Genomic DNA, 56,363 nt, shown 5'->3' on the forward strand with positions numbered 1-56,363 from the left:
GGCCGAGACATTCGAGACAGGCACCTGGGCCGCCGCCGTGGGCGGGACCACGATGATCGTCGATTTCTGTCTGCCCGGGGCGGACGGGTCGATCAAGAACGCGATCAATGAATGGCACCGCAAATCCGCGCCGCAGATCTGTTCGGATGTCGGCTATCACATGGCAATCACCGGTTGGAACGAGAATGTCTTTGACGAGATGAAAGACGCCGTCGACATGGGGGTGAATTCGTTCAAACACTTTATGGCCTATAAAGGGGCCTTGATGGTCGAGGATGACGAGATGTTCGCATCCTTCCAGCGCTGTGCCGAACTTGGGGCGCTGCCGATGGTCCATGCCGAGAACGGCGATCTGGTCGCGGCCTTGCAGGAAAAGTATTTCAATCAGGGGATCACGGGACCGGAGGGGCATGCCTATTCCCGCCCGCCCGAGCTGGAGGGCGAGGCCGCCAACCGCGCGATCACCATTGCCGATGCCGCCGGCGTGCCGCTTTATATCGTGCATGTCTCGTGCGAGCAGACCCACGAAGCGATCCGCCGTGCGCGGCAAAAGGGGATGCGGGTCTATGGCGAGCCGCTGATCCAGTTCCTGACTCTGGACGAGAGCGAGTATTTCAACAAAGATTGGGACCATGCCGCACGCCGTGTCATGTCGCCGCCCTTCCGGTCCAAGGACCATCAGGACAGTCTATGGGCGGGCTTGCAGTCGGGGTCGTTGCAGGTGGTTGCCACCGACCACGCTGCGTTTTCGACCGAGCAGAAACGCGCGGGCCGCGATGATTTCCGCATCATCCCCAACGGGTCCAACGGGTTGGAGGAACGTCTGGCGGTGCTCTGGACCGAAGGGGTGGAGACGGGTCGTCTGACGCCCAATGAATTTGTCGCTGCCACCTCGACCAATGTGGCGAAGATCCTGAATATCTATCCGCGCAAGGGCGCGATTGTCGAAGGCGCCGACGCGGATATCGTGGTATGGGATCCCAAGATCAGCAAGACGATTTCGACGGCGAACCACCACTCCATTCTGGATTACAACGTCTTTGAAGGCTTCGAGGTCAAGGCACAGGCGCGCTATACCCTGAGCCGTGGCGAGGTCATCTGGGCCTGGGGGCAGAATTCGCAGCCCAACCCCGGACGCGGGCGCTTTGTGCCGCGGCCTGCTTTCCCGTCGGCCAACCTTGCGCTGAGCAAGTGGAAAGAGTTGACTGCGCCGAAACTGATCAAACGCGATCCGCTGAACATCCCTGCGGGGATCTGAACGCGGGACTATCAACGCAGCGCGGCGGTTGCGCCGCGCTGCCCTGAAGAAGAAAGAGGCCAGCATAGATGCGAGCACGTTGTACGGCAGAAGAGGGACGCAGCTTATGAGCACCGCGCCCGTGATCTCGGCCCAGAACCTATCCCTGACATTTGAAACCAACGACGGCCCTGTGCATGCGCTGAAAGACGTGTCGCTTGATATCGAGAAAGGCGATTTCGTCAGCTTTATCGGGCCGTCGGGCTGCGGCAAGACGACGTTCCTGCGCTGTATGGCGGACCTGGAGCAGCCCACGGGGGGCGAGATCACGGTGAATGGCGTAAGTGCTGCCGAGGCACGGCGGGCGCGGGCCTATGGCTATGTGTTCCAGGCGGCGGGGCTTTATCCCTGGCGGACGATTGGCGGCAATATCCGGCTGCCGCTTGAAATCATGGGGTATTCCAAGGCGGATCAGGCGGCGCGGGTTCGCCAAGTGTTGGAGCTGGTCGAGCTGGCAGGGTTCGAGCGCAAGTTCCCTTGGCAGCTGTCGGGTGGGATGCAGCAGCGGGCCTCGATCGCGCGGGCGCTGGCGTTTGATGCGGATATCTTGCTGATGGATGAACCCTTTGGCGCGCTGGACGAGATCGTGCGCGACCATTTGAATGAACAGCTGTTACGCCTGTGGGCGCGCACGCAAAAGACCATCGCTTTTGTCACCCACTCGATCCCGGAGGCGGTGTATCTGAGCACCAAGATCGTGGTAATGAGCCCGCGCCCCGGACGGATTGCAGATGTCATCGACAGCCCTTTGCCGAAAGAGCGCCCCTTGGACATTCGCGAAACGCCCGAGTTTCTGGAGATCGCGCATCGGGTGCGGGAAGGATTGCGGGCGGGGCATGCGGATGATTGATCGCGCGCCCGCTGCTATCCGGCCCTTCGGGGAGGATTTTCGGACCATCTGGAAGCAGGGGGGCGCGCGATGAAGTCGAGCTTCTTGCCTGTCCTGACTGTGGTCGGGGTCTTGTTTGCGCTGTGGTATGCGGCGGCGGTCTGGCTGAATTCGGACTGGACCTATGACAAGGCCACACGGTCGGGCGAGACGGTGACCGCCACGTCTTTGGTCGCGGATACCTGGGCTCAGAAAAAACCCAAATTGCCCGCGCCGCATCAGGTCGCGTCAGAGATCTGGGATACGACCGTGATGAAGAAAGTCACGTCGAAGCGGTCCTTGGTCTATCATTCCTGGATCACGCTCAGCGCGACCCTGCTGGGCTTTGGCATGGGCACCTTGCTGGGCGTCTTGCTGGCGGTGGGGATCGTGTTCAACCGGGTGATGGATATGTCGGTGATGCCTTGGGTGATCGCCAGCCAGACCATTCCCATTCTGGCGATTGCGCCGATGATCATTGTGGTGCTGAACGCCGTGGGCGTGTCGGGGCTGCTGCCGAAAGCGATGATCAGCATGTATCTGTCGTTCTTCCCCGTCGTTGTCGGCATGGTGAAAGGGCTGCGCAGCCCTGACCAGATGCAGTTGGACCAGATGCGCACCTGGCATGCGAGTGCGGGCCAGACCTTCTGGAAGCTGCGGTTGCCTGCGTCGATGCCGTATTTCTTTACCTCGCTCAAGATCGCGATGGCTGCGTCACTGGTGGGGGCCATCATTGGTGAGCTGCCAACGGGTGCCGTTGCGGGTCTGGGGGCGCGGTTGTTGGCTGGCAGCTACTATGGCCAGACGATCCAGATCTGGAGCGCGTTGATCATGGCGGCGGCCTTGGCGGCGTTGCTGGTGGGGATCATCGGCTTGATCCAGCGTGTGACATTGAAACGGATGGGGATGGCGCGATGATCTGGCTGGTTTTTGCCGCAGTGACCTGGGCCTTTGGCATGTGGGTCAACATCCGGTTGGCGCGATTGCGGCCGGCCCGCTGGGTGTCCCTTGCAGCGCCCTTGGTTTTTGGCGCGACGCTGATCGCTGTCTGGGAAGGCATTGTGCGCGGGCTCGAGATTTCGCAGGTCTTGCTGCCTGCGCCGTCGCTGATTGCCCTGCGGCTGGTGTCATCGCTTGATATCCTTTGGGTGGATTTCGTGCAGACCGTGCTGAAGGGCGCGTTGTCGGGCTATGTGCTGGGCTGTGGTGCGGCCTTTTTGATCGCCGTTGCGATTGACCGTTTCCCCTTCTTGCAACGGGGGCTTTTGCCGGTGGGGAACTTTGTGGCCGCGCTGCCGGTGATCGGGATGGCCCCGATTCTGGTGATGTGGTTCGGTTTTGACTGGCAGTCCAAGGCCGCCGTGGTCGTGGTCATGGTGTTCTTTCCGATGCTGGTGAACACGGTGCAGGGCTTGCAAGCCACCGACGCCATGCAGCGCGATCTGATGCGGACCTATGCGGCCAGCTATTGGGCGACGCTGTTCAAGCTGCGCTTGCCTGCCGCGATGCCTTTCGTGTTCAATGGGCTGAAGATCGGCACGACCCTTGCCTTGATCGGGGCGATTGTTGCTGAATTTTTCGGCTCTCCTGTGCGGGGGATGGGGTTTCGGATCTCTACCTCGGTGGGCCAGCTTGCGCTTGATCTGGTCTGGGCCGAGATTGTTGTCGCGGCGATTGCCGGGTCCGCATTCTACGGCGCGATGTCATTGTTTGAACGGCGGGTGACCTTTTGGCACCCGAGCCAGCGGAACTAACGCGGAACTAACCAAGACGACCAACCAACCAAGAGGGAGATATAAAAATGAAAAAACTATCAACATATGTCGCCGGGGCCGCTGTGGGCCTGATGGGGACCATGGCCCAAGCGGCGGATGATGTGACGCTTCAGCTGAAGTGGGTCACGCAGGCGCAGTTCGCGGGCTATTATGTGGCTCAGGACAAAGGGTTCTATGACGAAGAAGATCTAAACGTCACGATCAAGCCGGGCGGTCCGGACATTGCGCCGACACAGGTGCTGGCCGGTGGTGGTGCCGATGTCGCCGTTGAATGGATGCCCGCCGCTTTGGCCGCGCGCGAGAAGGGCCTGCCGATGGTGAACATCGCGCAGCCGTTCAAATCCTCGGGCATGATGCTGACCTGCCGCAAGGATGCCGGAATCGAGACCACGGATGACTTCAAAGGCAAGACGTTGGGCGTCTGGTTCTTTGGCAACGAATTCCCCTTTCTCAGCTGGATGAGCAAGCTTGAGCTGCCCACCGAAGGCGGTGAGGATGGTGTGACCGTGCTGAAACAAGGCTTTAACGTGGATCCGCTGCTGCAAAATCAGGCCGCCTGCGTGTCGACCATGACCTATAATGAATACTGGCAGGTGATCGACGCAGGTCTGACGCCGGATGATCTGAACGTGTTCAAATACGAAGAGCAGGGCGTTGCCACATTGGAAGACGGGCTTTACGCGCTGGAAGAGAACCTTGCCGATCCGGCGTTCGAGGACAAGATGGTGCGCTTTGTGCGGGCCTCTATGAAGGGCTGGAAATACGCCGAGGAAAACCCAGATGAAGCGGCGGAAATCGTGTTGGACAACGATGCCTCGGGTGCGCAAACCGAAGAGCATCAGAAACGCATGATGGGCGAAGTGGCCAAGCTGACCGCAGGCAGCAACGGCGCGCTGGACGAGGCGGATTACGAGCGGACCGTGCAATCGCTGCTGTCCGGTGGGTCGGACCCCGTCATCACGGTAGAGCCGTCGGGCGCATGGACCCATGCGATCACCGACAAAGCCTTGAACTAAGGCGCGCTGAACTAAGGGGACATGTCCCCGACACAGTGCAGGAATACGAAGGGGCTGGCAGCGATGCCAGCCCCTTTTGCGTGGTGGGTAACGTCAGCGGCGTTAAAGCACCGTGACCTTGGTGCCGATGGGCACACGTTGGTACAGGTCTTTGACGTGTTCATTCAGCATGCGGATACACCCGTTCGAGACAGAGCGCCCGATGCTGCTGGGTTGGGTGGTGCCGTGGATGCGGAAGTATGTATCGCGGCCGTTCTGGAACAGATAGAGCGCGCGCGCGCCCAGCGGATTGGACGGGCCACCGGGTTGCGCATCGGTATTGCCGATGAACCGCGCATAGGTCTTGGGCTCCCGTTCGATCATCTCGTCCGTGGGGCGCCAGGTGGGCCATTCCTTTTTGACGTCGATCGTCGCGGTGCCGGTAAACTCCAGCCCCGCCTTGCCGACGCCCACGCCGTATCGCATGGCCTGACCGGGGGCGGTCACCAGATACAGGTAGTGGCTGCGGGGCAGGATCAGCAGTTCGCCCACGGCATATTGTGGTTTGATCGACACCATTTGCGGCGTGGGGTCATAGGCGGCACCCGCGGCAAACAGCGCGTGGGGAAAGGCGAGGGCGGCCAAAGAACCTGCGATAAACTGACGGCGGCGCATGGGGGGCTCCTTTAGGATGTGATGACGGTATCTTGCCCCTTGGGTTGTGTTTGGCAACCCTGAGGACATAAAAAAACCGGCTGTCCCGTGAGGGTCAGCCGGCAAATTCATCCTGCGGGCCTAAGGCCCTGCATGGCTTATGCCAGTGCGATGTTCGACGCGGATTCGCGGCCGTCACGGCCAGCTTCGATGTCGAATGTCACTTTCTGGTTGTCGGCCAGACCGGTCAGGCCTGCGCGCTCGACAGCGGAGATGTGTACGAATACATCTTTGCTGCCGCCATCGGGTGCGATAAAGCCGAAGCCTTTTGTTGTGTTGAACCATTTTACGGTGCCAGTGGCCATATCCGTAGTCTCCTCTAGTATGCCATCCGCGTCGTGCGATGGCTTGGCGTTGTCGGTCTGGATCGAAGTCTGAACGCCGTATGAGGGAGACAGTTGGTCGAAAAAGAATAACGTTAGCCATTCGGATATGGCAGGTCGTGGGGATTCGCGCAAGGGGCTGTCAATGGGCCTTGAAAAACAGGCCGATCCTTGCTGATTCCGGCACATTTGCGCCGTATTCTTCGGAGGGGCAAGGTGAAACCCTAACGCGCATTGGCGGAGGCAGCGGGACAAAGGGTTAACGGATTGGCCGAAATTGCCTAACTGCTGCCAGATTCATCTGCGATTTTGCTCCGAGCCATAAGAGAATTTAACCAGTCCCCCTTCTGCCGACACGACAACGAGTGAGCCACCGTATGAAAATCCTAGCCGTAGATGACGATCCCACCATTCTTGACCTGTTGCGCGACTGTCTGACGCCGTCGCTGGGGTTCGATCTGGTCTGTGCGGACTCGGCCGAGGATGGGTTGGCCAAGATCGACGAACACGGGGCAAGCTTTGACTGCTTTCTGCTGGATATCATGCTGCCCGGCGTTGACGGGATCACCCTATGTGACGACATCCGCAATATGCAGGCCTATAAAAGTGCGCCGATCATCATGATCACCGGCAGCCGGAAACATGATCTGATGGACACCGCCTTCCGCGCCGGGGCGACGGATTTCATCTTCAAGCCCTTGAACGGGATCGAGTTGGGCGCGCGTATCAACATGGCGGGCATGCTCAGCGACAGCCTGCGGCGTGAACGCGAGGCCGCGCATACGCTGGCGGAGCTGTCGGGCCTGATGAAGGTACGGGTCGAGGAAAGCTTTGATCTGAACGTTGTCGGCGTCGACGATTTGCACGGGTTCGAAAACCACATGCTGCGTCTGCCAGAAGGCTGCTATGCCATGAGCCTTTTTGCGGTCAAACTGCCACAGATCCGCAATATCTTCGAGGCCGCAAGCCCGGCTGAGTTCTGTCGCCAGATGGGCTTGGTTGCGCAGGCCACGGTCGCGGCGCTGGCGCATGAGAAATGCTTTATGGGCTATGCGGGCGAGGGGATCATCGTGGGCACCGTGATGGGCCGCCACCGGATCAAGCCCGAAGAGATACAGAAAGACATCGAAGACATCCTGTCCCATGATGGCACCGCCGCACGTATCGGCGGGGATTTCAGCGCCGATGTCACGGTCAAGCTGGTGTCGAACCAGCGGCTGTGGTCGGGGCTGTCTGCCTGCAACACGCTGCGCGATTTTCTGGGCCGTGAAACCGTGCCCGACAGCACCAGCACCGACCGCACCGATGGCTATGCCGAGCTGGCCGACGGGCTGTAACGGGAAACCCGAGCCGCGTTTCGGCGGCGCGTTGACCGACACATAAAAAGGCCCCCGCAGTTTCCTGCGGGGGCCTTTTTCTTAAAGCTTTCGCCTAGATCAGCGCGAGAATTTCTTGTGCTTCATGCGCTTGGGTTCCATGGCGTCTTCGCCCAGACGACGCTTCTTGTCCTCTTCGTAGTCAGAGAAGCCGCCCTCGAACCATTCAACATGCGCGTCGCCTTCAAAGGCGAGGATGTGCGTACAGATCCGGTCAAGGAAGAAACGGTCGTGCGAGATGACCACAGCGCAGCCCGCGAAATCGACCAGCGCGTCTTCGAGCGCGCGCAGGGTTTCAACGTCCAGATCGTTGGTAGGTTCATCGAGCAGCAGTACGTTGCCGCCTTCTTTCAGCAGACGTGCCATATGCACACGGTTGCGTTCACCGCCCGACAGCAGGCCGACTTTCTTCTGCTGGTCGCCGCCCTTGAAGTTGAAAGCACCGCAATAGGCGCGGGAGTTCACTTCGGCATCGCCAAGCTTGATGATCTCGGCCCCGCCCGAAATGGCCTGCCAGACGTTGTCATCAGGGTTCAGGTCATCGCGCGACTGGTCAACATAGGACAGATCAACGGTATTTCCGAGTTCGATCGTGCCGGTATCGGGTTGTTCATGGCCGGTGATCATCTTGAACAGGGTTGATTTACCCGCGCCGTTGGGCCCGATGACGCCGACGATCCCGCCTGGCGGCAGAGAGAAGTCCAGCTTTTCGATCAACAGCTTGTCGCCCATGGCTTTGGACAGGCCCTCGACCTCAAGCACCTTGTTGCCCAGACGGGGACCGTTGGGGATAACGATCTGGGCGCGCGTCAGGCGTTCGCGCTCTGAGCTGTCGGCCATTTCGTTATAGGACTTGATCCGCGCTTTGGATTTCGCCTGACGGGCCTTGGCCCCCTGACGCATCCATTCCAATTCGCGCGACAGTGTCTTTTGCTTGGACTTGTCCTCGCGGGCTTCCTGTTCAAGCCGTTTGGCTTTCTGGTCGATCCAGCTGGAATAGTTCCCCTCGTAGGGGATGCCATTGCCGCGGTCGAGCTCGAGGATCCAGCTGGTGATGTTATCAAGGAAGTACCGGTCGTGGGTGACGATCAGGATCGTGCCCTTGTAGTCGATCAGGTGCTGTTGCAGCCAGGCGATGGTTTCCGCGTCCAGGTGGTTGGTCGGTTCGTCAAGCAGCAGCATTTCGGGCGCTTCCAGCAGCAGCTTGCACAGCGCCACGCGGCGGGCTTCACCACCGGACAGTTTGGTCACATCGGCATCGTCGGGCGGGCAGCGCAGGGCTTCCATCGAGACGTCGATCTGGCTGTCGAGATCCCAGAGGTTCTCCGCGTCGATCTGATCCTGCAAGGCGGCCATTTCGTCGGCTGTCTCGTCGGAGTAGTTCATTGCCAGTTCGTTGTAGCGGTCCAGAATGTCCTTCTTGGCTTTCACGCCCAGCATGACATTTTCGCGCACGGTCAGGGCTGGGTCCAGATAGGGTTCCTGTTCCAGGTAGCCGACCTTGGCCCCTTCAGCGACCCATGCTTCGCCCGAGTAATCCTTGTCCTTACCGGCCATGATCTTCATCAGCGTGGATTTACCCGCGCCGTTGACACCGACCACACCGATTTTCACACCGGGCAGGAAGTTCAGGTTAATGTTGTCGAAACACTTTTTGCCGCCCGGGTAGGTCTTTGAGACACCGGACATGTGATAGACATATTGATAGGCGGCCATTGAGAATCCTCGGATAAGCTGAATACGGTTTGGAACGTGCAATATCGCCACAGGCGGGCAAGAGCAAACATTCAATATATATGGCCTGTGCCGCGTTTTTGAAGCCCGCCCGTTACCGGGCGATTCACAAGGCGCAGGGGCAAGACGCACAAAGCGCGGATCGCGCGGGCGGCAAAGGCTGTTTTTCCGATAACTATCCCTTTTTACCGTTTTCGAACGGTGAACTGGGGACGAATGACCGAATTTTACGCGAAATTCAGTCGAAAAAAATTTTGGACCTCGTTTATATTCGCCTAATCCGGGTGCGTTCAGCGCCCCGGTACAACGCGGCCGCAAAAAGACCGCGTCATACACAAAGGGACAAATACATGACAGCATCCACTATTGTTGTTGGACTGGACGGGGGGGAAGCCGGGGCGCGCGCTTTGGATTTCGCAACGAAACAGGCCAAATTGATTGGCGATTGCGAGCTCAAGCTCGTTTACGTGATTGAATGGTCTCCATTCAGCTTCCAGACCTCGGAAGAGAATGACCAGCGCCACAAGCGGCGCGAAGAGGAACTGGCACTGGCCCGCGAACGTATCGTCGATCCGGCGGTCAAGAAGGTCAGCGAAGACGGCGTCACCGTTCAGGGCATCGTGAAGCATGGCGATGTGGCCGATATTCTGGACGATCTGGCCAAGAAACACGGCGCACAGCAGATCGTGGTGGGCCGTGTCGGTCTGCGCGGCCTGAAAGAGCGTATGTTCGGCGGCGTAACCGGCCGCTTGGCTGTGGCGTCCCGCGTGCCTCTGACGATCATTCCTTGAAAGGTCATATCATGAAAAAATTTCTGACAACGGGTGCGGGGGCTGCTGCTGTCTCTGCCTTGCCCATGGTTGCCGCGGCACAAGAAACCGTCGGCATGGATCAACGCATCAATGATATCTTCGCGGGTTCGACGGGCTGGTTCGTCAATCTGATCTTCATGTCGCTACCCGGCACCAACTTCCCGTGGATCGTGCTGTGGCTGGTGGTCGCGGCGTCGGTGTTTACGCTGTATTTCGGCTTCATTCAGGTCAAAGCGTTCTGGCATGCGATCTCGCTGGTCAAAGGCGATTATTCCGATCCCGATGACGCGGGCGAGGTGAGCCACTTTCAGGCGCTTGCAACGGCGCTGTCGGGGACTGTCGGTCTGGGCAATATCGCGGGCGTCGCGGTGGCCGTGGGCATCGGCGGTCCGGGGGCGACCTTCTGGATGATCCTGGCCGGTTTGCTGGGCATGGCCTCCAAGTTCACCGAATGTACGCTGGGTGTGAAATACCGCAATGAATACGCCGATGGCACCGTTTCCGGTGGTCCGATGTACTATATGACAAAGGGCTTCAAGGAGCGCGGCCTGCCTTTGGGCGGGGTGCTGGCGGTGATCTTTTCGATCTTTACCATCGGCGGTGCCTTGGGCGGCGGGAATATGTTCCAGGCCAATCAGGCCCATGCGCAGCTGTCCGGTATCATCGGCGACTACCCTGGCTGGATCACCGGCATCGTCTTTGCCGCAGTGGTCTTTGCGGTCATCGTCGGCGGGATCAAATCCATCGCCAATGTCACCGAGAAAATCGTGCCGTTGATGGGCGTGATCTATGTTGGTGCCGCGCTGATCATCCTGATCGTTGAATACGACAAGATCGGTTGGGCCTTTGGCCAGATTTTTGAAGGTGCGTTCAGTGGTCTGGGCGTTGCAGGTGGTCTGGTTGGCGCGCTGATCCAGGGCTTTAAACGGGCGGCGTTCTCGAACGAGGCGGGTGTCGGCTCGGCGGCGATCGCACACTCTGCCGTGCGCACCAAAGAGCCGGTGACCGAAGGCGTCGTTTCCCTGTTGGAGCCCTTCATCGATACCGTTGTCATCTGTACGATGACCGCGCTGGTGATCACCATCTCTGGCGTGCTGGTGATGGACCCCGAAACGGGCCGCTTCATCCTGAATGACGCAGGCACCGCGATCCAGACCATCGACGGGTCAAGCGGCGTTCAGCTGACATCGGCTGCCTTTGCGACCGGGTTCAGCTGGTTCCCCTATGTGCTGGCGCTGGCGGTGATCCTGTTTGCCTTCTCCACCATGATCAGCTGGTCCTACTACGGGCTGAAGGCGTGGACCTATCTGTTCGGTGAAGGCAAAACCAAAGAGATCGTGTTCAAGGTGATCTTCTGCCTGTTCATCATCGTGGGGGCGGCGGCCAATCTGGGCGCGGTTATCGACTTCTCTGATGCGATGATCTTTGCGATGGCGGTTGTGAACATCACGGCGCTGTACTTCCTGATGCCGATCGTGAAACGCGAGATGAAGAGCTATTTCGCGCGGTTGAAATCCGGCGAGATCAAGAAGTTCGTCGATTAACGCACGGATAACGCGATTGACAAAGGGGCGTTGCTGCCCTTCTTTCGGCCCCTGATGTATATCGGGGGCCGTTTTCGTTGGGTTATCCATTTCCATATGCGCCCCCGGGGCAGGTGATCGGGCTGCTTGGCGGGTCGTTTGATCCGGCGCACGAGGGGCACGCCCATATCACCCGCGAGGCGATCAAGCGTTTCAGGCTGGATCGGGTGTGGTGGATGGTCAGCCCGGGCAATCCGCTCAAGGCGCATGGGCCGGCCCCAATGGCATCCCGTCTGGCCCGCGCGCGCGAGGTGATGCAGCACCCGCGGGTCGAGGTCACCGATATCGAGGCCCATCTTGGCACCCGCTACACCGCGCAAACCCTTGCCGCGCTGCGGGCCCGCTATCCCGGTGTGCGCTTCGTCTGGCTGATGGGGGCGGATAATCTGGCGCAGTTCCACCTGTGGCAGGACTGGCGGCAGATCATGGAGACAGTGCCCCTAGGGGTGCTTGCACGGCCCGGCCAGCGCATATCTGCACGGATGAGCCACGCCGCGACGCTTTATGCTCCCTACCGGATTTCGGGGCGGCAAAGCCAGCTCTTGGGGCAGACACCGGCGCCCGCGTGGTGTTTCGTGAACGTCCCGATGGTCGATGTCAGCTCAAGCGCGATCCGGGCCGCGGGCAAATGGTCAGCGCAATCTGGCAGAGGCGATACCCGCCCCTAGGATCATCGCCATGCCGACCCATGTCAGCGCGTCGGGCCATGCGCCGAACACCAGCCACCCCAGCCCCACGGCGGACAGCAGTTGCAGATACACCAGCGGCGCGACCTTGGTCGCAGGGGCCATGCGATAGGCGTATAACATCAGCAGGTTGCCCAGCATCGAACACAGCGCGCTTGCGAGGCTTAGCCCCAGGACGGGGCCGGTCAGCGGCGGGAAATAGACCAGCCCCAGCGGCAAAAGCAGCAGCCCGCTGATCACCAGCTGGCTGAAGGTCAGCGCAAGGGGCGGGGCCAGATGCGACAGCCAGCGCGACATCGTGAGGAACACGCCATAAAGCGTCCCCGCGATCAGCGCCCAAAGCAGCCCTGGACTGGGTTCAAGCCCCGGTCGGACCACGACCAGCACCCCCAGAAACCCCGCTACGATCAACGCGCTGCGCTGAAGCGATATCGCCTCGCGCAGGAAGAGCGCGGCCAGCACATAGCTGAGCAGCGGACCGATAAAGAAGGCGGCAAAGACATTGGCCACGTCCTCGGTCACCAGTGCTGTCTGGATGCAGGTGATGCTGCCGCACAGGATGGCGGCACGGACCCAGATGCGCCAGTTGCCGAACAGGGCGCGCGTTTGCGGCGGGGCGAAGGGCACCAGCAGCAGCGCCCCTATGGCAAACCGCGACCACGCCACAAAAACGGGGGCCACGCCAAGCTGTGAGGTCAGGATCTTGCCCGCGCTGTCGCCTGCGGGAATCAGTGACATGGCGACAAACATGATCAAAATAACGCGTTGCATGTTTTGTCAGTTAGCATGGGCCCCCGCCCATGAAAATGTGATTTGCAAGCGCTTGTGTCGCTCTGTCCTGTCAGGTTTAAGTCGCCCCATGAAAACTGTTTTATCCCGTCGTCTGTTTCTGAGTACCGCTGCGGCGGCTGTTGTGGCTCCAGCGGCCTTTGCGGCCCCGCCAACTGAATCGCTGCGCCCCGTTCTGCGCGGGGACGATCTATTCCGGCAGGCGATCCCCTCGGCGCAAGAGCTGATCGACAAGGCGCGGTTGAACGGGGCTGTGACCTTTAGTCTGGCGGATGCGGAAACCGGTGCGGTGCTGGAACAGAACGGCCCGCTTGACGGGATGCCCCCGGCGAGCGTGACCAAGGCGATTACCGCGCTTTACGCGCTGGATACCTTGGGCGCAGCGCATCAGTTCCAGACGCGCATCATGGCGACCGGTGGCATTGTGGACGGCGAAGTGCAGGGCGATCTGATCCTTGTGGGCGGGGGCGATCCGACGCTGGATACGGACGGGCTGGCCAAAATGGCAGATGACCTCAAGGCGGCGGGCATTATCGGCGTCAAAGGCGGGTTGAAGATTTACGAACGCAGCCTGCCGGTCTTCCCGTTGATTGATGCGGATCAGCCGGATCATGTGGGCTATAACCCCGCTGTGTCAGGGCTGGCGCTGAACTTTAACCGCGTCCACTTTGAATGGAAGCGCGAGAACGGCAGCTATTCGGTGCTGATGGACGGGCGGTCGGGGTCTTATCGCCCTGACGTGGCGATGGCCGCGATGGAGATCAGCGACCGCAGTGCGCCGGTCTTTGCCTATCGTGACGCAGGCACCCGCGATGACTGGAGCGTCGCGAAAAGTGCCTTGGGCAACGGTGGGTCGCGCTGGCTGCCGGTGCGCAAGCCGGGGCTGTATGCGGGCGATATCTTTAAGACATTGGCGGGGGCACAGGGCATCCGTCTGCGCGACATGGCGTTGATCACCAGCTTGCCCGAGGGCGAGGTGCTGGTGACCCGTTCCAGCGCGCCGCTGCGCGATATCCTGCGCGATATGTTGAAGTATTCCAATAACTTGATTGCAGAGATGGCGGGGCTGTCCGCCACGGTTTACCGCACGGGCACGCCCGCGTCCCTGCGCGCGTCTGCGGCAGAGATGAACGTGTGGGCCAAGGCCAATCTGGGCATGGATGCACCCGCGCTGGTGGACCATTCGGGGTTGGGCGAAGACAGCCGTGTGACCGCGCAGGATATGGTGACGGCGTTGGTGCGGGTCTATGGATCGGGCACGTTGAAACCGTTGCTCAAGTCGATTTCCCTGCGCGATTCCAAGGGGCGGCCCGTGCAGGATCACCCGATCAAGGTGGAGGCGAAGACCGGCACGTTGAACTTTGTCTCGGCCTTGGCGGGGTATCTGACGGCACCGGACGGGCGGGTGATGGCCTTTGCCGTGTTCACCGCCGATATGCCACGTCGCGCCACCCTGACCCGCGCGCAACGCGAACGCCCCGAGGGGGGGCGGGCGTGGAACGGGCGCTCCAAACGGTTGCAGCAAGGGCTGATCGAACGCTGGGGAGCGTTCCATGTGGCTGCGGATTCGGCCTCTCTTTGATCGCGGTGACGCGGCCTATTTGACGTGACGGGCGCGGGCACCGCGTTCGATGGCCGCGGCGTGCAGGCGGTCGAGGTCAAGCTCGTAGCGGATTTCTTCCAGCAGACGCAATTCGGCTTCGTCCAACGTGCCGTCGGCCGCGGCCACATCGCAGGCCAGCGCATAGGCCGTTTCGTTCAGCCGGTCGGGCAGCGCGCCCTTGATCAGGCCGAACAGGGCATCCAGCCCGTCTTCCTGTTCGAACAGGTCGAACACCATCGAGCTGACAGAGCTGATGCGGTCCACATCATAGCCGGAAAAGACGGGGAGCATGTTTACAGCCGTCTGGATCTTGAGCAATTCGGTGGTGCGGATGTCCTCGTCTGATGCGGAAACCGCGATCATCACGGCGACAAGGCAATCCTGCGCGCTGAGGGTGAGGGAGGTGTCGTCATTCATGCGCATTTCCGTTCGGTCATTCCGTTGATCTGCAGATTATTGACGGGCCTACGGGGACGCAATAGGTACGGGCTGCCTGCGCGCATTGGGTGCGGGGTGAAAATGATGGAATTGATGACATGTCGCAGATGCGTGAAGCAGCCCTAACCAGTAAAGCGTGGCCGTTCGAGGAAGCACGTCGGGTGTTGAAACGCTATGCAAACAAGGCCCCCGAGAAGGGATACGTCTTGTTCGAGACCGGCTATGGCCCGTCGGGTCTGCCGCATATCGGGACTTTCGGCGAAGTTGCGCGCACGACGATGATCCGCCGCGCATTTGAGCAGATCAGCGACATTCCGACGCGGCTGGTGTGCTTTTCCGACGATCTGGACGGCATGCGCAAGGTGCCGGGTAACGTGCCCGACCCCGCCGCATTGGAAGAACATCTGCAGCGCCCGCTGACATCGGTGCCCGATCCTTTCGGCAAATACGACAGCTTTGGCGCGCATAACAACGCGATGCTGCGGCGTTTTTTGGATACCTTCGGGTTCGAGTACGAGTTTATCTCGGCCACGGAATTCTACGGCTCAGGCAAGTTCGACGAGGTGCTTTTGCGCGCTGCTGAAAAGTATGACGAGATTATGGAAGTGATGCTCAAGTCGCTGCGCGAGGAGCGTCGGCAGACCTATTCGATCTTCCTGCCGATCCACCCTGAAACAGGGCGGGTGATGTATGTGCCGATGAAAGCGGTCAACGCCAAGGAAGGCACGATCACCTTCGACGATGAAGACGGCACCGAAATGACTCTGCCGCTGACCGGTGGTAATGTGAAGTTGCAGTGGAAGCCCGACTTTGGCGCCCGTTGGGCCGCCCTTGATGTCGACTTTGAGATGTACGGCAAGGATCACAGCACCAACACGCCGATCTATGACAAGATCTGCCGTATTCTGGGCAACCGCCCACCCGAGCATTTCACCTACGAGCTGTTCTTGGATCAGGACGGGCACAAGATCTCCAAATCGTCGGGCAATGGTCTGACCATCGACGAATGGCTGACCTATGCCAGCGCGGAATCGCTGTCGTATTTCATGTACCTCAAGCCCAAGACGGCCAAGCGCATGTATTTCGACGTGATCCCCAAGGCGGTCGACGAATACCACCAGCAGCTGCGCGTCTATGAAACGCAGGACGACAAGGGCAAGCTGAATAACCCCGTTTGGCATATCCACGGGGGCGATGTGCCCAAGTCGGATATGGTTGTGCCGTTCTCGATGTTGCTGAACCTCGCGTCGGTCTCCTCGGCCGAGGACAAGTCGCAACTGTGGGGCTTTATCCAGCGGTATGCGCCGGATGCGACGCCCGAAGGCAACCCCGGTATGGATGCGGCGGCCGAGCATGCGGTGCGCTATTACAATGATTTCGTGAAGCCCGCCAAAGTGTTCCGGGCCCCTTCCGAGCTGGAGCGGGAAGCCTTGGAAGACCTGCGGGACCAGCTGAAAACATGGGACGGTGGGCTGGATGCCGAGACGTTGCAAACGATGGTTTTCGCCGTCGGGAAAGAGCGTTTCGACCCTCTGCGCGACTGGTTCACCGCGCTGTACGAAGTGTTGCTGGGCGCCAGCCAAGGGCCGCGTTTCGGTGGGTTCATCGCGCTGTATGGCGTGGATGAAACGGTCGCCCTGATCGACGACGCGTTGGCGGGCAAGCTGACCACGGCGTGAAACTATTGCCCTATGGTGTGCGTGGCTTAGGTTAAGTTCAACACATCATAGGGAGCATTCTCATGCGTGGCGCGGTTCTTTCGGCCTTTTTCGGGATGGTTTTGACCTTTGCGACGGCGCTTGGTGCCATGGCGCAGCAGGCGGATATCGAAAGCACGATCACAGGCCAGTTCGACGCTTTCAAGGCAGATGATTTCGAGGGTGCCTTCGCGTATGCGAGCCCCAATCTGCAGATGATGTTTCAATCTACCGAGAATTTTAAACGTATGGTGACCACGGGCTATCCGATGGTCTGGAAACATGCCGAGGTACGCTTTCTGGACCTGCGCGAGATCGCCGGTGCGCAGTGGCAGAAGGTGCAGGTCACGGACCTGAAAGGATTTACCTATTTGCTGGATTATCAGATGGTTGAGACACCCGAGGGCTGGCGTATTGCCGCCGTTCAACTACTGGATGCGCCAAGCGTTTCTGCCTGACCGGCGCGACATCTTTGGTACGCTCATGTGACCGCCTGCGGCGTACGCTGCGGTTAGGCGTGGTTAACCCTTTGTGCATAAATCTTTCCCCCTGCCGGCCAAGCGCCGGAGTTTTGCAATTCATGGGGGGCGACATCGCAACCCGACGAAGGGGATGACGATGAACAAGGCAATCACGGACGGTCTGCTACTGACACCTGCGGCATTTGCGCAAGGCTTGGATGTGTATTCAAGCGGGGATGGCACGGCGGGGTCTGATACCTATGCCAATGCCATAAATGCGGCGTTTATCCCTGCGGATCAGGACTTTGGCGGGGCGCTTGAGCTGATAAAAACGCAATCCACGCAAAAGCTGCGATACATGGGACAGACGCCACTTTTGCCGGGGTGTTATCTGCGGATCACGGCGCGGGTGAAGGCGATTAGTGGGAATCTACCGTCGGTGCGGATCGCGGGATATCCGGCGCTTGGCAATGGCAGCCGCGCGGGCGGGCTGGTGGAGGCCGGTCCGGCGGTGACTCTGACCAGCTATGGCGAGGTGGTCGAGGTCAGCGCGATTGTCGGGTCGGGGCTGCGCGGCGGGGTCGATATGGTCTGGGGTAACGCGCCGGTCTATGGGCATTTCGGGCTGGACCTGACGGGGCAGAATGGCGGGGTCGTTCGCATTGATGATTTGCAGATCGAGGATGTGACGGGCGTCTTTCTGCGCGACATGCTGGCACAGGTGGATGTGCGAGACTATGGCGCGGTGGGGGATGGCAGCACCGATGATACGGCGGCCTTTGTGGCGGCGAATGCGGATGCGCAGGGGCGCAGCGTGTTGATCCCGCGCGGGACGTATCTGCTGAACGGGGACGTGACCTTTGACGCGCCGACGCGGTTTGAAGGGACGGTGATCATGCCCGCCAGCGCGATCCTGCTGCTGCGGCGCAACTTTGATCTGCCGAATTATATCGAGGCGTTTGGGAATGAAGAGATCGCCTTTCGCAAGGCGTTTCAGGCGCTGCTGAACAATGCGGATCATGAATCTCTGGATCTGGGCGGGCGCAAGGTCAACGTGACCGGCCCGATCGATATGCAGGCCGCAACGCCCGAACGCAGCAGCTATGCCACGCGGCGGGTGATCCGCAACGGCCAGCTCGAAGCGGCCACGAATGGCGATTGGGATACGGTCACGGTAACCTCGCAGGCCAGCTATTCGCCCTCGGATGCGCGCAAGCTGACAAATGTGGTGAATGTGGCGAATGTGCCTGTGGGGGCGCTGATCACGGGCAATGGCGTCGGGCGCGAGATCTATGTGCGCGCCAAGAACGTCGCCACGCAAGAGATTACCCTGAACGCGCCTTTGTATGATGCGGCGGGGACGCAGAATTTTACCTTTACGCGGTTCCAGTATCTGCTGGATTTCAGCAACTACAGCCAGCTGAGCAAATTCGTTCTGGATGACATCGAATTCCAGTGCAACAACGTGGCCAGTGCCATCAACCTTGCACCATCGGGGACAATTTTCCACGTGCGGGACTGCTTTATCTCGCGCCCGAAGGATCGCGGTATTACGTCGATCGGGGGTGGCTGTCAGGGGATGTTCGTGGACCGTTGCCAGTTCCTGTCCGCCGAAGATGCGCTGGACGTGCCGGACCGGACCACGATCGCGATCAACTGCAACGCCAATGACGTCAAGATTCGCGACAACCGTGCCACCCGCTTTCGCCATTTTGCGCTGCTGGCGGGGCAGAATAATATCGTCACGGGGAACCACTTCTTTCAGGGGGATACGGTCAAGAACGGCGTCCGCTCTGCCGGGTTGATCCTTGCGGCGCAGCACACGGCGAGCGTGGTCAGCGGGAATTATATCGACAATTGCTTTGTCGAATGGACTAACGAACAAGACCCCGCGCCGGACTACAGCAGCGAGTATTCTTTCAGCTCCCTGTCGATCAGTGGTAATATCTTTCTGTCGGGCGAGGTGGCCCCGTGGTTCAGCTATATCGTGATCAAGCCCCATGGGGCGGGTCATGTGATCAACGGGCTGACAATCAACGACAACCGCTTCCGCAGCATCAACGGGTTCATTGATCGGGTCGAACGGATCGATACGAGCTTTGCGGATATGGATTTCTCGCGCATGCGCAATATCGAGATGACCGGCAATTCGTTCCACGGCATCCACAATCCGGTGTCGAACCCTGTGCAGGTTGAACATACCGAAGCCAGTCTGGCCAAGACCTGGGTGGTGGATATTGCCGACCGCTTTCCGTTCGGCGGGTGGGCGATTGCGGTGGATAGCATCACGATGGACGGGCCGGTGCGCAACGGATCGAATGTGGCGCAATACAGCGTGCCCTATGTGCTGACGGATCAGGGGGCGGATCGTGATCTGCTGCATCTGGTCTGGAGCACCAGCGTCAAAGGGTCGATCTTTATGCAGGCGCGCATGGATAAACGCTAGAACTCGCGCCAGAGCGAGAGTTTTAGCGCGGGGTTGGAGGTGTCGTTGATCAACGTCTCTGCCCCGATCTGGAAGCGGATATCGGGGCGGTTTTTCAGCGGGCGCATGACGATAGAGGGCGCAACAGAGGTGGCGCTGGCGACAGAGGTCGAGGCATAGTAGATTTGCAGCATCCCAGAAAACCGGTCGCCGAAGTTGATGCCTATGGTGCTGTCGACTTTGGCGAGATGCTCTTGCAGATAGATGTCCCACGCGAGGGAGCTATCGATGGTCACCCAGCCGTGTTTCTGCCCCAGCGTATAGCCGCGGCCCCAAGACAGCCCCGCTTTGACATTGGGATAGACCGCATCCCCCACCCATGCCGCGCCGAACCCCAGCTCGGCGGACCAGACGTTAGGGCGGTCGCGACGGCCTAAGGGGCGGCGCAGGAAAACCGACCCAAATCCCGATTGCAGGCCGATGGAACTGGCGAGAAAGCCGACCTCTGCCCCCAGGGTCAGGTCGTCGCGCACGCCATATTCCATGAAGGTGCTTTCCGAAATGTCGTAGTTGCGCGTGACGTTTACCGTGGTGGAGGTAAATCCCGTGCCCTTTTCGCGCAGCCACGCGCCGCCCTGTGCAGGGGTGGGAAGCTGCAGTAAGCCAAGCAGAAGGATCGGCCAGTAGCGCATGGGATACCCTTTCGGCGGGTAGCTTGGCGCGTCATGCTTAACAAATCACTTACAGACCTTTGGGCGGCATGCGAAAAGGCCCGCAGCAATGCTACGGGCCTTTTGTCAAATCCTGTGTGCGTCGCTTAGACGTTGACGCTGCCGCCGCGTGGGCCAGCGATCAGCCATACGATAAAGCCGACAACCGGGAAGATCAGGACGCCGAGAATCCAGAGGATTTTCGCAAGCCCCGAAGCGCCGGAGGTGAAGATTTGATAGATCGCGTAGATGTCTGCGATCAGGATAATGAGTCCGAGAAGGCCGAATTCCATTGTAAAGCTCCTGGGTTGTAATCTGCATTACTGTCTGGGGTCACAACTTCCCGTTCGGCCCAGATGTTCCCGAAATTGTTACTGGAACCATTTCCCGCTTCGCCGAGTTGCCCTTGCATCGCCTAGAACGGCAAGTGAATTTGGAAGGAAATACTATGAAGACCTCTACAGCAGTAATCGCAGGCCTTGCCGCAATTCTGGTCATCGCATTCGCAATCTTTTTCATCGATATCGATCAGACTGAAGAAGGCGCGCTGCCGGATGTTGATGTGTCCGTCGAAGGCGGCAACCTGCCCGAGTTTGACGCACAGACCGGTTCGGTTTCCGTGACTGAAGAAGAGGTCGACGTTGAAGTTCCGGACGTTGAAGTGACCACCGAAGAGAAAACGATCACCGTCCCCGGCGTTGAGGTTACTCCGCCCGCAGGTGACTGATATCGTTTGATAGTTTGAACGCAGAAAGCGCCCTCTGATTTGGTCAGGGGGCGCTTTTGTACTGGGATAAGGCTTAGTTGCGGGTCAGTTTTGTCGCGGGTTTCGCACCGTTGTCGCCGTCGGAGGCGAAGGTCAGCGTGACTTTGTCGCCGGCCATCAGGTCAGACGGGACAAGGGTTTTGGCATCCAGCGTCCAGGATGATTTGTCTTGCAGGACGATGATATTCGCAAGGCGGTCATAGGCAAGGATCGTGCCGGTTGTCTCATCGGCAAAGGCGGGGGCAGAGAGGGCGGTCAGGCCCAGTGTAGCAAGGGCGATCAGGCGCATTTGGGATCCTCCGGATAAAGCGCAGACTCCGAATGTGGGGTGGGTGCGGGTGCAAAGCAATCACCTTGCAACGGGCGCATGAAAATAATTATGCGCCAAGCCGTAGCAGGGGAACTGCGGGCAGGTGGACGGGTTGTGCCGCTACATCCAACTGACAGGAGACAGCGATGAAAGCCCAATCGAAAGCCCAACAACGCGCCGCCGGTGCAGCCCTGTCTGCCAAGCGGGGCGAGACCAAGGTCAAGGATCTGCAAGGCGCGTCAAAAGATATGTACGACAGCATGTCAGAGGACGAGCTGGAGGAGATGGCCTCGACCGACCATGACGGGTTGCCGGACGAGGTGGATGACTAGACGCGCCGCCTAGCGTTTTTTGCCGCCGTAGCGGGATTTGCCACCGCGCATCCCGCCGCGACCGCCGGTTGATCGGCCCGACGCCTTTTGCGCGTCGTCGACGGCTTTTTCGACAGCATACTGACGCGCCATCGGATCGTCGGCGATGGCCAGATCGACGGATTCGAGCCGTTTGACCTCGTCGCGCAGGCGTGCGGCTTCCTCGAATTCGAGGTTCTCGGCCGCTCTGCGCATATCGGTGCGCAGCCCGTCGAGCACGGTTTGCAGGTTGCCGCCTGCGAGCGGGTTTTCGATCTTGGCCGTGACGCGGCTCATGTCCACATCGCCTTTGTAGAGACCGGCGAGGATATCATCGACGTTCTTCTTGACCGTTGTCGGCGTGATCCCGTGTTCTTCGTTATAGGCCAGCTGCTTGGCGCGACGGCGGTCGGTTTCGCCAATCGCACGCTCCATCGAGCCGGTGATGCGGTCGGCGTACATGATCACGCGGCCTTCGGCGTTCCGCGCGGCCCGCCCGATGGTCTGGATCAGCGAGGTCTCCGAGCGCAGGAACCCTTCCTTATCCGCATCGAGAATCGCCACCAGCCCACATTCGGGAATGTCCAAGCCTTCGCGCAGAAGGTTGATCCCGATCAGCACATCAAAAGCGCCAAGCCGCAGGTCGCGCAGGATTTCGATGCGTTCGATCGTGTCGATATCGCTGTGCATATAGCGCACGCGGATGCCCTGTTCGTGCATGTATTCGGTCAGGTCTTCGGCCATGCGTTTGGTCAGCACGGTGCAGAGCGTGCGATAGCCGTCGGCGGCGACCTTGCGCACCTCGTCCAGCAGATCATCGACCTGCATCTCGACAGGGCGAATCTCGATCTTGGGGTCGATCAGGCCGGTGGGGCGAATGATCTGTTCGGTAAAGACACCGCCGGATTGTTCGATTTCCCACGCGGCGGGGGTGGCCGAGACAAAGACCGACTGCGGGCGCATAGCATCCCACTCCTCGAACTTAAGCGGGCGGTTGTCCATACAGGAGGGCAGGCGGAACCCGTGTTCGGCCAGCGTGAATTTGCGTCGGTAGTCGCCTTTGTACATCCCGCCGATCTGCGGCACGGAGACGTGGCTTTCGTCTGCAAAGACAATCGCGTTGTCGGGGATGAATTCGAACAGCGTGGGGGGCGGCTCTCCGGGGGCGCGGCCCGTGAGATAGCGCGAATAATTCTCGATCCCGTTGCAGACGCCTGTGGCTTCAAGCATCTCGATGTCGAAGTTGCAGCGCTGTTCAAGCCGTTGCGCTTCCAGCAGTTTTCCTTCGGCGACAAGCTGGTCCAGCCGCATCCGCAGCTCTTTCTTGATGCCGATCACCGCTTGGTTCATCGTTGGTTTCGGCGTCACATAGTGGCTGTTCGCATAGACGCGGATCTGGTCGAAACTGCCGGTCTTCTCGCCGGTGAGCGGGTCGAATTCGGTGATGCTTTCCAGCTCTTCGCCGAAGAAGGACAGACGCCATGCGCGGTCCTCAAGGTGGGCCGGAAAGATTTCAAGGCTGTCGCCGCGCACGCGGAAGGTGCCGCGCTGGAAGGCGGCGTCATTGCGTTTATACGCCTGCGCGATCAGGTCCGCGATCACTTGGCGTTGGTCATAGTTGTTGCCGGTCTTGAGGTCCTGCGTCATCGCGCCATAGGTCTCGACCGAGCCGATCCCGTAGATGCACGACACCGACGCGATGATGATCACGTCATCGCGTTCCAGCAGCGCCCGCGTGGCAGAGTGGCGCATCCGGTCGATCTGTTCGTTGATCTGGCTTTCCTTCTCGATGAAGGTATCGGACCGCGCGACATAGGCTTCGGGCTGGTAGTAGTCGTAGTATGAGACGAAATATTCCACGGCGTTGTCTGGGAAGAACCCTTTGAATTCGCCGTAAAGCTGCGCCGCCAGCGTCTTGTTCGGCGCGAGGATGATCGCGGGGCGCTGCGTTTCCTCGATCACCTTGGCCATCGTGAACGTCTTGCCCGTCCCCGTGGCCCCCAAAAGCACCTGATCGCGTTCGCCCGACCGCACCCCTTCGGACAGTTCCTTGATCGCCGTGGGCTGGTCGCCTGCGGGTTCGAATTCGGTCGCCAGTTTGAACTTCTTGCCGCCCTCGAGCTTGGGGCGCTCGCGCACGTTGGGCGCGGGATTGGCAAGATAGGCGTCTTTGCGCTCGGGCAGACTGTCAGAGTGGGCGTAGGCCATAACATCGTCCTTTGGGGGTGTTCCCTAAGGTGTCATGTTTTCGCGCGGGTTCAAGGGGCACAGCCTTGCGCGACGCGCATATGTCGCTTTCGTCGCAGGCCTATTTGGTCAGCCGCTTGCGGTTGGCACGGACCTTTTTGCTGACCGGCACCATCGCGGCCGAGAAAATTTGGTCGGGCGTGCCCCCGGCAAAGGCGGCTTTGGTGGCCGCCTGATAGGCTTTGGCCATGGCGGGGCCTTTCTCATTGACCATGCGGGCGTTCTCTCCGCGGGTCTGGGGAAGGGCACCGGCCATCCCCAAAAGCCTAAGCGTCATAACGGCTTGGGTGTCGATCATCAGCTTGGCGAGGTTGGCATTGAGCGTCATCAGGGTCAGGGGGTTCATGAGAGGTGCTCCGATTGCATAAGGTCAGTCTATGCTGCGCCGCAGCATATGTAACGCGAATTCGGCACAAATCACTGTGATGCCTTGATCCTTGGCCGTATTTGGCTGATAAACCGCCTGATCACAGCGGAGATTCAGCTATGCGCGCGCGTATTTATCAGCCTTCCCGAACTGCCATGTCCTCTGGCACGGCCAAAACCCGTGTCTGGTTGCTGGAGTTCGACCCAGAGCACGCGCGCGAGATTGACCCGTTGATGGGCTGGACCTCTTCGAAGGACACGCAAACGCAGGTGCGTTTGCAGTTCGCCACCAAGGAAGAAGCGGTGGAATACGCCCGCGACCACAACATCGACGCGCTGGTGCAAGACCCCAACAAACGCCGCGCAAATGTCCGCGCCGGCGGCTATGGCGAGAATTTCGCCACAGGGCGCCGCGGGGCCTGGACGCATTAACTCTTTCTACGTTTTCTTATGCTAGGCCCGTGACGGGCGGTGTGAGCGATACATATTCACAGGGCGGCCCCTCGCACGGTCGCCCGTTTTCATTTCGACCTGCTGAACAGATGCGCAAAGGTATAGAAACATGACGATCACCCAACTCGTGACCCACTCAGGCGGTTTTCATGCGGATGAACTCCTATCCTCTGTCATCCTGACGCGGCTGTTTCCAGACGCCACGGTGCTGCGCAGCCGCGACAAGGCGCTGATCACGCCGGCCGAGGGGCGCATCATCTACGACGTGGGCGGTGACTTTGATGCCGAAGCAGGGATTTTCGATCACCATCAACGCCCCAATCCGCTGCGTGAAGACGGGCAGCCCTATAGCTCTTTCGGGCTGATCTGGGCGCATTACGGGCATGATTATCTGCGGGCGCTCGACGTGCCCGAGGCGGATGTGAACGCCATCCACGACAGTTTCGATCGCGGGTTTGTTCTGCCGATCGACCTGCTGGACAATGGTGCCGTCAACGCGTCAGAGGCGGGGCCGCTGTTTGCCGGTCTGACCTTGCCCGCGCTGTTGGAAAGCCTGAAACCCGTCTTCGATGACCGCGAGGAAGGCGTGGACGACCGCGCCTTTGCCGCCGCCTTGCCCATTGCGCGCGCCTTTGTCGAAGCGTCGATCCGTCGCAAAGCCGCCAAGTTCCGCGCCGAAGCGATGGTCATGACCGCCATTGATGCCGCGGGCGAGGGCCATGTGCTGGACCTGCCCATGGGCATGCCGTTTCGCGGGGCCGTGGTGAAGGCAGGGGCGGATCATCTGTTGTTCGTCATCCACCCGCGCGGCGAGGAATGGACGCTGACAACGATCCGGTCCGGGGATGATACGTTCGAGAACCGCGCTGATCTTCCGGTGGCTTGGGCGGGTCAAAAAGACGCCGCGCTTGAGGAAGCATCAGGCGTCAAAGGGGCAAAGTTCTGCCACAACGGCCGCTTTATCGCCGTCGCCGATAGCCGCGAGGCGATTTTGCAGATGGCCGACATCGCGGTGAAGGAAGCGCTGGCAGCGTAACCCGCCAGGCAGGCCTTCTTGTTGCCCGCTATTGGCCTGCGTTCCGGCTTGCCCCCGTGGCCCGCGCGATTACACTGCGCGTTCAGCCATCGGGGGGCGTGACGCGTGAACAGCCAGCTTAGACATTTGCCACAGATCGATACGCTGTTGCAGCAACCGCATGTGGCGTCTTTGGTTGCGACCTACAGCCACGACGAGGTGCGCCGCGCCCTGCGCGAAACGCTCGACCAGCTGCGCCGTGATATTCGGGGCGGCGGGGTGGTCGATCTGCCCGATTTCGCCAGTGAACCCTTTGCCCATAGCCTTGTCGACCGAATAAAGGCAGCCCGCCAGCCGAACCTGCGCCCTGTCATCAATGCCACGGGTATCATCATCCACACCAATCTGGGCCGCGCCCGTCTTGCCCCAGAGGCGCTGCAGGCGATGGATCAGATCGCTGCGCGGCCTTCGAACCTTGAGCTGAACCTGAAAACCGGCAAGCGCGGGTCGCGCTATGACCATGCCGAGGCGCTGATCTGTCAGTTGACGGGCGCAGAGGCGGCGCTGATCGTGAATAACTGCGCCGCGGCGGTGGTCTTGGCCCTGATGGGCACCGCCGCGGGGCGCAAGGTGATCGCCTCGCGCGGGGAGCTGGTCGAGATTGGCGGGTCTTTCCGTCTGCCCGATGTGATCGTGCAAAGCGGTGCAGAGCTGAAAGAGGTCGGTGCCACCAATAAAACGCGGCTTAGCGATTATGCCGATGCGGTGGACGAGGATACGGCGGTTCTGTTGAAAAGCCACACCAGCAACTTTCGCATCGTGGGCTTCACCTCTGCCCCGTCACGCAATGATTTGGCGCAACTGGCGGCGGAGCGGGATCTGATCCTGATGGAAGATTTGGGCAGCGGCGTGCTGATTGACCTTGCCCCCTTTGGGCTGCGCGACGAACCCGTGGTGGCGGATATCCTCAAAGCGGGTGTCGATCTGGTCATGTTCTCGGGCGACAAGCTGCTTGGTGGGCCGCAGGCGGGGATCATCGCGGGACGGGCGGATATTATCGCGGGGCTACGCAAGCACCCGTTGCTGCGGGCTTTGCGCATCGACAAGCTGTCGCTCGCCGCGCTCGAGGCGACCTTGCGTCTGTACCTGCCGCCCCATGATCCGCTGGCGCGGGTGCCGGTCTTGCGCGCGCTCTCGCAGCCTTTGGCAGAGGTAGAGGCGCGGGCGCAAAGGCTCGCGGGTTCCCTCGCTGCGGTGAAGGGGGTGGATGTTGAGGTGATGGCGTCAGCCGCCTATGTCGGCGGCGGGTCGCTGCCGCAGCAGGACCTAGACAGTTTCAGTGTCGTCGTGGCCTCTGCCGCGCTGCCTGCTGAAACCCTTGCGGATCGTTTGCGGGCCGGGGTGGTGCCCATTGTCGGTCGTATCCATCAGGGCAGGCTGTGGCTGGACATGCGCACGGTAATGGATGACGAACTACCCGATATCGTCGCGGCGCTGGGCGCGATCGCCGCCACATGACATCGGCCTGCGTGATCGTGATCGGCCATGTGGATCATGGCAAGACGGCGCTGGTGCGCGCGCTCACGGGGATGGAGACGGACCGGCTGGCCGAGGAAAAAGCCCGTGGCCTGTCGATCGCGCTGGGCTTTGCCCATTGCGAGATGGCGGGTGGGACGCTCGACTTGATTGACGCGCCCGGGCACGAGGATTTCATCCGCACCATGGTGTCGGGTGCCAGCGGCGCGCAGGGCGCGATGCTGGTCGTCTCGGCCGTGGAGGGCATCGCCGCGCAAACGCGCGAGCATGTGCAGATCGCGAGACTGTTGCAGGTGCCCGTGGCGGTGGTCGCGGTGACCAAGGTGGATTTGATCCCCGATGCAGCATTGCCCGCACGTCTGGTGGAAATTGCGGATGCCCTTGCCGCGCAAGGCGTTACCGGGGCCGAACTGGTGCCCTGTTCAGCCACGACCGCTGGCGGGACGGATCATCTGCGGCAGGTCTTGGCGCGGCGGTACACCGCTTTGCCCGCGCGGGCCGCGCCGATGGGGGCGTTCCTGCCGGTGGATCGCGCGTTCACACTGGCGGGACGCGGAACGGTGGTGACGGGCACGCTGCTTGGCGGCGCGTTGGCGGTTGGCGAGGTGCTGACCGTGCAGCCAAGCGGTGCGGCCACGGTGGTACGTGGCCTGCAAGCACGCGGCGCGGCGCGGGAGAGGGTCGCGGCGGGAGAGCGGGTCGCGGTGAACCTGCGCGGTATCGCGTTAGAGGATATTGCGCGCGGTGATGTGATCTGTACGGGCGGGCAGGGGGCGACGCATTGTATGGATGTGTGGTTGACCGTTTCTGACACGACACCGCGACCGGTCAAACATATGCAGGATTTGCGCGTGCTGTGGGGCACGGCGCATGAGGTCGCGACCCTGCGGCTGATGGGCGGTGGCCAGATCGCGCCGGGGGGCGCGGGGCTGGGGCAGTTGCGCTTCAAACGCCCCGTGGTGGGGTTCGCGGGGCAGGCGGCGGTGTTGCGCCAGCTTTCCCCTGCGGCGACGCTGGCGGGTGCGGTGATCCTTGACCCGCAGGCCACGGCAGTCGGGGCGGGCGACAGACGGCGGTTGGCGGTGATGCAGGCGGCACAGCAGCAGGATGGTACCGCCCTTGCCGCAGCGCTTTGTGCGCAGGGGCGCGGGGTGGCGCTGTGGTCTGATCTAGTCCGGTTGGCGCGCTGCGATGCGACGGCTGCGCTGCCCACGGGCGTTGTGCGGCTATCGCCGGAACATATCGCGCTGGCCGACGACCTCGCCGCTGTGCAGACGGCGGTGGTGGCGGCTTTGCAGCGTTTTCACGCTGACCACCCGATCAAGCAGGGGGCGGCGCTTTCGATGCTGCAACGGGTGACGCCGCTGCGGGGTTTGGTGCCTTTCGCCCAAACCGAATTGGTTAGGGGCGGAGAGGTTGTTTTGCGCGACGGTTTGGTCAGTCTCGCAGGGCATGACCCCTTTGCAGCGCTTGCCCCGCAACAAATTGCCCGTCTGACCGAGATCGAAGAGAGGATGCGCACAGGCGGCACCTCCCCCCCTGATGTGCGGCAGTTCGATGCGCCTGATGACGCGGATCTGATCGCGCTGATGGTAGCGCAGGGGCGGTTGGTGTCCTTGGCGAATATCGCGCTGAAACAGCAAGTCGTGTTTCACGCGGCGACCATCGGCCAAGCGCGGCGGAGCCTTGCGGCAAACTTCCCCCCGCCCGTGGCCTTTACCACCAGCGAGGCGCGCACCGCCTTGGGCACCACCCGCAAGTTCATCGTGCCGCTGCTTGAGCATCTGGATGCGCTTGGTATGACGCTGCGCGATGGTGACACGCGCCAGATCGCGCCGCAGACGCATTAGGCTTTCGCTTGCCCTGCCGCGGGGCTACGGTGTGGCAACGCGGAGACGACCGGAGTCTGGTGGCTTCCCTGGTCTTCAAAACCATGGACGCGTCGATACGGCGTGTGGTGGGTTCGATTCCCATCCGTCTCCGCCAACCTGTCTGGACATGCCTGACGATCCCCCACAGTATGCAGCGGCATACTTGGGAGGGGCGACATGAGTGATCGGAAACCGGAATTTACCCTGAAGGATCTGCAAGGGACGGCCCACTTTTTTGACGGCACGGGCTCTGCGCTGGTCTGTTTCGTGAAAGAGGATTGCGAGACCTGCAATATTGCGGGGCCGGTGCTGCAAGCGCTGTCGCAGGCCTATGGCGATGCGGTGCGGTTTCTGGTGCCGGGGCAATCCGGCGAGAAGAACGGCGATTTCGCGCAGCGCCACGGGCTGACCATGCCGGTGCTTGAGGATGCGGGCTGCAAGACCTCGTTCGACTGGGATTTCGAGATCGTGCCCGCGCTCTACTGGATTGATGAAAGCGGCGCTGTCGTGACCCACTTTGAAGGCTTCGTGCGCGATGACTGGCAGGCATTGTCCGACCAGATGGCCCGTGCGACGGGCAAAGCTGCGGCGCAGATCGATTGGGACAGCCTGCCCGCCTGGCGTCCGGGATGCGGGTCGAAACACTTTGACCCCGAGGTCTACGACGCGCTGCGGGCAGAGGCCGAAGGCAGCCGTCTGCGCGCCCGCAAGGTAGAGGTCGCCAGCGGCGATGACATGGCGGAATTCATGTTCGATCAGGGCTTCTCGGACGGGTTGCCCTTGGTGCCGCCGACGCCCGAACGGGTGATCCGCATGTTGGAAGGGACGCATCGTGATCCGCAGGATGTGATTGCTACAGTGCCGCCAAACATGGGCATCGCCACGGTCGAAAAGATCGCGATCAACGCGGTGATGGCGGGGTGTAAGCCTGAATATCTGCCCGTGGTGATCGCAGCCGTCGAAGCCGTCTGCACGGATGAATTCAACATCCACGGGGTCACCGCGACAACCATGGGCGCGGCGACGGTCATGGTGGTGAACGGGCCGATCGTGGACAAGATCGGGCTGAACGGCGGCTTGGGCGCTTTGGGTGCGGGGAACCGTGCCAATGCCACCATCGGGCGCGCGCTGCGGCTGATCATCCGCAATGTCGGCGGGGCGACCACGGGCGGGGTCGAACGGTCTGTCCTGGGCAATCCGATGAAATACACCATGTGCTTTGCGGAGAACGAGGCGGCCTCGCCATGGGAGCCGCTGCATGTGGAACGCGGGTTCAAGGCGGAGGATTCGGTCGTCACCGTCTTTGCCATGACGGGCGGGCCGGTGCATCTGGTGGACCAGACCTCGCGCAAGCCGGACCAGATCGCGGGCTCGTTGGGGCAGGGGCTTGAAGGGGTGTTCCTGCCGAAGATGCACAACCTGCCGATTGACGCGCTGCTGGTGGTTTGCCCCGAGCATATCCAGACGCTGACCGTCGATGGCCCCTACTCCAAGGACAGGCTGCGCGACCGTATCCAAGAGGTCACGGCGCGCCCCTTGTCGGAGATGGTGCAGGATGACCATTCGGGCGCGGGTATCCCCGTGGCGGACGCGGAACGCATGGGGCCGGAAAAACTGGCGCAGTTGGCCCCTAAATTTGCGGGCAAGGAATATATCCATATCGTCGTGGCCGGTGGCGATGCGGGCAAATTCTCGTCCGCGTTCCACGGGTGGGCCACGGGGGAGGTGGGGTCGATTTCCGTTTCCAGAAAGATCGATCTAGGCTAGCTTTCACAGCAGAGGAGGACGTGAATGACAATAATTCTTGACCCGACGGACGAACGTGTCCCCGTCGCGCGTCAGATCAGCGAACGGTCCGGTTCGGTGCAGGGGGTTGTCGGGCTGCTGAACATCAGCAAGCCGCGCGGCAATATCCTGCTGGATGAACTGGACAGGTTGTTGACCGAAAACGCACCCGGCGTTGAGATCCGGCATTATACCAAGCCGACTTTCGCCAAGCCGTGCCCCGACACGCTGCGCCACCAGATCCGCGATGAATGCGACTTTCTGGTCGAAGGGCTGGCGGACTGAGGATCATGTACCACGTGCAGTATGCACGATACAGTCTGGTTTGAAATCCAGGGGATCCCGTCTGTTTCCATCGCTTCAAGCGTGTTTGGCCAAGCCGCTGAAACGCAGCGCAAGGCCTTAGGTATGGAGGGCGCGCGCTATGTGCTGGTGCCGCATCCTATTCAGGATGCCACGGACGACGAAATGCGCGCCAAGGCGCGTGAGGCGTTCGACCAGATCATCGGGGCGTTGCGCGACGCGTGACTGACGTGAAAAAATGTAAGGCGGCGCGGAGAGATTTGGGCCGCCTTTTTCGTGGGCTTGGGGTGGCGAGGGTTACAGCTCGGTCAGCCAGTGCAGCTCTGACAGGTCGTCGTTGATCCAGATCATCGCATCGACGCTGTCCGCTTCGGGGGGGTGCGCCAGCAGTTGCGCAGGGATTACTGTGGCACGGGCCAGTGCCCGCTCTAACGGCTCGCCCACGGTGTTGTGCATATAGCGCAGGGCTTGCAGCAGGGTCAGGTCGGCCCCGGCCAGCGTTCCGTCTGCCAGCGTCAACCGTCCGTCGCGGCGCAGGATCTCGCGGTCGTTCAGGTTGAAGCTGGTGATATCAGAACCGCCAGTCGCCATCGCGTCGGTCACCAGAAACACCTCTGCCGCGCCGCGATTGGCGGCAAGTGCGGTGCGGATCATGGCCGGATGGACATGCACCCCGTCGGCAATCAGGCCGGATGCCACGCGCGGATGATCAAGTGCCGCCCCCACCAGCCCCGGGCTGCGCGCGTTGGCCTGGCTCATGGCGTTGAACAGATGCGTCGCCATGCGGGCACCGGCGTCAAAGGCGCGCATGGCGGTGTCATAGTCGCAATCGCTATGGCCCAGCGATACCAGCACGCCCGCCTGCGTCAGCGCCGCGATCTGATCGGGGGTGGCGTTTTCGGGGGCGAGGGTCATCATCAGGTTCGGGATCCGGGCCACGGCATCTGTCAGCATCGCCATATCTTCGTTAGAAAGGGGCCGGATCAGGCTGCCGTCATGGGCACCTTTGCGGGCAAGGCTCAGATGCGGCCCTTCAAGGTGGAGCCCCGCAATACCGCGCATGCCCAGGTGCAACGCCTCTGCCACGGCGGCGATGGCGGCGCGGCTATGGGCGGGGGTGTCGGTGATCAACGTGGGAAGAAATGCGCGGGTGCCAAGCCGTCGATGCGCGGCAGCCATCGCGCGCAGCGTGTCCAGATCGGGCGCGCTATTGAGCATCACGCCGCCTCCGCCGTTCACTTGCAGATCCACAAACCCGGGGGAGAGGATGCCCCCGTTCAGCCTCCGGGTTTTGGCCCCCGTCGGCAGCGCGGTCAGGGGTGTGATGCGCGGGATGCCGTCGGAGTGCACCACAAGTGCGTGACCGGTCAGCAGATCGTGCCCGTCAAAAATGCGCGCGCCGGTATAGGCGGTGAGCGGTGCGGTCATGCCCGCGCGGCGCGCAGGGCCAGTGCGACGGCCCCGTCGAGTGCGCGACCTTTGGTTTCGACCAGATGGGCGGTCTGCGTGTCGGGTAAATAGGCGGCGTAATGGGGGCCGACGCCGCCGGTCAGGCACAGCGGGCCGCCGGGTTGATGGTCGAGCGCGATCAGGGCGCGGGTCAGGTAATCGGCCCCGCTAGCCATCAGCGCCCGTCCGATGCTGTCGCCCGCCGCGGCGGCCTGTACCACATCGGGGGCAAGGGTGGCGAAATCGCCGGGCCGCGCCTTCAGGCTGAACTGCACGATGCCCGCGCCACCGCCGAATTTATCCAGCATCTGCTGCGACAGGGGGCTGGCGGGGGTGATCCCGTCAACGACGAGCAAGGTCTGCTCTAGCACGCCATGTCCCAGCCACGCGCCCGACGCCTGATCCGATACCTGATAACACCAGCCGCCAATACAGGTCTGCACGCCGGCCTTTTGGCGGCCTACGATGGTGCCGGTGCCAAGGGCGATCAGGTGGCAGTCCTGCTCTCCGACGGCACCGACGATGGTGGTGGTGGTGTCTTCGGTCACGACGGATTTGGCAAAGGGCAGACCCGCCTGCACGCGTGGGCCCATTTCCGGCCCCGTGTATCCCGCAAGCCCCAGATGAGCCACGGCGCGGGGCATGTCGGCGACATCCAGACCGGCGCTCTCTATCGCGTTGCGCGTCGCGGTGAGCACGCTGTCGATCGCGGTGGCGCAATCGGTGCTGACATTTGCCCGCCCGCCTTTGCCTTCGGCAAGGATACGGCCATCGGGGGTGGCAACAGCGGCGCGGCAACCGGTGCCGCCTCCGTCAACGCCGATCAGAAAAGGAGGGTCTATTTGTGTCATCCGAATTGTTTAGGGTACCTGTTTTGGCGGGGAAAGACAATTTTCGCCATTCGTTTTACCCATGGTCGCAACGGGTTTGCAAATGGCACATGCGCGTGATAAGTTAGCGCTAACATACTCACGTCTTTGTAGGAAGGCCCTTAGGCCCACCCACGTCACGAAGGAAAGCATGATGTTGAACGATACCGTAGCCCGTGTCACCGACCGGATCATCGAACGCAGCGCGCCAAGCCGGGGTGCCTATCTGGCGCGGATGCGCCGCGCCGCCGAGGAAGGGCCGGCGCGGGCGCATCTTTCGTGCAGCGGGCAGGCGCATGCTTATGCCGGTGCAGGGCAGGACCAAGCCGCGCTGGCGACGCAATCGGCGGGCAATATCGGGATTATCACGACTTATAATGACATGCTGTCGGCGCACCAGCCGTTCGAACGCTTTCCGACCCTGATCCGCGACACCGCGCGCGCGGCGGGTGGGACGGCACAGGTTGCAGGCGGCGTGCCTGCCATGTGTGACGGCGTGACCCAAGGCACCCCGGGGATGGAGCTGAGCCTGTTTTCGCGTGACATCATCGCCATGGCGGCGGGGGTCGGGCTAAGCCACAACACTTTCGATTCCGCGATCTATCTGGGGGTCTGTGACAAGATCGTGCCCGGTCTGGTGATCGCGGCGCAGGCTTTCGGGCATCTGCCGGCGGTGTTCCTGCCTGCGGGGCCGATGACCTCGGGTATCTCCAACGACGAGAAAGCGATCGTGCGCCAGAAATTCGCCGCAGGCGAGGCCACGCGCGAAGAGCTGATGGCGTCGGAGATGGCGGCCTACCACGGGCCGGGCACCTGCACTTTCTATGGCACCGCCAACACCAACCAGATGCTGATGGAGTTCATGGGCCTGCACCTGCCCGGCGCGTCCTTTGTGAACCCCAATACTCCCCTGCGTGATGCGCTGACTGTTGCGGGGACGCAGCGGGCGCTGGCGATCAGCCATCTGGGCAATGAATACACACCCGTTTGCGATGTGCTGGACGAGAAAGCCTATGTGAACGGCATCGTCGGCCTGCATGCGACGGGCGGGTCGACCAACCTGCTGATCCACCTTGTCGCGATGGCGCGGGCCGGTGGGATCGTGCTGGACTGGCAGGATTTCTCGGACCTTGCCGATGTCACACCGCTGCTGGCGCGGGTCTATCCGAACGGCTTGGCCGATGTGAACCACTTCCACGCGGCGGGGGGCTTGGGCTTTATGATCGGTCAGCTCATGGCGGGCGGCTTGCTGCATGACGAGGTCAAGACCATCGCGGGCGACGGGCTGTCGCGCTATACCCAAGACCCCAAGCTCAAGGATGGCGCCGTCGAATGGGTCGCAGGCCCGACCGAGACGCTGAACGAAAAGATCGTGCGCCCCATTGGCGATCCTTTCCAGCCCACCGGCGGGTTGAAACGTCTGGCGGGGAACCTTGGCAATGCGGTCACCAAAGTCTCTGCCGTGAAGCCGGAGCATCACATCGTCGAAGCCCCGATCCGCGTGTTCCATGATCAGGAAAGCGTGAAAGACGCCTATCGCAATGGTGAGTTCAACGAGGATGTCATCGTCGTCGTGCGTTTTCAGGGGCCCAAGGCCAACGGCATGCCCGAATTGCACAGCCTGACGCCGGTGCTGGCGAACCTGCAGGCGCGCGGGCTGAAGGTGGCGCTGGTCACCGACGGGCGTATGTCCGGTGCCTCGGGCAAGGTATTGAGCGCGATCCACGTGTGTCCCGAAGCGGTGGACGGCGGGCCGATTGCACGTTTGCAAGACGGTGATATCGTGCGCGTCGACGCCCGCGACGGGCAGCTGACGGTCCTGACCCCCGGCGCGATGGAGCGCCCGGTCGCCACGGCTGATCTGTCGGGCAATGAATACGGGCAGGGGCGCGAGCTGTTTGCCACTTTCCGCAACACGGTTGGCGCGGCTGATACCGGCGCCAGCAGCATTTGAACCTGACCAGAGGATGATCCGATGACCCCGCAAGACGCCAGCGCCGCTGCCTATGCCATCTGTAAACGTGCCCCCATCGTGCCGGTCCTGGTGGTGCATGACGCGCTGCACGCCCGCCCCCTGGCCGAAGCTTTGGTCGCAGGCGGATTGCCCGCGCTAGAGGTGACGCTGCGCACTGATGCCGCGCTTGAGGTCATTGCCGAGATGGCCAAAGTCGAAGGCGGCGTTGTCGGGGCGGGCACGCTGCTCACCCCCGATGATGTTAAACGTGCGGTGGATGCGGGCGCGACCTTTGGGGTGTCGCCCGGTGCCACGGATAAACTGCTGCAAGCGGCCGAAGATCTGGGCCTGCCGATGTTGCCCGGTGCTGCCACCGCGTCAGAGGCGATGCGTCTTTATGAACGCGGCTATGATATGCTCAAGTTCTTCCCCGCTGAAGCTGCGGGTGGGGCACCCTTCCTGAAATCGCTGTCCTCGCCGCTGCCTCAGGTGCGGTTCTGCCCCACGGGCGGCGTGAGCCCTGCCAATGCGGAAAGCTACCTGTCGCTGCCCAATGTGGTTTGCGCGGGCGGCAGTTGGGTCGCGCCGGACAATCTGATGCGCAAGGGCGATTGGGCGGCGATCACCGAGTTGGCCCGCGCCGCCAGCACCCTAGGCAGCCGCGGCTAAAGCGACGCCGCCGCGCGGCTGGCCTGATCATACTGTCCCGAGATCGCGCGTAGCTGCGCCGCGATCTCGCGCAGGTCGTCGCCTTTGATATCGGTGCGCCCCATGCTGTCGATCAGGCAGGTGTTGCGCACCGCGCGGTAGGTCTCTATCAGCTCGGCCCCGCTGGCGGAGGTGCGATAGAACACCTCCTTTCCGCGTTTCTCGGCCTCTAGCAGGCCGGATTTCAGCAGTTTGCGCAGCGCGTAGTTCACCGTATGCGTATCTTCGATGTTCAGCAGAAAGCAGATGTCCGTCAGCCGTTTTTCACGGTCTCGGTGGTTGGTGTTGTGCAGCACCAGAATTTCCAGCGGGGTCAGGTCGGCATTGCCCGCCGCCGCCATGCAGCGCGACATCCAGCGCGAGAAGGCGTTATAGGCGATGATCATCCCGTATTCGAGCTCGGACGCTTCCCATCCTTCGCCCTCGGCAAGGTGACGGGACGAGACGATACGGCGGGACGGGTGCGATTTTGGGTCTGACATCAGTGCCTCAAGGCTGGTTTTCACTGTCGTTATGTTAGCGAATTGTCGGTATCGCGCAATCCGTCTGTGCGCCAAGGACACGCCCGCCCGAGAAAAATGTACCAAGGATAGCGCGACGCGGCAGGGCGCGGTAGCAAAGGGGCAACGGGTGCCGACCCTTACAGCCATTGCGATAGGAGTGACGATGCTGCGATTTCTTGTGCCGGTATTGGCCGCGCTTTTGCTTTTGCCCGTGGGTGCGCAGGCGACAGAGCGGGAACGCCTTGGCTATGGCCGTCTGATTTCCAATGATTCCATCGGAGAGTTTCGCGACCGCGAGCGCACGGGCGCCTATGTGTCGTCCCGCGTCTGGGGGCCGGCGTGGACTGGGCGCTTGCCGGACCGCTTTGGGCAGTTGATCGAGCTGCGTTTGGGGGTAGAGGTGCTGGCCCCCGCGAACCTGCGTCGCCCGCAAGCCGGATCGCGCCCCTGGGCCGGTGCCCTGTCCGTCGGAATGCACACCCATTTCGAACGCGATGCTGTGGAATATTCGGTCGGGGCGGCGATCTATGCCACCGGTCCGCAGACCCATCTGGATGATCTGCAACGGGGCATTCACGACATCATCGACGCGACCTCGCCCTCTGATCAGGTGCTTGATAACCAGATCGAAAACGGCTTTCACCCTACGGTTCTGGTCGAGATCGGGCGCAGCTTTCCGATTGGCGCACGGACAAGCCTGCGCCCCTTTGTCGAGGGGCAGGCGGGGATAGAGACATTCGTTCGCGCGGGCTTCGACCTGACCTTTGGCGACATCACACGCGGGGAAATGCTGGTGCGCGACAGCACCACCGGCCAGCGTTACCGCGTGGTGCAGAACCGCGACGCATCGGGCTTTGGCTTTGTCGTCGGGGCCGATATCGCGCGCGTCAGCGACAGTGTGTTCCTGCCGTCGGATCGTGGCTATGACCTGACCCCGCGCCGTGATCGTGTGCGTGCCGGGGTGCATTGGCAGGGCAAGCGGGCCTCGGCGTTCTATGGTCTGACGTGGCTGGGCAAGGAATACGAGACGCAGCCCGATCACCAGCTTGTCGGCTCTGTACGCATCAAGATCGACTTCTGACGCGCAGGCCCCGTGGATAGGGTGATTCGTTCTTTCCAGCGGGGAACGGTTTTGATAGCCTCGGGGCAATAATAATACGACGAGGCACGAACAGTGGTCAAAACGGGCTTTCGAGGCACGTTTGTCATAAGCTGGTCGCAGACAGAAATAGACGGGCTGGACGCCGCACCGGTGCAATCCCTTAAGGTGGGGGCAGCCTGGGCGTGGCGGGGCGATTCAATTCGCGTTGACGGGCCGAATGACGTGCTGCGGCTGGATCAGGCGGACGAGGCAGGGGATCTGCGCAGACGGGCTGCGCGGATGGTGCATCGTTTGGTCGGGGCCGCCCTGGACGGCACCACGCCGCCGCACCGGTCTTTCGCCAGTGACCGCGACACCCCGTTGATGGACAACAACTTTACCGTGACCGACGGCGCGCAGACCTATCTGGTGACAGTGATCGAGGTCGGTCAGGGCAGCCAGCCGCTGCTGATGTTCCTTGACGCGCTGCCGCCGCGCAATACCGATCTGTGGGTCGTCGCGCATACGTTGAATACCGCCGCGGCGGATCGTGCGGCGCAATACAGCAGCGGCGTCATCTGCTTTACCCCCGGCACGATGATCCGCACCGCCGATGGCGCGCGCCGGATCGAACAACTGCGCGAGGGCGATCACGTCCAGACGAAAGACAACGGCCTGCAACCTGTGCGCTGGATCGGTAGCCGCCGGATGAGCGGGGCGCGATTGTTCGCGATGCCGCAGCTGCGCCCCATCCGGTTTCGCGCCGGTGCTTTGGGGGATGCTCAGCCTGACGCGGATCTGCTGGTGTCGCCCAGCCACCGGATGCTGGTGAAGGGGCGCGTCGCGCATGACTTGTTCAACACGGACGAGGTGCTTGTCACCGCGCGGGATCTGGTGAACGGGCGCAGTGTCACCATCGATGCCCATGCGCGCGAGGTGACCTATATCCATCTCCTGCTCGATTTCCACGAGGTGCTTTGGGCCAATGGCGTAGAGACGGAAAGCTTTCACCCTGCCTCTGCCGCGCTAGAGACATTGGACGCGACCGACCGCGCGCGGCTGCTGGACCAGTTTCCACAGATCGCCTTTGATCCGCATACCTATGGCGGCTATGCGCGGCGTAATCTGTCGATGTCCGAAGCGGCGATCCTCGCGCACGCCGCCTGACGCCGCCGGATCGCCTGCTTTCTTGGGGCGGGCCTAGCTGTCTGCCTTGCCCGCGATCAATGCCTGAACGATGGCTTTTGCGCTGTCGCTCGACCAATCCGCATCACCGCGCAGACGTGCGATTTCGCGTCCCTCGGGGTCCATGATCACGGTGATCGGCAGGCCGAAAATGCCCATCTGACTGGCCAGCGCCTGTTTCGGGTCTTGGTGGCGTGGCAGGCTATCGACGCCCGCATCCGCGAAGAACCGTTTGATCCCGTCGGGCGTGTTGCGGCCCGTGGCGATGGTCAGCACCTCGAAATCATCGCCGCCGAATTCCTTTTGCAGCGCGTTCAACTGCGGCATTTCCTTGCGGCAGGGCGCGCACCATGTGGCCCAGAAGTTGATCAGCACATATTTGCCCTGCCATGCCTCAAGCGTGGTCTCGCCGCCGTCATCCTCAAGCTGGAACGCGACAGAGGAGGTGGCAACGGGGGAATCGTGCACGACCAGTTTCTTCATATCACCGTCGCGCAGGGGCTTGATGTCGGCGCTTTGCCCAAAGCTGGGGTTTGCACCAAGGGCAAGGGCCGTATAAACGAGCGCGAGCATAATCTTTTTCATTTTCCCTCCGAGGGGTTGCCTGATGACCGATACGACTTCGAACAAAATGTGGGGTGGCCGTTTTGCCGCCGGACCAGACGCGATCATGGAGGCGATCAACGCCTCGATCTCGTTTGACCAGCGTATGGCCGCCCAGGACATTGCCGGGTCGCGTGCCCATGCCGCCATGTTGGCTGCACAAGACATCATTAGTGATAGCGATGCCGACGCCATTCGGAAAGGGTTGCTCACGGTGTTGTCAGAGATCGAGGGCGGGACATTCGCCTATTCGACCGCGCTGGAAGACATCCACATGAACGTCGAGGCGCGCCTGAAAGAGGTGATCGGCGAACCCGCAGGCCGTCTGCACACCGGCCGGTCGCGCAACGATCAGGTGGCGACCGATTTCAAACTGTGGACCCGCGACCAGTTCGACGCCGCCGAAAGCGGATTGTTGGCGTTGATCAAGGCCTTGCTGGGTCAGGCAGAGGCCGGAGCCGATTGGGTCATGCCCGGTTTCACCCATTTGCAGACCGCGCAGCCGGTCACTTGGGGCCACCACATGATGGCCTATGTCGAGATGTTTGGCCGCGATCTGAGCCGGATGCGCGACGCACGGGCGCGGATGAATGAATCGCCGTTGGGCGCGGCTGCGCTTGCGGGCACGTCCTTTCCGATTGACCGCGACATGACCGCACAGGCGCTTGGCTTTGACCGTCCGGCCGCCAATTCGCTGGACGCGGTCAGCGACCGTGACTTTGCGCTTGAATTCCTGAGCGCTGCGTCGATCTGCGCCATGCACCTGAGCCGTTTCGCCGAAGAGCTGGTGATCTGGTCCTCCGCGCAGTTCCGTTTTGTGACCCTGTCGGACCGCTTCTCGACCGGGTCGAGCATCATGCCGCAGAAAAAGAACCCCGACGCGGCAGAGTTGATCCGCGCCAAGATCGGCCGGATCATGGGGGCCAATGTGGCCCTGATGATGGTGATGAAGGGGCTGCCGCTGGCCTATTCCAAGGACATGCAGGAAGACAAGGAACAGGTCTTTGACGCCGCTGACAACCTGATGCTGGCGCTGGCCGCGATGGAAGGCATGGTTAAGGATATGTCCGCGAACCGCGAAAGCCTTGCTGCGGCGGCGGGATCGGGCTTTTCCACCGCGACCGATCTGGCCGATTGGCTGGTCCGCGTGCTGGGGCTGCCGTTCCGCGATGCGCATCACATCACCGGATCGCTGGTGGCGCTGGCCGAACAGAACGGCTGCGACCTGCCGGACCTGACGCTGGAGCAGATGCAATCGGCCCATGGCGACATCACGGCAGATGTCTTTGACGTTTTGGGCGTGGAAAATTCCGTCAATTCGCGTATGTCTTACGGGGGCACCGCGCCCGCACAGGTGCGCGCGCAGGTGGCCCGCTGGAAAGGGATCATCGGATGAAACCCGTTGCTGCTATTGCCTTGTTGCTGACACTCGCTGCTTGCGGTGTGGACGGGGAACCCGTGCCGCCGCAGGTCAATAGCACGGTGACGCTGTCGTCGTCGGGCATGTCGGTGGGCACTGGCGTCACCCTTGGCCGTGGCCCGTTCCGGCTGGGTCTGGGGGCGGCGCTGTGATCCGCGCGGCGGTGCTGGCCGTGGTTGCACTGGCGGTGCTGGCGGGCTGTGACAGCGCGCAACGCCATGCGCCAAGCGCCCATGACAGCCGCGCCTATCCCCCCGCGACGGATACCGCCACCCGCAAGCATCGCAGCAACTATGAACCCGGTGTGCATATCTCGGGGCATGTGGATGTGGGCGTTTCCAAAACATTCTGACCGGCGGGGCGGGTGGCGCTGATTGCCATTCCCGCCGCCTTTGGTATTGGGGTAAGCTGTGGTCTGCCGCGATGCCTTTCCCTGCGGTCCGCCGCCCGTAAACGATCGCCGGCAGCTTTCGGCGGGAAAAGCTTAGGAGCCTGAAACTATGGATCATTTCCTGTACCGCGATGGCGCGCTGCTCGCCGAGGATGTCGCCATCTCCGAGATCGCAGCCGCGGTCGGCACACCCTTTTACGTCTATTCAACCGCCACGCTGTTGCGCCACTTCAAGGCTTTTGACGATGCGCTGGACGGGATGGACCATCTGGTCTGCTACGCGATGAAGGCGAACTCGAACCAAGCGGTGCTGAAAACGCTCGCGCAGGCGGGGGCGGGCATGGATGTGGTGTCGGCGGGGGAATACCTGCGTGCCAAGGCGGCAGGCGTGCCCGGCGACAAGATCGTGTTCTCGGGCGTGGGCAAGACCGTGTCGGAAATCCGGCTCGCGCTTGAGGGCGGCATCCGCCAGTTCAACGTCGAATCCGAACCCGAGATGGAGGTGCTGGACGCCGTCGCGCGGTCGATGGACAAGGTCGCGCCGATCACCATCCGTGTGAACCCCGATGTCGACGCCAAAACCCATGCCAAGATCGCGACCGGCAAGTCCGAGAATAAATTCGGTATCCCCATTGCCCGCGCACGCGAAGTCTACCGCATGGCCGCCGCGATGCCGGGTCTAGAGGTCGTGGGCATCGACGTGCACATCGGCAGCCAGCTGACCGATCTGACGCCGTTCGAACTGGCCTATCAAAAGGTTGCGGAGCTGACAGAGCAGCTCCGCGCCGACGGGCATACCATCCGTCGTCTGGATCTGGGCGGCGGGCTGGGAATCCCCTATGAGCGTAGCAATGCCGCACCGCCGCTGCCCACGGATTACGGCGCAATGGTGCAAAAGACGCTTGGCCATCTGGGCTGCGAGATCGAGATCGAGCCGGGCCGCCTGATCGCGGGCAACGCCGGCCTCATGGTGAGCGAGGTGATCTATGTCAAATCCGGCGAGGGCCGCGATTTCCTGATCATCGACGGTGCGATGAACGACCTGATCCGCCCTGCCATGTACGAAGCCCATCACGATATCATCCCCGTCGTCGAAGCCGAAGCAGGGGCCGAGCAGCAGCCCTATGACATTGTCGGGCCGGTCTGCGAATCCGGTGATACCTTTGCCAAGCAGCGCATGATGCCAAAGCTGGCCGCGGGCGATCTGGTGGCCTTCCGCAGTGCCGGTGCCTATGGCGCGGTGATGGCCAGCGAATACAACTCTCGCGCGCTGATCCCCGAGGTGCTGGTCCATGGCGATCAATTTGCGGTTATCCGCCGACGCCCGACCTTTGACGAAATGATAAATCGCGATACCATCCCTGAATGGCTGTGACCGCGCCTTGCGTGTCCGGCTTTTGAAAGCAGGGCCCGCATGACGCTTTTCACCGCCAAGGATGACGACCACTCGCCCGAGCAGGGTCTCAAGTCGATCCGTTGGCCCCTGCGTCTGACCTGGGCCGGTATCTGGGCCGAGGTGTTGGTGCAGGCGTTCTGGCCGCTGATCGCCTTGGTGCTGGCTGTTCTGGCGGTGCTGATGCTGGGGCTGCACGATACCGTGCCGATGTCCGTCGTGACGGGCGCTGTCGTTGCGGTGACGCTGGCCGCTGTCGGGGCGCTGGTCTATGCGCTGCGACATTTACGCATCCCCCGCCGGATAGAGGCGCTGACCCGCCTTGACGCCAGCCTACCCGGACGCCCCATTCAGGCGCTGATGGATGTGCAGGCGATCGGCACGGGGGATGCTGCCTCTGCTGCGGTGTGGCAGGCGCATCAGCGCCGCATGGCCGCCCGTGCCGCCGCTGCGCAGGCGGTGCCTGCGGACTTGCGCATGGCGCGCCGTGATCCCTTTGCCCTGCGCTATGTCGCGCTGCTGGCTTTCGTTACGGCGCTGGTCTTTGGGTCGGTGCTGCGCATCGGGTCGGTTGCGGGCCTGACCGCGGGCGGGGGGGCTTTGGCCTCCGGTCCGGTCTGGGAAGGCTGGGCGGAGCCGCCGCGCTATACCGGCAAGCCGACGCTGTATTTGTCCGATCTTGCCGAAGGGCCGTTGAACCTGCCTGCGGGCACGCTGATCACCCTGCGCATGTATGGCGAAGTGGGCGCGCTGTCGGTTTCCGAGACCGTCTCGGGCCAGCCCCGTCCAGAGGGGGACGCCCCCGCCATCGTGCAGGATTTCAAGGTCAGCCAAAGCGGACAAATCACCATCGACGGACCGAACGGGCGCGCGTGGGACGTGACGATGCTGCCCGACGCCAAGCCGCAGGTCGAGATTGCAGGCCCGCCCGAGGTGACCGCCCTTGGCGAGATGCAACTGCCCTTTGTGGCGCGGGACGACTACGGCGTCGAAGCGGGCGAGGCGCGGATTGATCTGGATCTGGCCGCTGTGGACCGCCGCTATGGGCTGGCGATTGACCCTGATCCGCGGGCCGAGATGATCGTGCCGCTGTCACTGCCCATTGCCGGGGACCGCCGCGATTTCGAAGAGAACCTGATCGACGATTTTTCCAAACATCCGTGGGCCAACCTGCCGGTCACCGTCACGCTGAGCGTGCTGGATGCGTCGGAACAACAGGCGACCACCCCGCCGACGCAGATGACCCTGCCGGGGCGACGCTTTTTCGATCCGCTGGCGGCGGCCGTCATTGAACAGCGGCGCGATCTGCTGTGGGCAAAGGGCAACGCCGACACCCTCGCGCAGGTCTTGCGGGCGGTGTCCTATCGTCCGGAGGATGTGTTCCGCTCTGACACGGCGGCGCTGCGCTTGCGGCGGCTGATTGAGCGGATCGAAGTTCGCGCCCGCTATGGTTTGTCCGACGAGGTGCAGACCGAGATTGCGGATGATCTGTGGGACTTGGCGATTGAACTGGAGGAAGGCGTGCTGGCCGATGCGCTGGACCGGATGCGCCGCGCACAGGAGCGTTTGCAAGAGGCGATGAAGAACGGTGCCTCGGACGCCGAGATCGCAGAGCTGATGGAAGAGCTGCGCCGCGCCACCGACGACTATATGCGCCAGTTGCAACGCCAGCAGGCGCAAGAAGGTGAGAACGGCGACCAGCAGCAAGGCCAGCAGGGCGAAACCATGCAGATGACGCAAGACGACCTGCAACGCATGATGGACCGGATTCAGGAGCTGATGGAGCAAGGCCGCATGGCCGAGGCGGAACAGGCGCTGCGCGAACTGCAAGAGATGATGGGGAACATGCGCGTTACCCAAGGCCAGCCGGGCGAAGGTGGGCAATCCGAGGGTGAACAGGCGATGGAGGGGCTGGCCGACAGCCTGCGTGAGCAGCAAGAGCTAAGCGATCAGGCGTTCCGCGATTTGCAGGACAGGTTCAACCCCAATGCCGATGACGGCCAGCAACAGGGGCAGGACCAGGGTCAGCAACCCGGCCCGCAACAGGAGGGCAACCAGCCCGGCCAACCGGGGCAGCCGCCGGGCCAGAACAATGGCCAGGGCGAACCGGGGCAGGGACAGGGGTCGATCGCCGACCGTCAGCAAGCGCTGCGCGATGAACTGCGCCGTCAGGAAGGGCGTCTGCCCGGTGGCGGCACCCCCGAAGGTGACGCCGCGCGCGATGCGCTGGACCGTGCCGGCCGCGCGATGGACGGTGCCGAAGAGGCTTTGCGCCGCGACGATCTGGCCGAAGCGATCGATAACCAGTCGCAGGCGATGGAAGCGCTGCGCGAGGGCATGCGCGCCTTGGGCGAGGCGATGGAACAAGACCAGCAGGCGTCCGAGCCAGGGCAAGGCACCGCGCAGGGCAACCGCCGTGCCGAGAACACGGACCCTTTAGGGCGCGAACAGGGGGCGAATGGCGCGCAGGGGTCAGAGGGTGATCTGGCGCTGGATAATGACGCCTATGGCCGCGCGCGTGAACTGCTGGACGAGATCCGCCGCCGCTCGGGCGAGGCGACGCGGCCAGAGGTCGAACGCGACTACCTGCGCCGTCTGCTGGACCGCTTCTGATAGGATTGAGGGCGCAAGGACGGGGCCGCCAAAAGGACGGGCCCGATCCGTTTTAGCTGCCCGACTGCGACGCCCGTGCATCCAGCCATTGCAGCGTTGATTGCAACATCTCGTCCAGCCATTGGCGCGCGCTGTCCACCTGCGCGACGTAAAGCGCAAGATAGGGGCGCAGCGCGGGAACCGCCTTCGAGATTTGCGGCGAAAAGACGTATAGCAGCACCAGCACAGAGGCGAGCGCGACAATCAGCACGAACCCGCGGCTGAACCCGCTACGCTGTTTCGGGGCCGCATGGGTATCGCGCCCGGCATCTGCGCCCGAGTTCGGGATCACGCGCCGTTCTGATCCGGTGCGCAGGGTGGAGTTGATCTCTTCGATATCGGGCAGCAATTCGCGGCGCGATGCAACGGCCGCCGCGGCGGCTGTGGTCTCGGCAACGCTGTGCTGCTCTTCGCCGCGCAGACGCGACATGCGGGCCTTGGCCTGCTGCGCGCGGTCGCTTTCGGTGGGTTGGTCTGCTTCTTCAAGCCCCAGATCAGGCTGGCTTTCAAGGGTCTGAGCCTGACGACGACGGCGGGCTTCTTGTTCCGCCTCGGCCTCTTGCCGGAGAATATCGGCGACCGACGGGTCAAGCTGCTTGCGCGGTGGCGGGGCGGGATGCGCGGGGTCGCCCGCGTCGGGGTCTTCTGCGGCGTCTTCGTCGGGCTCGGGCGGGCTTGCTGGGGCGGGCGCATCTACATCGTGTTCGGGCGCGACGCCGTCATTCGCATCATCGCGTTCGGACAGAGCAGCGGAAACCGTGCTGATCCTGCTGTCGTCCTCGTCATCGAGAGGGGGGAAATCGGGGTGGTGCTGGAACCAGGTCTGGCCACAGTTCGAACATTGCACATCGCGACCGGAAGAGGGCATCACCTCGTCCGGGACCTCGTACTGCGCATCGCAATTGGGACAGATCAGTCTCATGTTGCGCCCCGAACCATTGGAAACCTCTTCGTTTTCACGTCAGATCAACCTTATGTCCTAGAAAACCGTAGGAAAAGTGCAATCTTCATGCAATGGCTGCGCCGGGGTGCATTGAAACCCAAGCGGTGCTGGGGCACAACAGTTCAAACCAAGCGGGATATGCATGTGATCGAGTTTGAAAACGTGGCCTACAGCTATGGCGGGGGCGAGCTTTTGTCCGATATCTCGGTCAAGCTGGCGCCGGGGTCGTTCCATTTTCTGACGGGTCCGTCCGGCTCTGGCAAGACCACTTTGATGAAGCTCTGCTATGGCGCGCTTCTGCCCACGGCGGGGCATGTGTCGTTGTTTGGCAAGGACGTGCGTGCGATGGACCGCGATGATATCGCGATGATCCGGCGACGTGTGGGCGTGGTGCACCAGGATTGCCAATTCCTGAACCATTTGCCGGTTGCGGAAAACATCGGTTTGCCGCTGACCGTGTCGGGCCGTCATGCGGAAACCGGCGGCGACGACCTGCAAGAGCTGCTGTCGTGGGTCGGGCTGAGCAGCCGCGCCGATGCCCTGCCGCCAGAGCTGTCGGGCGGTGAGCGCCAGCGTGCGGCGCTGGCCCGTGCGGTGATCATGTCGCCTGATGTAGTGCTTGCGGATGAACCCACCGGGAACGTCGATTGGGAAATGTCGCAGCGCCTGCTTCGCCTGCTGGTAGAGCTGAACCGCATGGGCAAGACCGTGTTGATCGCGACCCACGATCTGGGGCTGATCCGTGCCACCAAGGCGCAGGTTCAGGCGCGTGTCTTGCGCATCGCCAACCGGCGCATCCAGTTGGCGGGGGCGGATTTATGAAGATGCTGCGCATTGCGCTGACCGCGTTGTGGAACGGCGACCGTCAGGCGGACCGTGTGGTGCCGCCGTCGGGGTTTACCGCGCAGTTGACCCTGTTTGCCGCGGGAACAATGGCGTTTCTGGCGGTCTTTGCGCTGGCGCTGTCGCTGGCGTCGGGACGGTTGGCGAATATCTGGGGGCAAGAGTTGGCACGCACCGCGACGATCCGTGTTGTGGCCCCCATCGACCAGCGCAGCGCCCAGACCGAGGCCGCATTGCGCATCCTCGAGACCACCAAAGGCGTCGCCACAGCCCGCGCCCTCACGGATGAAGAGCAGCAATCCCTGCTGGCCCCCTGGTTCGGTCCGGAACTGGCCATTGATGCCCTGCCGGTGCCCCGCCTGATCGAGATCATCGAAGAGGACGACGGCATGGACGCCGATGGCCTACGCCTGCGCCTCGCGGCAGAGGTGCCAGGGGCGGTTCTGGACAATCACAGCCGCTGGCGCGCGCCGCTGGTCAAGGCCGCGTCGCGTCTGAAGCTTCTGGGCTGGGTATCCATGATCCTGATCATCGCGACGCTGGCCGCGATGGTGACACTTGCCGCCAATGCGGCGCTGTCGGCCAACGCTCAGGTCATTGCCGTTTTGCGTCTGGTGGGCGCGACCGACAGCTATATCGCGCAGGCCTTTATCCGGCGTTTCACCCTGCGCGCGCTGACCGGCGCTGCGGCGGGCACGGGGGTCGGGCTGCTGGCGATACTGCTGTTGCCAAGCACCGCTGACGCGGGGGGCTTTCTGACGGGTTTGGGCTTTCAGGGCTGGCACTGGGTTGTGCCGCTGGTGATCCCGTTTCTGTCCGGTGGTGTCGCCTTTGCGGCCACAGGGGCGGCCGCGCGCCGTACATTAAAGGAACTCGCATAATGTTGCAGTGGATACGATCCTTGACCTTCATCGTGCTGGCCACGGTCTATATGCCGCTTTTGGGGCTGCTTTACGCGCCTTGGGCGATGTTCTCGCGGCGGGGGGCCTATGCGGCGTGCAAGGCCTATGCGGCGGGGACCATGTGGATGGCGAAGGTCATCGTCGGGCTGCGGTGCGAGGTGCGGGGCGATGTGCCGGACGGGGCCGTGTTGGTCGCCGCCAAACACCAGTCTTTCCTTGATATCCTGATGATCTTTCACATTCTGCCACGCGCGAAATTCATCATGAAACGCGAGATCCTGATGACGCCGGTGATCGGGCAATATGCCAAGCGCATGCAGATGGTCGCGGTGAACCGTGGCAAACGTGGTGCGGCGATTTCCAAGATGCTGGCCGATGTCAAAGCGGGCGAGGCCGAACCGGGCCAGCTAGTCATCTATTCACAAGGCACACGCGTCGCGCCCGGCCTGTCGGTCCCCTATAAGGCAGGCACTGCCGCACTGTACGAGCAGATGGGCCAGCCCTGCGTCCCCGTCGCCACCAACGCCGGATATTTCTGGCCCCGGCGCGGGCTGTACCGGCGTCCGGGTGTGGCAGTGGTCGAGTTCCTGCCCCCCCTCGCGCCGGGGTTGGAGCGGGCCGCCTTCATGAAACGGCTTGAAGAAACGGTCGAGACACGGTCGGACGCGCTCTTGGCCGAGGCGGGGTTCAAAACCCCTCAACCGAGCTAGACGCTGCCCATACCGATCGGCGCGCACGACGGTTAGGACACAACGGTTAGAACACAAAAAGGGTGGGCCATACGGTCCACCCTTTGTCGTTTCAATGCAGGCGGCTGCCTTACATGTGGATCGGGCCATCGCCACAGGCCAGCGCCGCTTCGCGGACCGCTTCGGAGTAGGTCGGGTGCGCGTGGCAGGTCATCGCCAGATCCTCGGCAGAGGCACCGAATTCCATGGCAACGCAGACCTCGTGGATCAGATCGCCGGCACCGGGGCCGATGATATGCGCGCCGAGGATGCGGTCGGTTTCCTTGTCGGCGATCAGCTTGACGAAGCCTTCGCCCGCGAAGACGGCCTTGGCACGGGCGTTGCCCATAAAGCTGAATTTGCCGACCTTATAGGCGCGGCCTGCTTCTTTCAGCTGCTCTTCGGTGGCACCGACATTGGCAACCTCGGGGTGGGTGTAGATCACGCCGGGGATCACGCCATAGTTCACGTGGCCATGTTTGCCCGCCACGACCTCTGCTGCGGCCATGCCTTCGTCTTCGGCCTTATGCGCCAGCATCGGACCTTCAATGACGTCGCCGATAGCGTAGATGCCTTTGACCGAGGTTTCCCAGGTGTCGCTTACCGCGATCTGGCCGCGTTTGGTCAGCTCGACGCCCAGACCTTCAAGGCCCAGACCGTCGTGGAACGGCTTGCGGCCGGTGGAGACGAGAACGACATCGGCGTCCAGCGTATGTTCGCTGTCATCCTTGCGCAGCTTGTAGGTCACCTTGGCTTTGGTCTTGGAGGCTTCGGTGCCTTGTACGGCGGCGCCCATGACAAAGTTGACGCCCTGCTTTTTCAGGATACGCATAAAGTTCTTTTGCACTTCGCCGTCCATGCCGGGGGTGATCGCATCGAGATATTCGACGACCGTCACCTCGGCCCCCAGACGCGCGTAGACAGAGCCGAGTTCGAGCCCGATGACGCCCGCGCCGATCACGACCAGCTTTTTCGGGATCTTGTTCAGCGACAGTGCACCAGTGGAGGTGACGACGACCTTTTCGTCAACCTCGACACCGGGAAGGGCAGAGGGTTCGGACCCTGTGGCGATGATGATGTTCTTGGCCTCGTGGACCTCGTCGCCGACCTTGACCTTGCCGGCTTCGGGGATGGTGGCCCAGCCTTTGATCCAGTCGATCTTGTTCTTCTTGAACAGGAACTCGATCCCCTTGGTATTGGTGTCGATCGTGTTCTGTTTGTAGGTTTGCATCTGCGCCCAATCGACCGAAGGGCTTTTACCCTTGAGGCCCATATCGGCAAAGTTGTGTTCGGCTTCGTGCAGCATATGCGTGGCATGCAGCAGCGCCTTGGACGGGATACAGCCGACGTTCAGGCAGGTGCCGCCCAACGTCTCGCGGCCCTCGACACAGGCGGTTTTGAGGCCCAGTTGGGCGCAGCGGATGGCGGATACATAGCCGCCGGGGCCGGAGCCGATGATGATGACATCGTAGCTGGACATGGAAGGTCTCCTTGGTGGTCGGGAATTGGGGTAGAGTAGAAGAGGTGGCGTTCAGGCATGAAGGGGCGGGGCGTGTTGTGGTCAAGGCTAGGGGGCGCTGCCCCCGTGCGCAAGCGCACGCCCCCGGGATCTATGCCATTTGGAAGATCAAAACAGCGCGGCCAGCAGCATCAGCACCGTCGCACCAAGGCCCACGGCCCAGATCAGCGAGCGTCCGGGACGCAGGCCAAGCGCATAGGCGGGCACATAGGCGACACGGGCCGCGAGGAAGATCCATGCGAGAATGGCGGTGTAGGTCGTATTCTGGCCGGACATCTGCAGCACCACGACGGCGACGGCGAAAAGCGCCAGCGCTTCGAACATATTGTTGAACGCGCGGCCCAGACGGGCGGTCCTGTCAGAGAGCGATTTCGACGGTTCTCTGTCGCGCGCGGACATGGTGTAGCCGGGGCCGACCTCGCGGTTGGCAGGGATCGCATAGGCGACAAAGGTCACGACCTGGAGCAGCGCCGCGAGGGTCAGAACGGTGAGTTCGGGTGTCATCTTGGCGGTCCGCTATAGCGCGAGGAAATATAGAATGGCGGTGGCGGCAAAGCCCGCCAGCCATGCGAGGGTCCGGATCGCGGGCACGCCAAGCGCATAGACCGGTAGATAGATGATCCGCGCGATGAGGAAGACCTGCGCGGCCAGCAGGGACGTGGCATTGGTGCGGTCCAGCATTTCGAGGATCAGCACCGCCGGGGCAAAGAGCGCCATTGCCACGATGGAGTTGTCCAATGCGCGTTTCAGCCGGGCCGTCATGCCGGTCATCGACCGGTCCTCGTCGCGCGACGAGAGCAGATAGCCCAGGCTGAGTTGTTGCGCACCGCCCAGAACCTGAAGCAAGATTGTCAGCATAACGAGCAGGCCATAGGCGGCGAGTATCGTGGTCTCTGTCATCATTTGTCCTTTCCGGGCGGTGGGTGTGGTGGGTTACAGGTCCATCAGCAGGCGGCGTGGGTCTTCGAGCGCTTCTTTCACGCGGACGAGGAAGGTCACGGCACCTTTGCCGTCCACGATGCGGTGGTCATAGCTGAGCGCCAGATACATCATCGGACGGATCACGACCTGACCATTGATCGCCATGGGGCGGTCCTGGATCTTGTGCATCCCCAAGATACCCGATTGCGGCGGGTTCAGGATCGGCGAGGACATCAGCGAGCCATAGACACCACCGTTAGAGATAGTGAAAGTGCCGCCCTGCATTTCCGCCATGGACAGTTTGCCGTCGCGGGCCTTGGCCCCCAGTTCACCGATTTCCTTTTCGATGTCGGCAAAGGACATCGCTTGCGCGTCCTTGACCACGGGCACGACCAGACCGGTGGGTGTGCCGGCCGCGATGCCCATGTTGACGTAGTTCTTGTAGACCACATCGGTGCCGTCGATTTCGGCATTCACTTCGGGCACTTCGTTCAGGGCGTGGATACAGGCCTTGGTGAAGAAGGACATGAAGCCGAGTTTGACGCCGTGCTTTTTCAGGAACAGGTCTTTGTATTCGTTCCGAAGGGCCATGATCTCTGTCATGTCGACCTCGTTATAGGTCGTCAGCATGGCGGCGGTGTTCTGGCTGTCTTTCAGACGTTTCGCGATGGTCTGGCGCAGACGGGTCATCTTGACGCGTTCCTCGCGGGCGGCGTCCTGGGGGGCCGATGGGGCGCGTGGCGCGGCTGCGGCAGGTTTTGCCGCGTTCTTGCCAGCGGCAACGGCCTTGGCCACGTCTTCCTTCATTACACGTCCGTCACGTCCTGTGCCGGTGACCTGATCGCGGCTGATGCCGGCTTCGGCCATGGCTTTCTTGGCGGAAGGCGCGTCTTCGACATCGCCCGAGGGCGCGTTGCCGGGGGCAGGGACCTGACCGCCCGCCTTGGGTTCAGCGGTATCATCGGCGGGTTTGCTTGCGCTGCCGCCTTCGCCCTGGCTGATCACGGCGAGCTTGCCGTTGGCCTCGACCGTGCTGCCTTCTTCGGCGATGATCTGGGTCAGCGTGCCCGATGTCGGCGCGGGCACTTCGACGCTGACCTTGTCGGTTTCCAGCTCGCAGAGCATTTCATCGGCTTCGACGTGGTCACCGACGGTCTTGAACCACGTGCTGACGGTCGCCTCGGACACGGATTCGCCCAAGGTGGGGACCATGACGTCGACATCATCGGCAGCGTCGCGGGGTTTCACGTCTTCGGCACCAGCATCGACCGCCTTGGGGGCTTCGGATTTCGCCGGGGCCGCATCCCCTTCGGAGATATTGGCCAGTAGCGCGTCAACGCCGACGGTTTCGCCTTCGGCGGCGACGATATCGGCCAGAGTACCCGCCACGGGGGAGGGCACTTCGACGGTGACCTTATCGGTTTCCAGCTCGCAGAGCATTTCGTCGACTGCGACGCTATCGCCGGGCTTTTTGAACCATGTTGCCACGGTCGCTTCGGTTACGGATTCACCCAAGGTAGGGACGCGTACTTCGCTTGTCATGGTTATTTTCCTTCGATGGTCAGCGCTTCGTCAACGAGGGCTGCTTGTTGTGCTTTGTGTTGGGAGGCAAGGCCGGTCGCAGGCGAGGCCGAGGTGGCGCGACCGACATAGGTCGGACGGGTGTGGGTGGCGTCGATACGGCCCAGAACCCATTCGATATTGGGTTCGATGAAGGACCATGCCCCTTGGTTCTTGGGCTCTTCCTGACACCATACCATTTCCGCATTCTTGAAGCGTTCCAGCTCTTTCACAGCGGATTGCGCGGGGAACGGATAGAATTGTTCGAAACGCAGCAGGTAGATGTCGTCGATGCCACGGGCGTCGCGTTCTTCCAGCAGGTCGTAATAGACCTTGCCCGAACACATGACGACGCGCTTGATCTTGTCGTCCGCCGCCAATGTGGTGTCCGAGTTGCCCTGTTCCGCATCGTCCCAGAGGACGCGGTGGAAGGAGGAGCCGGTGGTGAATTCCTCGGCCTTGCTGACGGCCAGCTTGTGGCGCAGCAGGGATTTCGGCGTCATCAGCATCAGCGGCTTGCGGTAGCTGCGGTGCAGCTGGCGGCGCAGCAGGTGGAAGTAGTTCGCGGGCGTGGTGCAGTTCGCCACGATCCAGTTGTCACCGCCGCACATGGTCAGGAAGCGTTCCAGACGCGCGGAGGAGTGTTCGGGCCCTTGCCCTTCATAGCCATGGGGCATCAGGCAGACGAGGCCGGACATGCGCAGCCATTTGCTTTCGCCCGAGGAAATGAACTGGTCGAACATGATCTGCGCGCCGTTGGCAAAGTCGCCGAACTGCGCTTCCCACAGGGTCAGCGCGTTGGGTTCCGCCAGCGAGTAGCCGTATTCAAAGCCCAGAACCGCGTATTCCGACAGCATGGAGTCGATGACTTCGTATTCTGCCTGACCTTCGCGGATGTGGTTCAGCGGGTAGTAGCGGTCTTCGTTTTCCTGATTGATCAGGGCCGAGTGACGCTGCGAGAAGGTGCCGCGGGCGGAGTCCTGACCGGACAGGCGGACCTTGTACCCTTCGGTCAAGAGCGAGCCAAAGGCCAGCGCCTCGGCTGTGGCCCAGTCGAAGCCTTCGCCGGATTTGAACATCTCGGCCTTGGCGTCCAGCAGGCGCGCCACGGTTTTATGCAGCGGGAAGCCGTCGGGAGCGGCGGTCAGCGCCTTGCCCACATCCGCCATGGTTTCGGCGGCGATGGCTGTCTTGCCACGCTGGTATTTCTTTTCCTTGGCCTTATCGAGGTGCGACCACTTGCCATCCAGCCAATCGGCCTTGTTGGGGCGGTATTCTTTGCCGGCCTCGAATTCGGTGTTCATCTTTTCTTGGAAGGCGGCTTTCATATCCTCGATCTCGCCCTCGGGGATCAGGCCGTCTTTCACCAGACGCTCGGTATAGAGCGTCAGCGTGGTCTTTTGCTTTTTGATTTTCTTGTACATCACCGGGTTGGTGAACATCGGCTCGTCGCCTTCGTTGTGACCAAAGCGGCGGTAGCAGATCAGGTCGATGACCACGTCTTTCTTGAACTTCTGACGGAATTCCGTCGCCACGCGGGCCGCGTGCACGACCGCTTCGGGGTCGTCGCCGTTGACGTGAAAGATCGGAGCCTCGACGACCAACGCGTTATCGGTCGGATAGGGGCTGGAGCGGCTGAAGTGCGGCGCTGTGGTGAAACCGATCTGGTTGTTCACCACGATATGCATGGTCCCGCCAGTACGGTGCCCGCGCAGGCCCGAAAGGGCGAAGCATTCGGCCACGACACCCTGACCGGCAAAGGCCGCATCCCCGTGCAGCAGGATCGGCATCACGGAGGTACGTTCCTTGTCGTTCAGCTGGTCCTGCTTGGCGCGGACCTTGCCCAGAACAACGGGGTTCACCGCTTCAAGGTGGGACGGGTTGGCGGTTAGCGACAGGTGGACGGTGTTGCCGTCGAATTCACGGTCGGAGGACGCGCCGAGGTGGTATTTCACATCGCCGGAGCCGTCGACATCATCGGGTTTAAAGCTGCCGCCCTGAAACTCGTTGAAGATCGCGCGGTAGGGTTTCTGCATGACGTTGGCCAGCACCGACAGACGGCCACGGTGCGGCATGCCGATCACGATGTCCTGAATGCCCAGTTGACCGCCGCGTTTGATGATCTGCTCCATCGCGGGGATCAGGCTTTCGCCCCCATCAAGGCCGAACCGCTTGGTGCCCATGTATTTGACGTGCAGGAATTTCTCGAAGCCTTCGGCCTCTACCAGCTTGTTCAGGATGGCTTTGCGGCCATTGCGGGTGAACTGGATTTCCTTGCCGTAGCCCTCGATCCGCTCTTTCAGCCACGCGGCCTGTTCGGGATCAGAGATGTGCATGTATTGCAGCGCGAAGGTGCCGCAGTAGGTGCTTTTGACGATATCGACGATCTGTTTCATCGTCGCGATCTCAAGGCCAAGCACATTGTCGATAAAGATCGGGCGATCCATGTCCTTGGGCCCGAAGCCATAGGCGGCCGGGTCCAGTTCAGGATGGGTGTCGCTGTCGCGCATGCCAAGCGGGTCAAGATCGGCGGCAAGGTGACCACGGATACGGTAGGCGCGGATCAGCATCAACGCGCGGATACTGTCGAGCACGGCACGTTGTACCTGCGCGTCAGACAGTTCGATCCCCTTGGAGGAGGCTTTTTCGGTAATCTTCTGACCGGCGACTTTCGCTTCGGTCGGGACGGGCCACTGGCCGGTCAATGCAGAGGTCAGATCGTCCTGCGGGACGGGGGGCCAATCGCTGCGCGCCCAGGATGGGCCTGCGGCCTCTGCCTGAACATCGGCGTGGTCATCGTCCATCGCTTCGAAGAACGCCTGCCATGCGCCATCAACCGCATTGGGATCGCTGGCATAGCGGGCATACATTGCCTCTAGGTATTCGCCGTTCTGCCCCTCGAGAAAGGAGGTATCGTGGAACTGGTCGTTTTTGGGTTGGTCTGTCATGGCGATACCTCTGATGAGAGCGCGACGTTTAAGTAAGAGCGGCGGGGCCTGAAAAGTCAGGCCCCGCCATCTGGCGTTAGCCTTTGTTGATGGCTTCTTGAACAGCTTCACCCAGCGTTGCGGGGCTATCCGCAACAACGATGCCAGCTTCTTTCATAGCTGCGATCTTGGATTCCGCGTCACCTTTGCCGCCTGCGACGATCGCACCGGCGTGGCCCATACGACGGCCGGGAGGGGCTGTGCGGCCCGCGATGAAACCGGCTGTGGGCTTCCAACGGCCTTTTTTCTTCTCGTCGGCCAGGAATTGTGCCGCTTCTTCTTCGGCAGAACCGCCGATTTCACCAATCATGATGATCGACTCTGTTTCTGGATCGGCCAGGAACATCTCGAGGATATCGATATGCTCGGACCCTTTGATGGGGTCGCCGCCGATACCAACCGCAGAGGATTGGCCGAGGCCAAGATCGGATGTCTGTTTCACAGCTTCGTACGTAAGCGTACCC

General features: G+C 61.9%; 54 protein-coding genes and 1 tRNA gene (1 of these 55 cut by a window edge). 34 read left to right on the forward strand and 21 right to left on the reverse strand.

Annotated elements, in window-relative coordinates:
• The 5 genes from hydA to EE36_RS08680 all read left to right on the forward strand — a co-directional run.
• Window positions 1–1,258, forward strand: a 1,258-nt coding sequence (hydA, locus tag EE36_RS08660; RefSeq protein ID WP_005851379.1) for a dihydropyrimidinase, incomplete at its 5' end; no start/stop codon positions are given.
• A gap of 106 nt (window positions 1,259–1,364) precedes the next feature.
• Complete coding sequence (locus tag EE36_RS08665) at window positions 1,365–2,147, forward strand: ABC transporter ATP-binding protein (protein WP_005851381.1); 783 nt, start codon at window positions 1,365–1,367, stop codon at window positions 2,145–2,147.
• Window positions 2,148–2,216: 69 nt separating this feature from the next.
• Entirely contained in the window at window positions 2,217–3,083 is an 867-nt protein-coding gene (locus tag EE36_RS08670; RefSeq protein WP_005851383.1) for an ABC transporter permease, read from the forward strand.
• Window positions 3,080–3,919 (forward strand): ABC transporter permease, encoded by an 840-nt coding sequence (locus EE36_RS08675; protein WP_005851385.1) that lies wholly within the window; start codon window positions 3,080–3,082, stop codon window positions 3,917–3,919. The genes EE36_RS08670 and EE36_RS08675 overlap by 4 nt, the downstream gene beginning before the upstream one ends.
• A 47-nt stretch (window positions 3,920–3,966) precedes the next feature.
• Complete coding sequence (locus tag EE36_RS08680; protein WP_005851387.1) at window positions 3,967–4,956, forward strand: ABC transporter substrate-binding protein; 990 nt, start codon at window positions 3,967–3,969, stop codon at window positions 4,954–4,956.
• Window positions 4,957–5,058: 102 nt separating this feature from the next.
• Here the strand turns inward: EE36_RS08680 and EE36_RS08685 are convergent, their stop codons facing one another.
• Together EE36_RS08685 and EE36_RS08690 are read right to left on the reverse strand one after the other, a co-directional pair.
• Window positions 5,059–5,610, reverse strand: coding sequence for a L,D-transpeptidase (locus EE36_RS08685; protein ID WP_005851389.1), 552 nt, complete (start codon window positions 5,608–5,610; stop codon window positions 5,059–5,061).
• Between the two features lie 137 nt (window positions 5,611–5,747).
• Window positions 5,748–5,954 carry a cold-shock protein gene (locus EE36_RS08690; RefSeq protein ID WP_005851393.1) on the reverse strand — a complete coding sequence of 69 codons (207 nt, stop codon included), beginning with the start codon at window positions 5,952–5,954 and terminating at the stop codon, window positions 5,748–5,750.
• 395 nt (window positions 5,955–6,349) lie between these two features.
• Here EE36_RS08690 and EE36_RS08695 point away from each other — a divergent pair, with 395 nt between their 5' ends.
• The gene (locus tag EE36_RS08695) at window positions 6,350–7,309 is read left to right on the forward strand and encodes a two-component system response regulator (RefSeq protein ID WP_005851395.1); all 960 of its coding nucleotides are present in this window, start codon (window positions 6,350–6,352) and stop codon (window positions 7,307–7,309) included.
• A gap of 99 nt (window positions 7,310–7,408) precedes the next feature.
• Here the strand turns inward: EE36_RS08695 and ettA are convergent, their stop codons facing one another.
• Window positions 7,409–9,064, reverse strand: a complete 1,656-nt coding sequence (gene ettA, locus EE36_RS08700; protein ID WP_005851397.1) for an energy-dependent translational throttle protein EttA — start codon at window positions 9,062–9,064, stop codon at window positions 7,409–7,411.
• A gap of 368 nt (window positions 9,065–9,432) precedes the next feature.
• On the opposite strand from ettA, the gene EE36_RS08705 reads away from it, so the two are divergent.
• The 3 genes from EE36_RS08705 (at window position 9,433) to EE36_RS08715 (ending at window position 12,145) form a co-directional block, all read left to right on the forward strand.
• Complete coding sequence (locus EE36_RS08705; RefSeq protein ID WP_005851399.1) at window positions 9,433–9,873, forward strand: universal stress protein; 441 nt, start codon at window positions 9,433–9,435, stop codon at window positions 9,871–9,873.
• An 11-nt stretch (window positions 9,874–9,884) separates the two neighbouring features.
• Window positions 9,885–11,438 (forward strand): sodium:alanine symporter family protein, encoded by a 1,554-nt coding sequence (locus EE36_RS08710; protein ID WP_005851401.1) that lies wholly within the window; start codon window positions 9,885–9,887, stop codon window positions 11,436–11,438.
• Between the two features lie 77 nt (window positions 11,439–11,515).
• Window positions 11,516–12,145: a nicotinate-nucleotide adenylyltransferase gene (locus EE36_RS08715; RefSeq protein WP_083776456.1), complete on the forward strand. Its 630-nt coding sequence runs from the start codon at window positions 11,516–11,518 to the stop codon at window positions 12,143–12,145.
• Here the strand turns inward: EE36_RS08715 and EE36_RS08720 are convergent.
• Window positions 12,110–12,934 (reverse strand): DMT family transporter, encoded by an 825-nt coding sequence (locus EE36_RS08720; protein ID WP_005851405.1) that lies wholly within the window; start codon window positions 12,932–12,934, stop codon window positions 12,110–12,112. The two genes, EE36_RS08715 and EE36_RS08720, sit on opposite strands and share 36 nt — an antisense overlap.
• A gap of 88 nt (window positions 12,935–13,022) precedes the next feature.
• Here EE36_RS08720 and EE36_RS08725 point away from each other — a divergent pair, with 88 nt between their 5' ends.
• Window positions 13,023–14,534, forward strand: a complete 1,512-nt coding sequence (locus EE36_RS08725) for a D-alanyl-D-alanine carboxypeptidase/D-alanyl-D-alanine-endopeptidase (RefSeq protein ID WP_005851407.1) — start codon at window positions 13,023–13,025, stop codon at window positions 14,532–14,534.
• A 15-nt stretch (window positions 14,535–14,549) separates the two neighbouring features.
• Here EE36_RS08725 and EE36_RS08730 read toward each other — a convergent pair whose 3' ends face one another.
• Complete coding sequence (locus EE36_RS08730; protein WP_037944901.1) at window positions 14,550–14,972, reverse strand: tellurite resistance TerB family protein; 423 nt, start codon at window positions 14,970–14,972, stop codon at window positions 14,550–14,552.
• 119 nt (window positions 14,973–15,091) lie between these two features.
• Between EE36_RS08730 and EE36_RS08735 the strand changes: the two genes are divergently transcribed.
• The 3 genes from EE36_RS08735 (at window position 15,092) to EE36_RS08745 (ending at window position 19,597) form a co-directional block, all read left to right on the forward strand.
• Window positions 15,092–16,672 carry a lysine--tRNA ligase gene (locus EE36_RS08735; protein ID WP_005851411.1) on the forward strand — a complete coding sequence of 527 codons (1,581 nt, stop codon included), beginning with the start codon at window positions 15,092–15,094 and terminating at the stop codon, window positions 16,670–16,672.
• Between the two features lie 62 nt (window positions 16,673–16,734).
• Complete coding sequence (locus EE36_RS08740) at window positions 16,735–17,148, forward strand: DUF4864 domain-containing protein (protein WP_005851413.1); 414 nt, start codon at window positions 16,735–16,737, stop codon at window positions 17,146–17,148.
• 160 nt (window positions 17,149–17,308) lie between these two features.
• Window positions 17,309–19,597 (forward strand): glycosyl hydrolase family 28-related protein, encoded by a 2,289-nt coding sequence (locus EE36_RS08745; RefSeq protein ID WP_005851415.1) that lies wholly within the window; start codon window positions 17,309–17,311, stop codon window positions 19,595–19,597.
• Here EE36_RS08745 and EE36_RS08750 read toward each other — a convergent pair.
• Window positions 19,594–20,268: a hypothetical protein gene (locus EE36_RS08750; RefSeq protein ID WP_005851417.1), complete on the reverse strand. Its 675-nt coding sequence runs from the start codon at window positions 20,266–20,268 to the stop codon at window positions 19,594–19,596. The genes EE36_RS08745 and EE36_RS08750 overlap by 4 nt on opposite strands.
• 125 nt (window positions 20,269–20,393) lie before the next feature.
• Window positions 20,394–20,579 carry a PLDc N-terminal domain-containing protein gene (locus EE36_RS08755; RefSeq protein WP_005851419.1) on the reverse strand — a complete coding sequence of 62 codons (186 nt, stop codon included), beginning with the start codon at window positions 20,577–20,579 and terminating at the stop codon, window positions 20,394–20,396.
• A gap of 155 nt (window positions 20,580–20,734) precedes the next feature.
• Between EE36_RS08755 and EE36_RS08760 the strand changes: the two genes are divergently transcribed.
• The gene (locus EE36_RS08760) at window positions 20,735–21,013 is read left to right on the forward strand and encodes a hypothetical protein (RefSeq protein ID WP_005851422.1); all 279 of its coding nucleotides are present in this window, start codon (window positions 20,735–20,737) and stop codon (window positions 21,011–21,013) included.
• A gap of 73 nt (window positions 21,014–21,086) precedes the next feature.
• On the opposite strand, the gene EE36_RS08765 is transcribed toward EE36_RS08760, so the two are convergent.
• Complete coding sequence (locus EE36_RS08765; protein WP_005851424.1) at window positions 21,087–21,341, reverse strand: hypothetical protein; 255 nt, start codon at window positions 21,339–21,341, stop codon at window positions 21,087–21,089.
• 167 nt (window positions 21,342–21,508) lie between these two features.
• Here EE36_RS08765 and EE36_RS08770 point away from each other — a divergent pair, with 167 nt between their 5' ends.
• Window positions 21,509–21,694 (forward strand): DUF3008 family protein, encoded by a 186-nt coding sequence (locus EE36_RS08770; protein WP_005851426.1) that lies wholly within the window; start codon window positions 21,509–21,511, stop codon window positions 21,692–21,694.
• 9 nt (window positions 21,695–21,703) lie between these two features.
• Here EE36_RS08770 and uvrB read toward each other — a convergent pair whose 3' ends face one another.
• Together uvrB and EE36_RS08780 are read right to left on the reverse strand one after the other, a co-directional pair.
• On the reverse strand, window positions 21,704–23,920 hold the full coding sequence (gene uvrB / locus EE36_RS08775; RefSeq protein WP_005851428.1) for an excinuclease ABC subunit UvrB: 2,217 nt from the start codon (window positions 23,918–23,920) through the stop codon (window positions 21,704–21,706).
• A 100-nt stretch (window positions 23,921–24,020) separates the two neighbouring features.
• Window positions 24,021–24,305: a hypothetical protein gene (locus tag EE36_RS08780; protein WP_005851430.1), complete on the reverse strand. Its 285-nt coding sequence runs from the start codon at window positions 24,303–24,305 to the stop codon at window positions 24,021–24,023.
• 140 nt (window positions 24,306–24,445) lie between these two features.
• On the opposite strand from EE36_RS08780, the gene EE36_RS08785 reads away from it, so the two are divergent.
• The 7 genes from EE36_RS08785 (at window position 24,446) to EE36_RS17755 (ending at window position 31,513) form a co-directional block, all read left to right on the forward strand.
• Entirely contained in the window at window positions 24,446–24,757 is a 312-nt protein-coding gene (locus EE36_RS08785) for an ETC complex I subunit (protein ID WP_005851432.1), read from the forward strand.
• A gap of 130 nt (window positions 24,758–24,887) precedes the next feature.
• Window positions 24,888–25,814 (forward strand): MYG1 family protein, encoded by a 927-nt coding sequence (locus EE36_RS08790; protein WP_005851434.1) that lies wholly within the window; start codon window positions 24,888–24,890, stop codon window positions 25,812–25,814.
• A gap of 105 nt (window positions 25,815–25,919) precedes the next feature.
• Window positions 25,920–27,311 (forward strand): L-seryl-tRNA(Sec) selenium transferase, encoded by a 1,392-nt coding sequence (gene selA, locus EE36_RS08795; protein ID WP_083776457.1) that lies wholly within the window; start codon window positions 25,920–25,922, stop codon window positions 27,309–27,311.
• Complete coding sequence (gene selB, locus EE36_RS08800) at window positions 27,308–29,179, forward strand: selenocysteine-specific translation elongation factor (protein WP_005851454.1); 1,872 nt, start codon at window positions 27,308–27,310, stop codon at window positions 29,177–29,179. Before selA ends, selB begins: the two co-directional genes overlap by 4 nt.
• Before the next feature lie 41 nt (window positions 29,180–29,220).
• Window positions 29,221–29,315 (forward strand) — tRNA-Sec (locus EE36_RS08805).
• A 62-nt stretch (window positions 29,316–29,377) separates the two neighbouring features.
• Window positions 29,378–30,967: a redoxin domain-containing protein gene (locus tag EE36_RS08810; RefSeq protein WP_005851455.1), complete on the forward strand. Its 1,590-nt coding sequence runs from the start codon at window positions 29,378–29,380 to the stop codon at window positions 30,965–30,967.
• A gap of 24 nt (window positions 30,968–30,991) precedes the next feature.
• Window positions 30,992–31,513 carry a UGSC family (seleno)protein gene (locus EE36_RS17755; RefSeq protein ID WP_258182285.1) on the forward strand — a complete coding sequence of 174 codons (522 nt, stop codon included), beginning with the start codon at window positions 30,992–30,994 and terminating at the stop codon, window positions 31,511–31,513.
• Window positions 31,514–31,585: 72 nt separating this feature from the next.
• Here EE36_RS17755 and nagA read toward each other — a convergent pair whose 3' ends face one another.
• Both nagA and EE36_RS08830 read right to left on the reverse strand, forming a co-directional pair.
• Window positions 31,586–32,716 (reverse strand): N-acetylglucosamine-6-phosphate deacetylase, encoded by a 1,131-nt coding sequence (gene nagA / locus EE36_RS08825; RefSeq protein ID WP_005851461.1) that lies wholly within the window; start codon window positions 32,714–32,716, stop codon window positions 31,586–31,588.
• Window positions 32,713–33,588, reverse strand: a complete 876-nt coding sequence (locus tag EE36_RS08830; RefSeq protein WP_005851462.1) for a BadF/BadG/BcrA/BcrD ATPase family protein — start codon at window positions 33,586–33,588, stop codon at window positions 32,713–32,715. Before EE36_RS08830 ends, nagA begins: the two co-directional genes overlap by 4 nt.
• Before the next feature lie 169 nt (window positions 33,589–33,757).
• Between EE36_RS08830 and edd the strand changes: the two genes are divergently transcribed.
• Complete coding sequence (gene edd / locus EE36_RS08835) at window positions 33,758–35,560, forward strand: phosphogluconate dehydratase (RefSeq protein WP_039911764.1); 1,803 nt, start codon at window positions 33,758–33,760, stop codon at window positions 35,558–35,560.
• 21 nt (window positions 35,561–35,581) lie between these two features.
• The gene (gene eda, locus EE36_RS08840; protein ID WP_005851466.1) at window positions 35,582–36,229 is read left to right on the forward strand and encodes a bifunctional 4-hydroxy-2-oxoglutarate aldolase/2-dehydro-3-deoxy-phosphogluconate aldolase; all 648 of its coding nucleotides are present in this window, start codon (window positions 35,582–35,584) and stop codon (window positions 36,227–36,229) included.
• Here eda and EE36_RS08845 read toward each other — a convergent pair.
• Window positions 36,226–36,750: a winged helix DNA-binding protein gene (locus tag EE36_RS08845; RefSeq protein ID WP_174226595.1), complete on the reverse strand. Its 525-nt coding sequence runs from the start codon at window positions 36,748–36,750 to the stop codon at window positions 36,226–36,228. The genes eda and EE36_RS08845 overlap by 4 nt on opposite strands.
• Before the next feature lie 184 nt (window positions 36,751–36,934).
• On the opposite strand from EE36_RS08845, the gene EE36_RS08850 reads away from it, so the two are divergent.
• Window positions 36,935–37,852 (forward strand): lipid A-modifier LpxR family protein, encoded by a 918-nt coding sequence (locus EE36_RS08850; protein WP_005851474.1) that lies wholly within the window; start codon window positions 36,935–36,937, stop codon window positions 37,850–37,852.
• A gap of 93 nt (window positions 37,853–37,945) precedes the next feature.
• Window positions 37,946–39,019, forward strand: a complete 1,074-nt coding sequence (locus EE36_RS08855) for a Hint domain-containing protein (RefSeq protein ID WP_005851476.1) — start codon at window positions 37,946–37,948, stop codon at window positions 39,017–39,019.
• Between the two features lie 33 nt (window positions 39,020–39,052).
• Here the strand turns inward: EE36_RS08855 and EE36_RS08860 are convergent, their stop codons facing one another.
• Window positions 39,053–39,622 (reverse strand): TlpA disulfide reductase family protein, encoded by a 570-nt coding sequence (locus EE36_RS08860; protein ID WP_009826027.1) that lies wholly within the window; start codon window positions 39,620–39,622, stop codon window positions 39,053–39,055.
• Window positions 39,623–39,644: 22 nt separating this feature from the next.
• Here EE36_RS08860 and argH point away from each other — a divergent pair, with 22 nt between their 5' ends.
• The 5 genes from argH (at window position 39,645) to EE36_RS08885 (ending at window position 45,457) form a co-directional block, all read left to right on the forward strand.
• Window positions 39,645–41,036: an argininosuccinate lyase gene (argH, locus tag EE36_RS08865; RefSeq protein ID WP_005851479.1), complete on the forward strand. Its 1,392-nt coding sequence runs from the start codon at window positions 39,645–39,647 to the stop codon at window positions 41,034–41,036.
• Window positions 41,033–41,212: a hypothetical protein gene (locus EE36_RS08870; protein ID WP_005851482.1), complete on the forward strand. Its 180-nt coding sequence runs from the start codon at window positions 41,033–41,035 to the stop codon at window positions 41,210–41,212. The genes argH and EE36_RS08870 overlap by 4 nt, the downstream gene beginning before the upstream one ends.
• Window positions 41,209–41,412 carry a hypothetical protein gene (locus EE36_RS08875; protein ID WP_005851483.1) on the forward strand — a complete coding sequence of 68 codons (204 nt, stop codon included), beginning with the start codon at window positions 41,209–41,211 and terminating at the stop codon, window positions 41,410–41,412. The genes EE36_RS08870 and EE36_RS08875 overlap by 4 nt, the downstream gene beginning before the upstream one ends.
• Window positions 41,413–41,560: 148 nt before the next feature.
• The gene (lysA, locus tag EE36_RS08880; protein WP_005851485.1) at window positions 41,561–42,826 is read left to right on the forward strand and encodes a diaminopimelate decarboxylase; all 1,266 of its coding nucleotides are present in this window, start codon (window positions 41,561–41,563) and stop codon (window positions 42,824–42,826) included.
• Window positions 42,827–42,865: 39 nt separating this feature from the next.
• Window positions 42,866–45,457, forward strand: a complete 2,592-nt coding sequence (locus tag EE36_RS08885) for a TIGR02302 family protein (RefSeq protein ID WP_005851487.1) — start codon at window positions 42,866–42,868, stop codon at window positions 45,455–45,457.
• 52 nt (window positions 45,458–45,509) lie between these two features.
• On the opposite strand, the gene EE36_RS08890 is transcribed toward EE36_RS08885, so the two are convergent.
• Entirely contained in the window at window positions 45,510–46,418 is a 909-nt protein-coding gene (locus EE36_RS08890; protein WP_005851489.1) for a zinc-ribbon domain-containing protein, read from the reverse strand.
• A gap of 165 nt (window positions 46,419–46,583) precedes the next feature.
• Between EE36_RS08890 and EE36_RS08895 the strand changes: the two genes are divergently transcribed.
• From EE36_RS08895 to EE36_RS08905, 3 genes are read left to right on the forward strand one after another with little or no spacing between them, the layout of a single operon-like run.
• Window positions 46,584–47,261, forward strand: a complete 678-nt coding sequence (locus tag EE36_RS08895; RefSeq protein ID WP_037954577.1) for a cell division ATP-binding protein FtsE — start codon at window positions 46,584–46,586, stop codon at window positions 47,259–47,261.
• A complete protein-coding gene (locus tag EE36_RS08900) occupies window positions 47,258–48,163 on the forward strand; it encodes an ABC transporter permease (RefSeq protein WP_005851493.1) in 906 nt (301 codons plus the stop codon). The genes EE36_RS08895 and EE36_RS08900 overlap by 4 nt, the downstream gene beginning before the upstream one ends.
• Window positions 48,163–48,894, forward strand: coding sequence for a 1-acyl-sn-glycerol-3-phosphate acyltransferase (locus EE36_RS08905; protein WP_005851495.1), 732 nt, complete (start codon window positions 48,163–48,165; stop codon window positions 48,892–48,894). The genes EE36_RS08900 and EE36_RS08905 overlap by 1 nt, the downstream gene beginning before the upstream one ends.
• Before the next feature lie 109 nt (window positions 48,895–49,003).
• Here EE36_RS08905 and lpdA read toward each other — a convergent pair whose 3' ends face one another.
• The 6 genes from lpdA to sucD all read right to left on the reverse strand — a co-directional run.
• A complete protein-coding gene (lpdA, locus tag EE36_RS08910) occupies window positions 49,004–50,392 on the reverse strand; it encodes a dihydrolipoyl dehydrogenase (RefSeq protein ID WP_005851497.1) in 1,389 nt (462 codons plus the stop codon).
• 147 nt (window positions 50,393–50,539) lie between these two features.
• Complete coding sequence (locus tag EE36_RS08915; protein ID WP_005851499.1) at window positions 50,540–50,935, reverse strand: MAPEG family protein; 396 nt, start codon at window positions 50,933–50,935, stop codon at window positions 50,540–50,542.
• A gap of 12 nt (window positions 50,936–50,947) precedes the next feature.
• Complete coding sequence (locus tag EE36_RS08920) at window positions 50,948–51,334, reverse strand: MAPEG family protein (RefSeq protein WP_005851501.1); 387 nt, start codon at window positions 51,332–51,334, stop codon at window positions 50,948–50,950.
• Between the two features lie 30 nt (window positions 51,335–51,364).
• The gene (gene odhB, locus EE36_RS08925) at window positions 51,365–52,894 is read right to left on the reverse strand and encodes a 2-oxoglutarate dehydrogenase complex dihydrolipoyllysine-residue succinyltransferase (protein ID WP_005851503.1); all 1,530 of its coding nucleotides are present in this window, start codon (window positions 52,892–52,894) and stop codon (window positions 51,365–51,367) included.
• Between the two features lie 2 nt (window positions 52,895–52,896).
• Window positions 52,897–55,860 carry a 2-oxoglutarate dehydrogenase E1 component gene (locus EE36_RS08930; protein ID WP_005851504.1) on the reverse strand — a complete coding sequence of 988 codons (2,964 nt, stop codon included), beginning with the start codon at window positions 55,858–55,860 and terminating at the stop codon, window positions 52,897–52,899.
• A gap of 76 nt (window positions 55,861–55,936) precedes the next feature.
• Window positions 55,937–56,363, reverse strand: the 3' portion of a protein-coding gene (gene sucD, locus EE36_RS08935) for a succinate--CoA ligase subunit alpha (protein WP_005851505.1). 461 nt of this gene lie beyond the right edge of the window; 427 of the gene's 888 nt are visible here — the last part of the coding sequence; its start codon lies off the right edge, out of view; the stop codon is at window positions 55,937–55,939.

The organism is Sulfitobacter sp. EE-36 (assembly GCF_000152605.1).
GTDB lineage: Bacteria > Pseudomonadota > Alphaproteobacteria > Rhodobacterales > Rhodobacteraceae > Sulfitobacter > Sulfitobacter pontiacus.

Bases quoted from the DNA above. Each gene is read 5' to 3' on its own strand.
- EE36_RS08665 (WP_005851381.1), top strand. From the start codon at position 1,365: ATGAGCACCGCGCCCGTGATCTCGGCCCAGAACCTATCCCTGACATTT.
- EE36_RS08670 (WP_005851383.1), top strand. From the start codon at position 2,217: ATGAAGTCGAGCTTCTTGCCTGTCCTGACTGTGGTCGGGGTCTTGTTT.
- EE36_RS08675 (WP_005851385.1), top strand. From the start codon at position 3,080: ATGATCTGGCTGGTTTTTGCCGCAGTGACCTGGGCCTTTGGCATGTGG.
- EE36_RS08680 (WP_005851387.1), top strand. From the start codon at position 3,967: ATGAAAAAACTATCAACATATGTCGCCGGGGCCGCTGTGGGCCTGATG.
- EE36_RS08685 (WP_005851389.1), bottom strand. From the start codon at position 5,610: ATGCGCCGCCGTCAGTTTATCGCAGGTTCTTTGGCCGCCCTCGCCTTT.
- EE36_RS08690 (WP_005851393.1), bottom strand. From the start codon at position 5,954: ATGGCCACTGGCACCGTAAAATGGTTCAACACAACAAAAGGCTTCGGC.
- EE36_RS08695 (WP_005851395.1), top strand. From the start codon at position 6,350: ATGAAAATCCTAGCCGTAGATGACGATCCCACCATTCTTGACCTGTTG.
- ettA (WP_005851397.1), bottom strand. From the start codon at position 9,064: ATGGCCGCCTATCAATATGTCTATCACATGTCCGGTGTCTCAAAGACC.
- EE36_RS08705 (WP_005851399.1), top strand. From the start codon at position 9,433: ATGACAGCATCCACTATTGTTGTTGGACTGGACGGGGGGGAAGCCGGG.
- EE36_RS08710 (WP_005851401.1), top strand. From the start codon at position 9,885: ATGAAAAAATTTCTGACAACGGGTGCGGGGGCTGCTGCTGTCTCTGCC.
- EE36_RS08720 (WP_005851405.1), bottom strand. From the start codon at position 12,934: ATGCAACGCGTTATTTTGATCATGTTTGTCGCCATGTCACTGATTCCC.
- EE36_RS08725 (WP_005851407.1), top strand. From the start codon at position 13,023: ATGAAAACTGTTTTATCCCGTCGTCTGTTTCTGAGTACCGCTGCGGCG.
- EE36_RS08730 (WP_037944901.1), bottom strand. From the start codon at position 14,972: ATGAATGACGACACCTCCCTCACCCTCAGCGCGCAGGATTGCCTTGTC.
- EE36_RS08735 (WP_005851411.1), top strand. From the start codon at position 15,092: ATGTCGCAGATGCGTGAAGCAGCCCTAACCAGTAAAGCGTGGCCGTTC.
- EE36_RS08740 (WP_005851413.1), top strand. From the start codon at position 16,735: ATGCGTGGCGCGGTTCTTTCGGCCTTTTTCGGGATGGTTTTGACCTTT.
- EE36_RS08745 (WP_005851415.1), top strand. From the start codon at position 17,309: ATGAACAAGGCAATCACGGACGGTCTGCTACTGACACCTGCGGCATTT.
- EE36_RS08750 (WP_005851417.1), bottom strand. From the start codon at position 20,268: ATGCGCTACTGGCCGATCCTTCTGCTTGGCTTACTGCAGCTTCCCACC.
- EE36_RS08755 (WP_005851419.1), bottom strand. From the start codon at position 20,579: ATGGAATTCGGCCTTCTCGGACTCATTATCCTGATCGCAGACATCTAC.
- EE36_RS08760 (WP_005851422.1), top strand. From the start codon at position 20,735: ATGAAGACCTCTACAGCAGTAATCGCAGGCCTTGCCGCAATTCTGGTC.
- EE36_RS08765 (WP_005851424.1), bottom strand. From the start codon at position 21,341: ATGCGCCTGATCGCCCTTGCTACACTGGGCCTGACCGCCCTCTCTGCC.
- EE36_RS08770 (WP_005851426.1), top strand. From the start codon at position 21,509: ATGAAAGCCCAATCGAAAGCCCAACAACGCGCCGCCGGTGCAGCCCTG.
- uvrB (WP_005851428.1), bottom strand. From the start codon at position 23,920: ATGGCCTACGCCCACTCTGACAGTCTGCCCGAGCGCAAAGACGCCTAT.
- EE36_RS08780 (WP_005851430.1), bottom strand. From the start codon at position 24,305: ATGAACCCCCTGACCCTGATGACGCTCAATGCCAACCTCGCCAAGCTG.
- EE36_RS08785 (WP_005851432.1), top strand. From the start codon at position 24,446: ATGCGCGCGCGTATTTATCAGCCTTCCCGAACTGCCATGTCCTCTGGC.
- EE36_RS08790 (WP_005851434.1), top strand. From the start codon at position 24,888: ATGACGATCACCCAACTCGTGACCCACTCAGGCGGTTTTCATGCGGAT.
- selB (WP_005851454.1), top strand. From the start codon at position 27,308: ATGACATCGGCCTGCGTGATCGTGATCGGCCATGTGGATCATGGCAAG.
- EE36_RS08810 (WP_005851455.1), top strand. From the start codon at position 29,378: ATGAGTGATCGGAAACCGGAATTTACCCTGAAGGATCTGCAAGGGACG.
- nagA (WP_005851461.1), bottom strand. From the start codon at position 32,716: ATGACCGCACCGCTCACCGCCTATACCGGCGCGCGCATTTTTGACGGG.
- EE36_RS08830 (WP_005851462.1), bottom strand. From the start codon at position 33,588: ATGACACAAATAGACCCTCCTTTTCTGATCGGCGTTGACGGAGGCGGC.
- edd (WP_039911764.1), top strand. From the start codon at position 33,758: ATGATGTTGAACGATACCGTAGCCCGTGTCACCGACCGGATCATCGAA.
- eda (WP_005851466.1), top strand. From the start codon at position 35,582: ATGACCCCGCAAGACGCCAGCGCCGCTGCCTATGCCATCTGTAAACGT.
- EE36_RS08845 (WP_174226595.1), bottom strand. From the start codon at position 36,750: ATGTCAGACCCAAAATCGCACCCGTCCCGCCGTATCGTCTCGTCCCGT.
- EE36_RS08850 (WP_005851474.1), top strand. From the start codon at position 36,935: ATGCTGCGATTTCTTGTGCCGGTATTGGCCGCGCTTTTGCTTTTGCCC.
- EE36_RS08860 (WP_009826027.1), bottom strand. From the start codon at position 39,622: ATGAAAAAGATTATGCTCGCGCTCGTTTATACGGCCCTTGCCCTTGGT.
- argH (WP_005851479.1), top strand. From the start codon at position 39,645: ATGACCGATACGACTTCGAACAAAATGTGGGGTGGCCGTTTTGCCGCC.
- EE36_RS08870 (WP_005851482.1), top strand. From the start codon at position 41,033: ATGAAACCCGTTGCTGCTATTGCCTTGTTGCTGACACTCGCTGCTTGC.
- lysA (WP_005851485.1), top strand. From the start codon at position 41,561: ATGGATCATTTCCTGTACCGCGATGGCGCGCTGCTCGCCGAGGATGTC.
- EE36_RS08885 (WP_005851487.1), top strand. From the start codon at position 42,866: ATGACGCTTTTCACCGCCAAGGATGACGACCACTCGCCCGAGCAGGGT.
- EE36_RS08890 (WP_005851489.1), bottom strand. From the start codon at position 46,418: ATGAGACTGATCTGTCCCAATTGCGATGCGCAGTACGAGGTCCCGGAC.
- EE36_RS08900 (WP_005851493.1), top strand. From the start codon at position 47,258: ATGAAGATGCTGCGCATTGCGCTGACCGCGTTGTGGAACGGCGACCGT.
- EE36_RS08905 (WP_005851495.1), top strand. From the start codon at position 48,163: ATGTTGCAGTGGATACGATCCTTGACCTTCATCGTGCTGGCCACGGTC.
- lpdA (WP_005851497.1), bottom strand. From the start codon at position 50,392: ATGTCCAGCTACGATGTCATCATCATCGGCTCCGGCCCCGGCGGCTAT.
- EE36_RS08915 (WP_005851499.1), bottom strand. From the start codon at position 50,935: ATGACACCCGAACTCACCGTTCTGACCCTCGCGGCGCTGCTCCAGGTC.
- EE36_RS08920 (WP_005851501.1), bottom strand. From the start codon at position 51,334: ATGATGACAGAGACCACGATACTCGCCGCCTATGGCCTGCTCGTTATG.
- odhB (WP_005851503.1), bottom strand. From the start codon at position 52,894: ATGACAAGCGAAGTACGCGTCCCTACCTTGGGTGAATCCGTAACCGAA.
- EE36_RS08930 (WP_005851504.1), bottom strand. From the start codon at position 55,860: ATGACAGACCAACCCAAAAACGACCAGTTCCACGATACCTCCTTTCTC.